Raw genomic sequence first — 55418 nt, forward strand, 5'->3', positions numbered from 1 at the left:
CCACGACAAGATCGGCCTTCAGCCTGGCGCGCAGCCCCGCCAGCCGTTCGGTGATCGCTCGACGGCCCGAACGGCCCATCACATCGCCAAGAAACAGAATTTTCATGGGGGTCTGCTATGCCAATCTGCGTGCGGCCTCAAGCGCGCACATGCAAAAAGGGCTGCCTTGCGGCAGCCCTTTCATATCGTCGCCGTAAGGCGTCGGATCAGACGAACTGAACGTTCGTTGCCGATTCGCGACCGTCGCGGCCACGCTCCAGCTCGAACGTCACCTTCTGGCCGTCGGCCGGAGCCGACAGGCCCGCGCGCTCGAGAGCCGAGATGTGCAGGAAAACGTCCTGGCGGCCGCCTTCCGGTTGAATGAAGCCGAAGCCTTTGGTGCTGTTGAACCACTTCACGGTGCCGTTGGCCATCGTGAGATCTCCTGTCTTAGTGTTCCACCCGCAGTATGCGGTGGCTTGGCCGTCAGATTAACAAAGCAGACTGAAGGCAGAAGCAGACAGGATGCAGAGAATTTAACGTAGCCATGTCTAGATAGGGCGGACAGGGCCTTAATGCAAGGGAAACTTGGTGCCGGCTGAGGGATTTGAACCCCCGACCCCCTGATTACAAATCAGACGCTCTACCACTGAGCTAAGCCGGCATCGTCGTCCGATTACCAAGCCGCCCGATGTTACGCAAGCGGCGGCTTCGTGCGCCTTGCACCGCCCAGGTTGGTGCGCGCCAAAAGCGCGACCGCGGCCAGCCCCACGGCCATCACCAGCAGTGCCGCGGGCGCGGCGTTGCCCAGATCCTCCAGGCTGGCGCGTTCGTGGGTGCGGGTCGCCAGCGTCTCGAAGTTGAACGGGCGCAGCAGCAGCGTTGCGGGCAGTTCCTTGACGCAATCGACGAAGACCAGCAGCAGCGCCGCCCCCACCGACCCGCGCATCATCGGCAGATAGACCGCGCGCAGCACCCCGGCATTGTCGCGCCCCAGCGACCGCGCCGCCATCGGCAGCGAGGGCGGCACCCGCGTGAAGGCCGCGTCGATCGCCCCCTGCCCGATCGCGAAGAAACGGACCAGATAGGCCAGCACGATGGCCGTGCCCGTGCCCGTCAGGATCAGCCCCGGATCGGTGCCCGTCACCGCCAGCCAGCCATCCGCGACCCGGTGGTCCAGCGCGGCCAGCGGGATCAGCAGGCCCACCGCCAGCACCGCCCCCGGCGCGGCATAGCCGATGGTCGTGACCGGCATCAGCAGGCGCGGCAGCGCCCGCCCCGACAGGCGCGTGCCATAGACCATGATCAGCGCCATCAGCACCGTCAGCACCGCGGCAATCCCGCCCAATGACACCGTATGCCAAGCGGCCCGCACCAGCCCCGGCGACACCCAACCCTGTGGATAGGCCAGCGCATAGGTCGCGATCACCCCCCACCGGCAGGACGAACCCCATCGCGAAGGGCAGCGTGCAGGCCAGCGTCGCCAAGACCCCAGGCAAGGCACGCAGGCGCTGGCGCTGGATCGGCCGCGGCTGCCGGGCGCTTTGGTGATAGCGCGCATTGCGGCGGGCAAAGCGTTCCCACAGCGACAGAAGCACGATGATGGCCAGCATCGCGCAGGCGATCTGGGCGGCGCCGCCGGCGTTCCGACGCTCCAGCCAGGTGGTGAAGATGCCGGTGTTCAGGGTCTGGACCCCGAAATAGCTGACGACGCCGTAATCGGCGACCGCCTCCATCATCGCGATGGCCGATCCCGCCACGATGGCCGGGCGCGCCAGCGGCAGGCCAACGCGGGCGAACAGGCCCCAGGGGCCGGTGCCCAGGGCGCGCGCGACCTCGTATGCGCTGCCCGACTGTTCGTGCAGCGCGGCGCGCGTTAGCAGATAGACATAGGGATAGAGCGCAGAGGCCAGCACCACGATCGCAGCCTCCAGCGAGCGGATGCGGGGGGAACCAGTAGTCGCGGGCCGTCTCCCACCCGAACCAGCCGCGCAGGGCGATCTGGACCGGGCCGGAATAATCCAGGAAATCGGCCAGCGCATAGGCGCCGATATAGGCGGGCACCGCCAGCGGCAGCAGCAGCAGCCACTGCAGCACGCCGCGGCCCGGAAAGTCGTACATGCTGACCAGCCAGGCAGCCCCGGTGCCCATCGCTGCGGCCAGCAGTCCCGTCCCCACCGCCAGCGCGACCGTGTTGCCGAAATAGCGGGGCATGACGCTGGACAGCAGATGCGGCCAGATGTTGTCGGTGGGGTTCAGCGCCAACCAGACGACCGACAGGACCGGCATCAGCACAAGCCCCGCGACCAGGACCGCGGCGACCGACCATCCGCGCCCGCCCCCCTGGCGCAGGGCATGATCGTGACGGCGGCTGCGGGTCGGTTCTGGGGCTGTCCGGGTCATGCCCAAGGGCGATATGCCAAAGCGGTTTGACTGTCCACGCCGGACGGTTAATCTGCGCGCCACAACCAGGGTGGGCTTGCCCGCCGCAAGGCCAAGAAAAGACGGGACAGTTCAGATGCAGATGGTTTTCCACCTGGGGGTGCACGGCACCGACCGCGACCGCCTGCTCAAGACGCTGCTGAACAACCGCGCCGCCCTGCAGGGCATCGGCACCGAGGTGGTCACCCCGAACCGCCACCGTGGGCTGTTCGACGAGGCGCTGGCATCGCTGAACGGCGGCACCGCCACGCCCGAGATGGAACAGATCATGATGGACGCGATGCTGGAAAGCGACGATCCCAAGCGGATCGTGATGTCCACCTCGACCTTCATGGGTGCGCCGGGCCGGGCTGTGGGGCGCGACGGGCTCTATCCGCAGATCGGCATGCGCGCGGCCGCGCTGTCGCGGCTGTTCCCGTCGGCGCGGACCGAGTTCTTCCTGGCGATGCGCAATCCCGCCACCCTGCTGGCCGAGGTCCTGCCCCAGTTCAGCGGCGGCGGCTATGACGACCTGATGCAGGGCAATCACCCGCTGCAGCTGCGCTGGCGGCTGGCCATCCAGAAGCTGGTCCGATCGGTGCAGGGCCGCCGCCTGGTCCTGTGGTGCCACGAGGATGTGCCGCTGATCTGGCCCGAGGTGGTGCGGTTGATCGGCGCATTGCCCGACGGCGTGCCGCTGGCGGGAAACATGCCCTACATGTTCGACCTGCTGGGCCCGTCCGGGATGGAGAAGCTGCGCGCCGCGATGGCGGGCCGCGACCAGACCAATGTCGCGCAGCGCCGCCAGATCTATTCCGACGTCCTGGCCGCACATGCCTTGCCCGAGGTGCTGGAGCAGACCGTCGACCTGCCGGGCTGGACGCAGGGGCTGGTCGATCAGGTGACCGAAAACTATCGCGCCGACGTGGCCGAGATCGCGGTCCTGCCGGGCGTCGAGTTCATCCTGCCCTAGGGCCGCGCGGGCGGCCCCGGGACGGGTGCGTCAGACCATGCCCAGGGCGGCCTTGTACATGTCCAGGATCGCCTCTTCCTCGGCGATGTCGTCCTTGTCGCGGCGGCGCAGGGCGATGATCTGCTTCATCACCTTGGTGTCGTATCCGCGGGCCTTGGCCTCGGCCATCACCTCTTTCTGGCGTTCGGCGATGTCCTTCTTTTCGGCCTCAAGCTGCTCGAACTGTTCGATGAACTGGCGCAGCTCGTCCGCGGCCACCCCATAGGCTTGATCGTCCTGCATCGGATTCGTCCCTTCTTGCGCGTTTGCACCGGGTGTTAGGCGGTCTTGTTGCGGGGTGCAATCGCCGCTAGGGGACGGTCGCGAAACCCCGCTTTGCGCAAGGAGACGACCATGACCCTGTTCGACTGGATCATCTGGAGCGGCGCGGCCCTGACCCTGATCGGGCTGGGCGCCCTTGTCTGGTGCATCTGGACCGTCAGCCGCGCCCGCGCGCGGGGCCTGGACGACGCGGCGCTGCGCGAGAAGATGCGCGGCGTGCTGGCCGTGAACATGGGCGCGCTGGCGGCATCGGTCATCGGCCTGATGATGGTCGTGATCGGCATCGTGCTGGCCCGGTGACCCGACGATGAGGGTCCTGATCCAGCGTGTCACCCAAGCCAGCGTCACCGTCGACGCCCAGATCGTGGGGCAGACCGGGCCGGGCCTGCTGATCCTGGCCTGCGCCATGCGGGGCGACGACGACGCGGCCGCCACGGCACTGGCCGGGCGGGTCGCGCGGCTGCGCATCTTCCGCGACGATCAGGGGCGGATGAACCGGTCGGTGCTGGACACGGGCGGGACGGCGCTGGTCGTCAGCCAGTTCACCCTGGCCGCCGACACCCGCAGCGGCAACCGCCCCCGGCTTCTCCTCGGCCGCCGCGCCCGACGATGGCCGGCGCCTGTACGAACGCTTCGCTCAGGCGCTGCGCGACCTGGGGGTCCCCACCGAAACCGGGCGCTTTGGCGCGGATATGCAGGTGGTTTTGGTCAATGACGGGCCCGTGACGATCTGGATGGACAGCGCCGACCGCGCCTGACCATCCAGGACCGTGCCTGACGGGGCTTGACTTTCACGTCATTTCCGCCCATCTGACCCCCATCGCCGTCCGCTGCCGCGTGAGCAGCCTTGGGCCCCTGCCCGATGACGCCGACACCCAATCCAGTTTCCCATTCACGCGGGGAGGCAGCAGGCATCCTCGTATCGCGCCTGCACCCCTGCCACTGGCCGCGCCCTGCGCGGGGCCCCTGCCTTTGCGTCCGATACGGGGGACGGAAGGGACGAAAGATCCTGATGGAACAGAACAACACCCGCCGCCGCCCCAACCGTGGCGGCAAGTCCACCCCCGCCCGCCCGCCGATCCAGGCCAACGAAGGCCGCCGCGCCCCCGCCCGCGAACCCGTCATCACAGGTCCCTTCGCGGATATGGGGATCGACCACCGCATCAACGCCAACATCATCGCGATGGGCCTGACCACGCCCACCCCGATCCAGGAACAGGGCATTCCCGCCATCGTGCAGGGCCGCGACGTGCTGGGCCTGGCCCAGACCGGCACCGGCAAGACGGCGGCCTTCGGCCTGCCGATGCTGACCCGCCTGATCAACTATGGCAAGAAGCCCGACCCCAAGACCTGCCGCGCGCTGATCCTGGCACCGACCCGCGAACTGGCCACCCAGATCGCGACGAACATCGACGCCTATGCCGAAGGCACGCCGATCCGGTCGTTCCGCGTCGTGGGCGGCGCCTCGATCAACACCCAGACCGAGCGGCTGTCGCGCGGCGTGGACGTGCTGATCGCCCACCCCGGGCCGCCTGATGGACCTGATCGAGCGTCGCGCGATCAGCCTGGAGGCCACCACCTATCTGGTGCTGGACGAGGCTGACCAGATGCTGGACATCGGCTTCATCCACACGCTGCGCAAGATCGCGCGGATGCTGCCCCGTGAACGCCAGACGCTGATGTTCTCGGCCACCATGCCCAAGCTGATGTCGGAACTGTCGGATACCTACCTGACCAACCCGGTCAAGGTCGCCGTGAACCCGCCGGGCCAGGCCGCCAAGAAGATCGAACAGGGTGTCCACTTCGTCAGCCAGGGCGACAAGGCCACGCTGCTGGCCGAATACATGTCCAAGCACACCAACGAGCTGGCGATGGTCTTCGGCCGCACCAAGCACGGCTGCGAAAAGCTGGCCAAGCTGCTGGAAAAGTGGGGCTTCGCGGTCGCCGCGATCCACGGCAACAAGAGCCAGGGCCAGCGCGAGCGTGCGCTGGAGGCCTTCCGCAAGGGAGAGACCAAGGTGCTGGTCGCCACCGACGTGGCCGCCCGCGGCCTGGACATCCCCGAGGTCGCGCATGTCTACAACTACGACCTGCCGAACGTCCCTGAGAACTATGTCCACCGCATCGGCCGGACGGCGCGTGCAGGTCGTGACGGTCGCGCCGTGGCCTTCTGCTCGCCTGCCGAACTGGGAGAGCTGCGCGCCATCGAGAAGGCCATGAAGAACGCCATTCCGGTGATCGGCGGCGACGTGCCCTCGGCCGCCGCGGCGGCAGCGGCGGGTCCTGCCGGCGGCGCACAGCGCGGACGCGGCAAGCCGATGGACGGGGGCGCCCACAAGCGTCCGGCACGCCGCCCGTCGCGCGCACCCCAAGAGCCGCACCGCCTGATCCCTGCCGCAAGGCGGAACGGGTATCTGGACAACGAACGGGCCGCCGGGGCGCAATCTCCGGCGGCTTTCGCTTGTCGCGCGTGATGCGCGCGGGTATGGGCCGGGCACCATGGCAAAGCTGTATTTCAACTATTCGACGATGAACGCGGGCAAGAGCACGCTGCTGCTTCAGGCGTCCTACAACTATCGCGAACGCGGGATGGAGACGCTGCTGCTGACCGCGGCGCTGGACGACCGCGCCGGCAGGGGGCGGATCGCCAGCCGGATCGGCATCGCCGACGAGGCGCTGTCCTTTGACAGCGCGTCCGACCTGCTGACGCTGGTGGCGCAGACCGCGCCGCGCCCCGCCTGCGTGTTCGTCGACGAGGCGCAGTTCCTGACCGCGGACCAGGTCTGGCAGCTGGCCCGCGTGGCCGACGACCTGGGCATTCCGGTCATGTGCTATGGGCTGCGGGTCGATTTCCGGGGCATGCTGTTTCCGGGATCCGCTGCCCTGCTGGCGCTGGCCGACGACATGCGCGAGGTGCGCACCATCTGTCATTGCGGCAAGAAGGCCACCATGGTCATCCGCCGCAACGAGGCGGGACAGGCGATCACCGAGGGCGCGCAGGTGCAGGTCGGCGGGAACGAGACCTATGTCTCGCTCTGCCGCAAGCACTGGCGCGAGGCCACGGGAAACTGATCACGATTGCCCCGTCCCGGCCATGGCGCGTTGCGGGGCGGATTGGGTTGATGTAACCATCATGGAAAACAACCTAGGGGGACTTATCATGCGCGGATTCCTGATCTGGGTGGCGGCCGTGCTGGCCATGACGGCCCCCGCCAGGGCCTTTGACACGACAGCATCGGCCGCGTGGGTCTATGACGTCCAGACCGGCACCGTGCTGATGGAGAAGAACGCCGAGACGCCGCTTCCCCCGGCATCGATGTCCAAGTTGATGACCCTGACCATGCTGTTCGAGGCGCTGCGCGACGGTCGCGTAAGCATGGACACGACCTTTCCGGTGTCCGAGAAGGCGTGGCGCATGGGCGGGTCCAAGATGTTCGTGGAACCAGCCGACCGCCCCTCGGTCGAGGACCTGATTCACGGCATCATCATCAATTCCGGCAACGACGCCTGCGTCGTCGTGGCCGAGGGCCTGGCCGGGACCGAAGAGGCCTTTGCCCGCCAGATGAACGAACGCGCGGCGCAGCTGGGACTGACCCACACGACGCTGACGAACGCCTCGGGCTGGCCCGATCCGGGACATCGCATGTCGATGGAGGATCTGGGTCTGCTGGCCACCTACATCATCACGGAATTCCCGGATCTCTATCCGAACTTCGCCATGACCTCGTTCAACTACAAGGGCCGCGTGCCGTCGAACGCGGGCAACCGCAACCCGCTGCTGTCCATCGGCACGGGTGAATGGACCGCCGACGGGCTGAAGACCGGCCACACCCAGGAGGCCGGATACGGCCTGGTCGGGTCGGCCATCCAGGACGGGCGTCGCATCATCTTCGTCATCACCGGCCTGACAAGCGACCGTGCCCGGGCCGAGGAATCCGAACGCCTGGTCAACTGGGCATTCCGCGAATTCAGCATGCGCACCCTGGTCCCCGCCGGAGAGGACGTGGCGCAGGCGCCCGTCTGGCTGGGCACCGTGTCGCGGGTCGGCCTGACCACCCAGAACGGCGTCAACGTCCTGGTTCCCGCCGGCGTCCAGGATCAGGTCAAGGTCGAGGTGGTCTACGATTCCCCCGTCCCCGCGCCCATCGCGCGGGGGGACCGCCTTGGTCAGTTGGTCGTGACCATCCCCGGCACGCGCGACACCGTCACGCCCCTGATCGCCACGCAGGACATCCCCGAGGCCGGGCTGGTGGGCCGCATGAAGGGGGCCGTGATGCAGCTTGGCCAGCGTGCCATCACCGCCGTCACCGGCTGATGCTGATCAGCCTGGAAGGCATCGACGGCTGCGGCAAGTCCACCCAGTCCCGCCTGCTGGCCGACGCGCTGCGGGCGCAGGGCCACGAGGTCGTGCTGACCCGAGAGCCGGGCGGCAGCCCCGGCGCCGAGGAGATCCGCCGCCTGCTGGTCGAGGGGGCGGGCGAACGCTGGTCGCCCGAGACGGAATGCCTGCTGTTCACCGCCGCCCGGCGCGATCATCTGGAACGCACGATCCGACCCGCGCTGAAAGCGGGCCATGTCGTCGTGACCGACCGGTTCGCCGACAGCACCCGCGTCTATCAGGGTGCGGCGCGGGGTGACCTGCGGGACATGGTGGACCGGCTGCACGCGCTGATGATCGGGGTCGAGCCGGACCGGACCTTCGTCATCGACATCGACCCAGAAACGGGGCTTGCCCGCGGCACTGCGCGCGGCGGGGCCGAGGACCGCTTCGAAAGCCTGGGGCTGGCCTTCCAGCAGCTGCTGGCGACGGGCTTTCGCGCGCTGGCCGCTGAATATCCCGACCGTGTCCGGCTGATCGACGGCAGAGGCAGCGCCACGGACGTGTCCGCCCGCATCATGGCCGCGTTGTGAAGACCGAGGCCGCCGACATTCCCGAACCCGACCGGGTCCCGGGCGCACCCCATCCGCGTCACGCGACGCGCGTGATCGGTCAGGACGCGGCTGCGGCGGCGTTCCTGCAGGCCGCGCAGGGCGACCGGCTGCATCACGCCTGGCTGCTGACCGGGCCGCGCGGGGTCGGCAAGGCGACGCTGGCCTGGGCCATCGCGCGCTGGCTGCTGGCCGAGACCGGGCGGGCCGATCTGGCCGTCGATCCCGACGCGCCAGAGGCCCGCCGCATCGCCGCCCTGTCCGAGCCGCGCCTGGCCCTGATCCGCCGCCCCTGGGACGACAAGACCAGCCGCCTGCGCGCCGAGATCACCGTGGACGAGATCCGCAAGCTGCTGTCCTTCTTCCACCTCTCGGCAGCCGAGGGCGGTCGTCGCGTGGCGATCATCGATGCCGCCGACGAGATGAACATTCCTGCCGCCAACGCCCTTCTGAAGGTGCTGGAGGAGCCGCCGTCGGATGCGCTGATCCTGCTGATCGCGCATCAGCCCGCACGCCTGCTGCCCACGATCCGGTCACGCTGCCGCACGCTGCGCCTGTCGCCGCTGCCGCCGCGACAGATGTCGGCGATCCTGTCCGACATGGGCCTGAACGAGGATGCCGAGGCGCTGTCGGCCCTGTCCGACGGATCGGTCGGAGAGGCGCTGCGGCTGGCCGGCCAGGGGGGCCTTGACCGCTATCAGGACCTGGTCGACCTGTTCGCCACCCTGCCCCGGCTGGACCGGCTGGCGGCATCCAAATTCGCCGATGGCGCGGCGGGGCGCGCGGGCGCCGATGGCGACCCGTTCGATCTGACCATCACCGTGCTGGACCGCTTCGTTACCCGGCTGGCGCGGGCGGGGCTGATGGGCGCGCCGCTGCCCCAGGCCGCGCGCGGCGAAGGGGCTTTGATGGCGCGGCTGTCACCCGACGACCACGCCGCCCGCATCTGGGCCGAGGCGCAGGCCCGCCTGTCGGCGCGTGCCCGCACGGGACGGGCGGTCAACCTTGACCCTGCCGCGCTGGTCATGGATATGGTGCTGGAACTGGCGCAGCTGCCGCCCGCGCAAGCGTCCCTGACCAAGGCCTGACCGATGACCGATGCGGCCCTCCGGCTGACCGACAGCCATTGCCACCTGGATTTTCCCGATTTCGACGGCGAACACGCAGCCCTGATCGATCGTGCCCGTGCCGCGGGCGTCGGGCGGATGGTCACGATCTGCACCCGCCTGCGCCAGGAACCCGCCGTGCGCGCCTTGGCCGAGGCCCATGACGGCGTCTTCTACGCCGCCGGCACCCACCCGATGAGCGTCGCGGACGAACCGATGGCCACCGTCGATCAGCTGGTGGCCTTGGCCGATCACCCGAAATTCGTGGCCATCGGCGAGACGGGGCTGGGATTATCACTACACCGCCGAAAGCGCGCAGGCGCAACAGGACAGCCTGCGTATTCATATCGAGGCCGCGCGTCGGACGCGCCTGCCCTTGATCATTCACGCCCGCGACGCCGATGACGACATGGCGCGCATCCTGTCCGAGGAACACCGCGCCGGCGAATATGCCTGCGTCATGCACTGCTTCAGTTCGACCCCCGCCCTGGCGCAGGCGGCGCTGGACCTGGGGTTCTACCTGTCGATGTCGGGCATCGCGGCCTTTCCGCGGTCGTCCGATCTACGCGACATCTTCAAGGCCGCGCCGCTGGACCGCATCCTGGTCGAGACCGACAGCCCCTATCTGGCCCCGCCCCCGCATCGCGGGCGCCGGAACGAACCCGCCTATGTCGCCCATACCGCCGCGGTGGGTGCGGACCTGTTCGGCCTGTCCCTGCCCGATTTCGCCGCCCGGACCGAGGCCAATTTCGAACGCCTGTTCTGGAAGGCCACCCGATGAGCGACACGATCCGCGCCACGATCCTGGGCTGCGGATCGTCCGGCGGGGTGCCGCGCCTTGGCAACCGATGGGGCGCCTGCGACCCGGAAAACCCGCGAAACCGCCGCCGCCGCTGTTCGCTGCTGGTCGAACGCGACGGGCCGGACGGCACCACCCAGGTGTTGATCGACACTGGCCCCGACCTGGTTCCGCAGATGCTGGACGCGGGCGTGGCGACGCTGGACGCCGTGGTCTATACCCATGCCCATGCCGATCATGTCCACGGCATCGACGACCTGCGCCAGCTGGTCTTCAACGCGCGCCGCATCCTGCCGGTCTGGGCCGATCAGCCCACTGCCGAAGCGCTGACGACCCGCTTCGGCTATGTGTTCGAGACGCCCGAGGGCAGTCTCTATCCCCCGATCTGCGCGCTGCATGCGATCGACGGCCCGATCACCATCGACGGCCCCGGCGGCCCAGTGACGCTGACCCCGTTCCGCGTCCAGCACGGAGAGATCACCGCCCTGGGCTTCCGCATCGGCGGTCTGGTCTATCTGCCCGACGTCTCGGACATTCCCGACGCCGCATGGCCGCTCATCGAGGATGCGCCGGTCTTCGTCATCGACGCCCTGCGCCATGAACCCCATCCCAGCCATGCCCACCTGGCCCTGTCGCTGGACTGGATCGCCCGCGCGCGCAGCCCCCGCGCGGTGCTGACGAACATGCATATCGACATGGACTATGCCGCGGTCGCAGCCCAGACCCCGGACCATGTCGAACCCGCCTTCGACGGCATGCAGATCACCGTGCCCGCCGCGACATGACGGCGCTGTTCACGATCATCCTGCCCGTCTTCCTGATCGTGGGCTTCGGCTATCTGGTGGCATGGCGGGGCTGGTTCTCGGCCAGCGGTGTCGACGGGCTGATGAATTTTGCGCAGAACTTCGCGGTCCCCACGCTGCTCTTCGTGTCGATGGCGCGTCTGGACCTGGGCACCGAGTTTCGCGCCCAGCTGCTGATCCCCTTCTATGCCGGCGCCTTCGCGGCCTTTGCGGCGGGTTGGGGGGGCGCCCGGTTCCTGTTCGGCAGGCCGCCGGTGGACTGCGTGGCGATCGGGTTCGTGTGCCTTTTCTCGAACACGCTGCTGCTGGGTGTGCCGATCACGGAACGCGCCTATGGCCCGGATGCGCTGGCCGGGAACTGGGCGATCATCGCGATCCATTCGCCGATGCTCTACACCTTCGGGATCACGGTGATGGAGTTCACCCGCGCCCGCGGCAGTGGCCTGTCGGTCGGGCGCGTGGCCCTGCGTGCGCTGACGGGGGTGCTGCGCACCTCGCTGGTCATCGGCATCATCGCGGGCCTGTCGGTGAACCTGCTGTCGCAAGCGGGGCTGGCCCTGCCGCAGGGGTTCTGGGACGCCGCCGACATGATCGCGCGCGCCGCCCTGCCCGCCGCACTGTTCGGCCTTGGCGGCGTCCTTTATCGCTATCGTCCTGAAGGCGACATGGCGACCATCGCCTTGTGCTGCGCCGCATCGCTGATCCTGCATCCCGCGATCACCTTCGGTACGGCCTGGGCGCTGGATCTCGACCGCGACGGCATGCGCTCGGCCGTGCTGACGGCGTCCATGGCCCCGGGCGTGAACGCCTATCTGTTCGCCAATGTCTACGGCGTGGCCAAGCGTGTCGCAGCCTCCAGCGTGCTGATCGCCACGGCGCTGTCCACGCTGACGATCTGGATGTGGCTGGCGTTGCTGCCCTGAGGCGTCGCGGGGGTCCGGGGGGCCGCAGGCTCCCCGGCGGGGGGTGCGGGGGGCCGGCCCCCCGCCGTCGCGGGACGCAACCTGCCTCAGATCGGTACGCGAAGCGCCCCCAAAGGCTCCTCCAGCGCCCGCTCCTCGTACCCGAAATGCGACCGGATCGCCCGGTCCAGCGCAGCGAACCGCTCCGCACACAGATCAAGCGCCACTGCCCCCCGATCCGCGACAAGCGCCTGTGCCGCCTCGTGCAACGCGCCGATCAACCTGTGGATCACCTCATGCTCGGCCTTGAGCCGCCGGATCACCGGCGCCAGTGCCGACCCCGCCACGCTCCGCAAGGGCCGGAAACATCCACTGCTCCTCGATGTCGTGGTGGTTCTGCAAAAGCGCGCAGTCGCGGCCGCAGGCAGTGCCGAACTGCGCCATGTTGCGCGCCAACGCCGTCCCGGCCACCGCCGGTGCGACCAAGGACGGATCGGCCTGCGCGGCACGGACATGAACCAGCAGCCGCTGCACGCCGTCCAGTTCGGCCCGGTACATGTCATGGATGGCGGCCAGGCGCCGGCCATGTGCGCGCTCGGCCCGCGTGATGGCGGGATAGGACGGGGGCGCAGGACGCGCGCCCTCGTCCTCCAGCTCTTCAGGCGTCATCGGGGCGTGACGCCCCGGATACGCTCGGACCGCCGGCGCAGCAGTTCCACCGTGGTCAGCAGCGCGATCGAGAAGATCACCAGCAGCGTCGCCACCGCCAGGATGGCCGGGCTGATCTGTTCGCGAATGCCGTTCCACATCTGGCGCGGAATGGTCTGCTGATCGGGACCGGCAATGAACAGCACCGCCACGACCTCGTCGAACGACGTGACGAAGGCGAACAAGGCACCCGACACCACGCCAGGCAGGATCAGCGGCATCGTTACCTTGAAGAAGGTCGTCCGCGGATTGGCCCCCAGGCTGGCCGCCGCGCGGTTCAGCGACTGATCGAACCCCACCAGCGTCGCGGTGACGGTGATGATCACGAAGGGAATACCCAGGGTCGCATGGGCCAGGATCACCCCCAGATAGGTTCCCGCCAGCCGCCCGCATTCCGGCGACAGCCCGACAAGCGCCAGCAGTTCGCAGGGGTTCGAGTAGAAGAAGAACATCCCCGTCGCCGTGATGATCAGCGGCACGATCATCGGAGAGATCAGGATCGCCATGATCGCCCGGCGGAACGGCATCTCGGGCCGCGACAGGCCAAGGGCCGCCAGCGTTCCCAGAACCGTCGCCACGATGGTCGAACACACGCCGATGATGATCGAGTTCTTGGCCGCCTGCACCCATTTCGCATTCGCCCAGGCATCCGACCAGAAGGCCCAGCCCGTCGAATCCGGGTTCTGCATCCCGAAGGTCAGCAGGCTGGAATACCACCGCATGCTGTAGCCGTCGGGGTCAAGCGACAGCATCCGGTCGGTGAACGTGAAATAGGGCTCGGCGTTGAATGACAACGGGATGATCACGATGATCGGCGCGATCAGGAACACGAAGATCAGCGCGCAAACCGTTAGGTAGGTATAGTGCCAGACACGCTCCAGCGGGCTTGCATAGGTCGGAACAGCCATTCGCTTACCCCAGTTTCAGGTTGTCGACGCCGACAAGGCGGTCGTAGAGCCAATAGAGGATCAGCACCGACCCCAGCAGCAGGGCCGCCAGCGCCGCCGCCATCGACCAGTTCAGCGTGCCGGTCATGTGCTGTGCGATCATGTTCGAAATCAGCTGCCCCGACGATCCGCCGACCAGCGCGGGCGTGATGTAGTATCCGACCGCCAGGATGAAGACCAGCATCGCCCCCGCCCCCAGGCCCGGCAGGGTCTGCGGAAAATAGACCCGGCGGAACGCGGTCCAGCTTGTCGCGCCCAGGCTGCGCGCCGCACGGACATAGGCGGGGTTGATGGTCCGCATCACCGAATACAGCGGCAGTATCATGAAGGGCAGCAGGATATGCGTCATCGCGATGATCGTGCCAGTCTGGTTATAGATCATCTGCAACCGCTGCCCGCCGCCAATCACGCCCAGCCAGACCAGGATGTCGTTCACCACGCCCTGCTGCTGCAGCAGCACCATCCAGGATGTCGTGCGCACCAGAAGCGACGTCCAGAACGGCAGCAGCACCAGGATCATCAGCAGGTTCGATTGCGCATGGGCAGCGTCGCCAGCAGAATGCGCGATGGGAAAGCCCAGAATGAAGGTCAGGCCGGTGATCACCGCCGACAGCCAGAAGGTGCGCCAGAACAGGGTCAGATAGATCCGCTGCTGTTCCGCGACCTGCTGGATGTTGCCGGCCTCGTCCCGGGTGGCGGTCGACCGCTGCCAGATAGAAGTTCGCCGTGATCGGCGTCGATGCCGATCGCATGACGGACCACAGGCGCGGGTCGCCCCAGTCCTCGTTGATCTCCAGCAGGGCCTGTTGATAGGGCGGCTCCAGCCCGCGACGGACTTGGCGCCCGGTCGCGGTGAACAGCGACCGCGTCCCCCGGCATGTCATAGTTGATCCGCGTGCCCACCACCCCGATGCTGCGCGCATCGGCGCTGGCGATCAGGTCCTGGGCCAATGCGGTCCAGGCCGCCTCGTCGGGCGCGGTGCCGGGCTCCGTCGATGCGAACCAGGCCGAGACCTGCGGCATGTTCGCGGAAAAGCCGTCATTGTGGAACGACCGCGCCAGCATCTGCCCGATCGGCACCACAAAGGTAATCAGGATGAAGGCCAACAGCGGCAGCACCAGCAGAAAGGCCCGCCGTCGCGCCCGGCGCTGGCTGTGCGCCAAAGCGCGGGCCAGCGGCATTCCGTCGGCGGTCGTCAGCGTGCCAGACCCCACACCGGATGCGGTGGTGGCGATGGCGGCATGTGGATCAAGTGCGGCGTCGGCCATGTCGTCCCCCGGGCAGTCAGGTCCGCCGCCCCCGGATGCGGGGGCGGCAGGGTGTCAGTTTCACGACGCGGCCAGCCAGCTGTTGAAGCGTTCGGTCAGTTCCGCGGAATGGTCCGCCCAGAATTCCGGATCGTCCGTCACCGCATTGGCCAGCGCCTCGGGACTGGTCGGCATGTGCGGCGCCATCTCGGTCACGCCGTCCTGGTACAGCCCGACCAGTTCGTTCGACGATTTCCGCGCCGGGCCATAGGCGATGTATTTTGCCTGATCGGCCAGACGCTGCGTGTCGGTCGCGAATTTCAGGTATTCCATCGCCGCGTCCGGGTTGGGCGCATCGATCGGGATCACGAACATGTCCATGTCCAGGTACTGGCCGTCCCAGATGATCTCGAAGGGCTGCTTTTCGGCCACCATCGCGTCAAAGGCGCGACCGTTATAGACGGTGGTCATGCTGACCTCTCCGTCGGCCAGAAGCTGCACGGGCTGGGCGCCGGCCTCCCACCAGACGGTGTCGGCCTTGATCGTGTCCAGCTTGGCAAAGGCGCGGTCCACGCCCTCGGGGGTGGACAGCACGTCATAGACCTCGGCCGCGGGCACGCCGTCGGCGATCAGCGCCAGATACAGGGTGCGCTTGGGGTTCTTGGGCAGGCCGCGCTTGCCCGGGAAGGTCTCGGTGTCGAAGAAATCGGCCGCCGTGCTGGGGGTCTCCCCCTCGAACTTGGTCGTGTTGAACGAGATGACCGTGCCCCAGACGATGTTGGCGACCGCGCAATCCTGCAGCGCGCCGGGTACGAAATCATCTGCCGCAGCCGTGCCGTCGGGCGCACTGGGCAGGTCGGCGGGGTCGATCTCGACCAGCGCACCCTCGTCGCACAGGCGGATCGCGTCGCTGACCTCGACGTCGAAGACATCGCCCGTGACGTTGCCGGCCTCGACCTGCGCGCGCAGCGGCGTCGCGGGGTTGTCGGCGGCGATCATGTTGACGGTGATGCCGGTCTCAGCGGTGAAGGGCTTGTTATAGGCCTCGACCTGGCTGACCTCGTAGGCGCCGCCCCAGGACACGACGTTGACCTCTTGCGCCATCGCGCCGAAGGCCACGCCGCACAGGGCGGTCGAAAGGATCAGGGTGGATTTCACGTTGGTTCTCCCGGTTGGTTGGTCTCGGGCATTTTCGCCCGTTGTCATTGGCCCCGTTGGCGGGGCGCAGACCGGGCGGGACGAATCCCTCCCGATCCGAACTGGATCAGCTGGCCAGCCAGCTGTTGAAACGCTCGATCAGTTCGGCGTCGCGGTCGACCCAGAAATCCAGGTCCGATGCCAGCGCCCCGGCCATGTTCGCATCGAAGGTGGGCAGGTTGGGACCCATCGGCTCCTCGGTGCCCTCGATGTTGCCGACCATCGCGGCGGCGGACCGGCGCGGCGGACCATAGCTGATAAATTCGGCGGCGCGGGCCTGGGGCGCGGGCGCTGTGGTCCAGGCCACGAATTCCATCGCCTGCTCCACGTTCGGCGCGCCCTTCGGCACGACCCAGCCCTCCATCTCATAGATCTGGGCGTCCCAGATGATCTCGAAGGGCTGGCCGTCGGCCTGCGCCGCGTTGAAGATCCGGCCGTTGAAGGCATAGGCCATGCTGACCTCGCCATCGGCAAGCAGCTGCGGGGGCTGGGCGCCTGCCTCCCACCAGATCACCTCGGACTTGATCGTGTCCAGCTTGGCAAAGGCGCGGTCCACGCCCTCCGGGGTGGACAGCACGTCATAGACCTCGGCGGCGGGCACGCCATCGGCCATCAGCGCCAGCTCAAGGTTGAACTTGGCGCCCTTGCGCATGGTCCGCTTGCCCGGAAACGCTTCCAGATCGAAGAAATCGGCAGGGGTCGCGGGCTTGGCCTCCGGGAAGGCGGTCTCGTTGAACGCCAGGACCATCGAATAGACGTCGGTCGCCACAAAGCATTCGGTCACCGCGCCATCGATGAAATCGTCGGCCGCCGCCGTTCCGTCCTCGGCCGGCAGCAGGATGGCGGGGTCGATCATCTCCAGCGCGCCTTCGTCGCACAGGCGCACCGCATCGGCATATTCGACCGACGCGACATCGACGCTGACATTGCCTGCCTCGACCTGCGCCTTGATCGGGGTCGCGGGGTTGTCGGCGTCCGACATGACGACATTGATGCCCGTTTCCGCCGTGAACGGCTTGGCATAGGCCTCCAGGTGGCTGTTACCATAGGCGCCGCCCCAGGACAGCAGGTTCACATCGGCCAGGGCCGGCCCGGCGACGAGGCCCATCGCGGTGCTGAGTGCAAGAAAACGCTTCATCGAAGTCTCCGGTTGGGAAAAGGGATCAGATCGGGTCCAGCGCGCGGGCATCCTGGGGATGCCAGCCGATGCGGATGACCTGGCCGGGGTCCAGACGGGTCTGGCCGATCGTGTTGCGCATCTTCATGACGAAATTGTCGCTGCCGGCGACCTTCAGCCGGGCGCGCAGGATGTCGCCCATATAGATGACCTCCATCACCCGCGCCTCGATCGTGTGGGCGCCCTGGGACATCATCTCGGGCTTGAACTCGACCCGTTCGGGGCGGATCGACACGGTCGTGCGCTGACCCCTCTCGCGGATGTTCACGGCGGTGGCGTCGATCACCCCGCCCCCGTCCAGCCGCACCAGCGCCTTGTCTCCGTCCAGCTGCTCGATCGTGCCGGCCAGGGCGTTGTTCTCTCCGATGAAGCTTGCGACGAAGCTGTTCTCGGGACGCTCGTAGAGATCGGACGGCGGGGCCAGCTGCTGGATGCGCCCGTCGTTGAAGACCGCGATGCGGTCCGACATGGTCAGGGCCTCGCCCTGGTCATGGGTCACATAGACGACGGTGATTCCAAGTTTCTCGTGCAGGTGCTTGATCTCGAACTGCATATGCTCGCGAAGCTGCTTGTCCAAGGCGCCAAGCGGCTCGTCCATCAGCACCAGTTCGGGGTCGAACACCAGGGCGCGGGCCAGGGCGATCCGCTGTTGCTGCCCGCCGGACAGCTGCGCCGGACGCCGGTTCGCGAACTTGCCCATCTGCACCATGTCCAGCGCGCGGGCGATGCGCGTCTGGCGTTCGTCCTTGCCCATCCCGCGGACCTCCAGCGGAAAGGACAGGTTCTCTCCGACGGTCATGTGCGGGAACAGGGCATAGTTCTGGAACACCATGCCGATCCCGCGCTTGTGCGGCGGCACCTGGTTGATCGGACGCCCGCCAAGACGGATCTCTCCGTTCGTCGCGGTCTCGAAGCCCGCCAGCATCATCAGGCAGGTGGTCTTGCCGGAACCGGACGGCCCCAGCATCGTCAGAAATTCACCCCGTCCGATCGACAGATTCAAGTCTTTGACGACAAGTGTCTGTCCATCATAGCTTTTTTGCACATGCTCGAAGGCGACGAATGCGTCGCCGTGGCGGTCGTCCAGCAAAAGCGCTCTCCCTGTTATGTCGTTGGTTATTCAGCGCAAGGATCAGGTTAAGCGTCGCCCTGCCCGACTGGCAATATCAATTGCGACATTCCATGCCCCGAACGCGTCGCGCCCGAAACCCCGCAAGGGAGCTTCGGGCGCGAGGGCCATGTGGATTGCAGAGCGTGCAGGGCCCACTGCCTGTTTGTCAGGCAGTTGCTTGGCCCCGCGGGCAGTTGCCGGTCAGGCGGGCCGCTTGGGTCCCTTGCGATGCGCCTTGGGGGCACCCGCCTTGTCGCCGGCGGGCCTGGACTTGGCCCAGGCCGGCTTGGGGCCCTTGCCAGCGTCGGCCGACGACTTCTTCTTCCACGATTTCACGGCCGCATGCGGTCCGGTCTCGCGCGGTTCGGCGGGGGCATCATCGGGCAGCCAGCCGCCGCGGGCGGACTTGACGCGGGCGTGGTGACCCTCGTCCGACGCGGCGTGCTTGGCACGGGGCGCGGGCTTGCGACCCTCGGAACGGTTGTCGGTGCGCGGGGCGCGGGGCGCCCGCTCGATCGGCGCGTCGAGGTCGGGGGCGCCGTCCATGCGGCGCATGGTGACCTCCGGGGTGATCTCGATGAAATCGCCGAACTTGGCGGCGACTTCCGACGCGATCTGGATATAGGACAGGTCCTGCTTGACGCGGATTGCGCCGATGCTGTCGCGGGTGATCCCGCCCGCATCGCAGACCTTGGGCAGCAGCCAGCGCGCCTCGGCCCGACCGGAATGACCGACCGACAGCGTGAACCAGACAGACGGGCCGAACTCGCGCTGCGCACGGGGAGCCATCGGTGCAGGGGGCGCATGCGCCTCGGACAATTCCTCGGCGGCAGGGCGGCCTTCGCGCCACAGGCGCAGGAAGGCGGCGGCGACCTGTTCGGCGCTGAACTGCTCCAGCAGCTGCGCGGCCAAGGCGGCGTCGTCGCCCACGGGTTCGTGCAGGCCGGGATGGTCCAGCATGCGCTGATCATCGCGCGCCCGCACCTCGTCCGCGGTCGGCGCGTCCAGCCATTCGGCCGAGACCTTGGCGTTCTGCAGCAGGCGCTGTGCCCGACGATAATCGGCCGACGGCACGATCAGCGCGGACACGCCCTTGGAGCCCGCACGCCCGGTGCGGCCCGACCGGTGCAGCATCGTGTCGGGGTTGGTTGGCAGGTCCGCGTGGATCACCAGCTCCAGCCCCGGCAGGTCGATGCCGCGCGCGGCCACGTCGGTGGCGATGCAGACGCGGGCGCGCCCGTCACGCAGCGCCTGCAACGCATGGGTCCGCTCCTGCTGGGACAGCTCGCCCGACAGGGCCACGCATTTGAAGCCCCGGTTCGACATCCGCGCCAGCAGGTGGTTCACGTTGGCCCGCGTCTTGCAGAAGACGATGGCGGTCTGCGCCTCGTGGATGCGCAGCAGGTTGAAGATCGCGGGCTCGCGGTCGCGCGCGGTCACGGTATAGGCGCGATAGGCGATGTCGCCGTGCTGGCGCGCCTCGCCCATGGCGGCGATGCGCAGGGCGTCGCGCTGGAAATCGCGGGCCAGCTTCTCGATTGCCGACGGCACCGTGGCCGAGAACATCAGCGTGCGGCGCTCGACCGGGGCGGCGCCCAGGATGAACTCCAGGTCCTCGCGGAAGCCCAGGTCCAGCATCTCGTCGGCCTCGTCCAGGACGGCCGCGCGCAGGTCCGACAGGTCCAGGCTGCCGCGGTCGATATGGTCGCGCAGGCGGCCGGGCGTGCCGACCACGATCTGCGCGCCGCGCTGCAGGGCGCGCTTTTCGTTGCGATAGTCCATGCCACCGACGCAGGTGGCGATCTGCGCGCCGGTGCCGGCATAAAGCCATTCCAGCTCGCGCGCGACCTGCAGCGCCAGTTCGCGCGTGGGCGCGATGGCCAGGGCCAGCGGCAGCTCGCCCGCGATGATGCGGTCGCCGTCCAGAAGGTCCGCGCCCATCGCCAAGCCAAAGGCCACGGTCTTGCCCGACCCGGTCTGGGCCGAGACCAGCACGTCGCGGCCCGCGGCCTCGGGCGCCAGCACCGCCGACTGCACGGCAGTCAACGTCTCATAGCCCTTGTCGGCCAACGCCGCCTGAAGCGGCGCGGGGAAATTCAGTTCAGTCATGTGATTCGCCAAAATGCGGGGGCCGTGAGCGACCCGATGAGCGGCACCTATCGTCGCTGCGACCGGCCCACCCTGCACCCGCCGCCCCGGACTAGCAGGGCCAAAGGCGGTTCCCTACGCGGTTTGGATCGCAAAGTCCACGCCCAATCAGGGGGTGTTCGACGCGGCCTCCTGGCGGGCCGCGATCTCGCGCCGCATGGCGCGCCTGACCTCGGCCGACCGCCAGCGCTGGCGGTCGATGTCGTCCTCAAGCTCGGGCTTGGGGACCGGCACAGGATGGCCGCGTTCGTCGACCGCGACCATGGTGAAATAGCAGGAATTGGTATGCCTGCGGGTGCCGCGGCGGATGTTCTCGGCCTCGACCCGGATGCCGACCTCCATCGAGGTGCGGCCGGTATGGTTCACCCGCGCGCGAAAGGTCACCAGCTCTCCCACGTGGATGGCCTCCTTGAAGGTCACCTGGTCGACGGACAGGGTCACCGCATATTCTCCCGACCAGCGCGACGCGCAGGCATAGGCCACCCGGTCCAGGCAGGCCAAAAGCGCGCCGCCATGCACCTTGCCGCTGAAATTCGCCATGTCCGGCGACATCAGCACCGTCATCTCCAGCCCGCGCCTGTCCATCTGTCCCCCGTCCGCTGCCCCGCCATCCTGCGACAATCGCGCGGGCGCGAAAAGCCCCCCTTGCGCCCCGCGCCCGCCGCGCCTAGCCTTGGGGGGCAAACCGTTGGGGTGTCCCGTCACAGGGGCTGAGAGGCGACAGCCAACCCATCGAACCTGATCCGGGTCATACCGGCGGAGGGAACGGTGCAGATATCGGCGCGGCCGTCGGCCCGCCCTGTGTCCCCACCCCTTTGCCCGGTCACGACCCGCCACATTACGGGGGACGACGTGACAGCACCCATTGCCCTGACCATCGCCGGGTCCGATTCGGGCGGCGGCGCCGGCATTCAGGCGGATCTGAAGACCTTTTCGGCCCTTGGCTGCTATGGCGCCAGCGTCGTGACCGCGCTGACGGCGCAGAACACCCGCACCGTGGCCTTGGTCGAACCGGCCAGCCCCGCGATGATCGCGGGGCAGATGCGTGCCGTTCTGGACGATCTGGACGTCCGGGCGGTCAAGCTGGGCATGCTGGGCGGGGCCCAGGCCATCGCCACGGTGGCGGGTGGTCTGGACGGCTGCGACCTGCCCATCGTGCTGGACCCGGTGATGGTGGCGAAATCGGGCGACCGCCTGCTGCCGCCCGATGCCATCGACGCGCTGCGTGCCCTGTTAGGCTGCGCGACGCTGCTGACCCCGAACCTGCCCGAGGCCGCCTGCCTGCTGGGTTGTGCCCCGGCCACCACCCCGGCCCAGATGGCCGAACAGGGTGCTGCGCTGCGCGCCATGGGCGCGGGGGCCGTGCTGATGAAGGGTGGGCATGGCGAGGGCGCGATCTGCACCGACCTTCTGGTGACCGCGCAGGGGGCGACGCCCTTCAGCGCCCGACGCCTGTCCACCCGCAACACGCATGGCACCGGCTGCACGCTGTCGGCGGCCATCGCCGCAGGCCTGGCACACGGCCTGCCGCTGGAGCAGGCGGTGGGGGTCGCACACCGCTATCTGCAACGCGCGATCGCGGCGGCGGACGATCTGTGCGTGGGGTCGGGGCACGGGCCGGTGCATCATTTCCATGCGGTCTGGTCGCATGGCTGATGTCACCATCATCGGCGCGGGCGTGGCCGGGCTGTTCGCGGCCCATGTGCTGGTGCAGCGCGGGCTGACCCCGCGCATCCTGGACCGCAAAGGCGCGCCCGGCCCACACGGCTGCTCATGGTGGGCCGGCGGCATGCTGGCCCCGCAGTGCGAGGGCGTGACCGCCGACCCCGTGATCACCCGCCTTGGCGCAGAAGCCGCCGATGCCTGGTCCGCAATCACGCCCGTTACGCGGCGCGGCACGCTGGTCCTGGCGCTGGACCGCGACCGGGCGGAGCTGGCCCGCTTTGCCCGCCGTGCCACGGCGCATCACCCCTGCGACAGCGCCGATCTGGAACCAGACCTGCAGCCCCGGCCCGGCCTGATCTTTCCAACCGAGGCGCATCTGGACCCCCGACATGCCTTGGCGGATCTGGCCGCGTGGCTGGCCGCGCGCGGCATCGGCATCGAATGCGCGACCGCCGAACCCGGCGACGTCGCAGGCCCGGTGATCGATGCCCGCGGACTGTCCGCTGCCCTGCCCGACCTCCGCGGCGTGCGCGGCGAGATGGTCGTCCTGCACGCGCCCGACATCGCCCTGACGCGGCCGGTCCGCCTGCTGCATCCGCGTCATCCGCTGTACATCGTGCCGCGTGCGGGCGGCCTGTTCATGCTGGGCGCGACCCAGATCGAAAGCGCATCCCGTGCGCGCCCCACCGCCCGGTCGGTGCTGGAACTGCTGTCGGCGGCCTATGCGCTGGATCCCCGCTTTGCAGAGAGCGCCATCGTCGAGATGGGCGCCGATCTGCGCCCGGCATTTCCGGACAACATCCCGCGCGTGACCGTCCGAGGGCGGGTGCTGCACCTGAACGGGCTGTTCCGTCACGGATACCTGATGGCCCCCGCGCTGGCGCGCCAGGCGGCCGATTACATGATCACCGAAACCAAGGGAGAACTGGTCCATGAGGATTGAGGTCAACGGAACCCCCGCGACATCGCCGCCACCACCGTGGCCGACGCGCTGTCCGAACTGGGCTGGGGCGAGGCCCGCGTGGCCACGGCGCTGAACGGTGATTTCCTGCCCGCCGCGTCCCGCCCGACGCAGGCGCTGCGCGACGGTGACCGGCTGGAGGTCCTGGCACCCATGCAGGGAGGATAGGCGATGCGCGATTTCTATGGCGTCACCATGCCCAACGCGCTGATGCTGGGCACCGCCCAATACCCGTCCCCGTCAGTCCTGCAGGGGGCGTTCCGCGCCAGCGGTGCGGGCGTGGCCACCGTGTCGCTGCGCCGCGAGGCCGGCCAGGGCCAGGCCTTCTGGTCGCTGGTCCGAGACATGGGCGTGCGCGTCCTGCCCAACACCGCCGGCTGTCACAGCGCGCGAGAGGCCGTGACCACCGCCCGAATGGCGCGCGAAGTCTTTCAAACCGACTGGATCAAGCTGGAGGTGATCGGCCATGCCGACACCCTGCAGCCCGACCCCTTTGGCCTGCTCGAGGCCGCGACGACGCTCTGCGCCGAGGGGTTCCAGGTGTTCCCCTATACGACCGAGGATCAGGTTCTGGCCGCCCGCCTGCTGGATGCGGGGTGCCGGGTGCTGATGCCCTGGGGCGCGCCCATCGGGTCTGGCCTTGGGCTGAACAATCGCCACGGGCTGCGCATGCTGCGTGCGGCCTTTCCCGACGTGCCGATGGTGATCGACGCGGGCCTTGGCCTGCCCAGCCATGCGGCGGAGGCGATGGAGATGGGGTTCGACGCGGTCCTTCTGAACAGCGCGGTGGCGCAGGCGGGCGACCCGGTCGCGATGGCCCGCGCCTTTGCGCTGGCCGTGCAGGCGGGTGCCTTGGCGCGCGACGCCGATCCCATGGGGGTGCGCGACATGGGTGCGCCCTCTACCCCCCTGATCGGGAGGGCCTGGCTGTGACGCTGCCGCGCTTCTATCCGATCTTCGATGATGCCGCGTGGCTGGACCGCGTTCTGCCCCTGGGCGTCCGGCTGGTCCAGCTGCGGCTGAAGGACCGCGACCCCGCCGATATCCTCGACCAGATCGACCGCGGGCTGCGCCTGGCGCGCGCACATGGCGCGACGCTGGTCGTCAACGACCACTGGCAGGCTGCGATCGATTTGGGCGCCGGCTGGCTGCACCTGGGGCAGGAGGACCTGGACGACGCCGACCTGCCCGCGATCCGCCGCGCCGGGCTGCGGCTTGGCGTCTCGACCCATGACCGGGCGGAACTGGACCGTGCGCTGGCGCTGGCGCCCGATTACGTGGCCCTTGGGCCCGTCTGGCCGACGATCCTGAAAAAGCTGCGCTGGCATGAACAGGGCTTGGACCGCGTCACCGAATGGAAGGCGCTGGTGGGCGACATTCCGTTGGTCGCGATCGGCGGGCTGACCCCCGATCGCGGTGCGCAGGCGCTGGCGGCGGGGGCGGACATCGTATCGGCCGTGACCGACATCACGCTGAACCCCGACCCCGAGGCGCGGATCGTCGACTGGCTGGCGGTGACGGCATGAACCGCTATGCCCGCCAGATGGTGCTTCCGGGCATCGGCGCCCCGGGACAGGATCGGCTGGCGCAGGCCCACGTGCTGGTCGTGGGCGCGGGCGGGCTAGGCTGCCCCGCGCTGCAATACCTGGCCGCCGCGGGAGTGGGTCGGATCACGCTGGTCGATCCCGACCGCGTGGAGGAGACGAACCTGCACCGCCAGCCCCTGTACCGCATGGACCAGGTCGGCCGCTCCAAGGCCCAGGCCGCGGCGGCCGCATTGGCGGTGCTGAACCCCGACTGTCAGGTGGTGCCGCGCGTGGAATGGCTGACCCCGGCCAATGCGGGCGATCTGGTGCAGGCAGCCGACGTGACGCTGGATTGCGCCGACAGCTTTGCGGTCAGCCTGACGCTGTCGGATGCCTGCATGGCGGCGGGCAGGCCGATGATCACCGCCTCCGCGCTGGGCCTGTCGGGCTATGCCGCGGGCTGCTGCGGCGGGGCGCCCAGCCTGCGCGCGATCTTTCCCGATCTGCCCGCGCAGGCCGCCAGCTGTGCCAGCGCGGGCGTGCTGGGCCCCGTCGTCGGCATGATCGGCGCGCTGCAGGCGCAGATGGCGCTGGCGGTGCTGCTGGGCCTGGACCCTTGGCCCTTGGGGCGGCTGATCAGCTGGGACGCAGGCGGCTGGCGGATGGGCGGCTTCCGCTTCGACACCGCGCCCGAACCCGCCGATGCCCTGCCCTTCATCGCCCACGCCCAGATCGCCCCCGGCGATCTGCTGATCGACCTGCGGACCGAGGCCGCGCCCATCGCCGGCGCCCGCCACCTGCCCCCCGGCCGCATCGCGCATCTGGACCCCGGCCCCGCCCCGCGGGTGGTGCTGGCCTGTCGCACCGGCCTGCGCGCGCACAATGCCGGCCGGATCCTGCAATCACGCTGGCCGGGGCGCATCGCCCTGCTGGCCCTGACCGATGACGACCTGAAAGGACGCCCATGAAGACGCTGACCCTGGCGCTGGCCGTGCTGGCCCTGCCCGCCCATGCGGAAACCCGCTTGACGGTGATGCTGGACTGGTTCGTGAACCCCGACCACGCGCCCATCGTGCTGGCTCAGGAACTGGGCTATTTCGCGGATGCCGGCCTGGCGGTTCAGACCGTGGCCCCGTCCGACCCCAACGATCCGCCGCGCATGGTCGCCGCGGGGCGCGTCGATCTGGCCGTCAGCTATCAGCCGCAGCTGCACCTGTCGCGTCATCAAGGCTTACCGGTGACCCGCGTCGGCACGCTGGTGGAAACGCCGCTGACCTGTCTGGTTGTGCTGGCCGACAGCGGCATCGCGACGCCCGCCGACCTGTCCGGCCGCAAGGTCGGCTTTGCCGTGGCAGGCGTCCAGGAGGTGATGCTGGACGCCATGCTGGCCGATGGCGGGCTGGACCCCGACGATGTCGAGCGCATCAACATCGGCTGGTCAATCGCGCCTGCGCTGATGTCGGGACAGGTGGACGGCGTCATCGGCGCCTTCCGCAACTTCGAGCTGAACCAGCTGCGGCTGGAGGGGTTCGAGGGCCGTTGCCTGAACCCCGAGGATCACGGCATCCCGGCCTATGACGAGCTGATCTATCTGGCCGATCCCGCCCGCATGGACCGCGCCGCCGTCGCGGCCTTTCTGGAGGCCACGGAACGTGCGACAGCCTTCATCAAGAACGACCCCGACGCGGCATGGCGGATCTTCGCGGAGACCGCCGCCGAACTGCGCACCCCCCTGAACGAGGCCGCGTGGGCCGACACCTGGCCCCGCTTTGCCGGGCGCCCCGCGGCGCTGGACGCGGGCCGCTATCTGCGGTTCGAGGCGTTCCTGGCCGATCGGGGCGCCACGCCGGGCGGACAGTCGCTGTCCGATCTGGCCATCGACGTGACCGCACCATGAGCGCGCCCGATTACGGCCGCGCCTTCGCGCTGTGGCGGGACGCGGCGGGGCATCATTGGGATGCCTATGTGGACCATGCCTTCGTCCGGCAGCTGGCGGCGGGCAGCCTGCCCCGCGACAGCTTCCTGCACTATCTGCGGCAGGATTACGTCTTCCTTCTGCATTTCGCGCGGTCCTGGGCGCTGGTCTTTGCCAAGTCGGACCGCATGTCCGAGATGGCGCTGGCCTCCTCCATCGCCCACGGGTTGCTGCACGGAGAGATGCCGCTGCATGTCGCGATCTGCGGCCGCGAGGGCATCACCGAGGCGATGCTGCAGGACACCCCGGAATCACCCGCGAACATGGCCTATACGCGCTTTGTCCAGGCCACGGGCTATGCGGGCGACATGCTGGACCTGCTGGCGGCGCTGGCGCCCTGCGTCTTCGGCTATGGCCAGATCGGGCTGGCGCATGCGGACAGCGGCGGCCCTTATGGCGAATGGACCGCGACCTATGGCGGCGCCGACTATCAGCGCGTCTGCCATGATGTCGGCGCGCTGATCGACGCGGCGCTGGAGGCGCGATTGGGCCCCGACTGGCCCGCCCTGCCCCGCGCGCGGACGCTGGCGCGCCATTTCACACAGGCCACGCAGCTGGAGGTCGGGTTCTGGCAGATGGGGCTGGACCGGACATGATCGGCATCACGGGCGATCTGATCCTGGACGGGCGGGTGCTGCTGCCGGATCTGGTGCTGGACTGTCCCCCGGGGCGCTGGACGGCGCTGATGGGGCCGTCCGGGGTGGGCAAGTCGACCTTGGGCCGGATCGTGGCGGGCCTGCCCGTGGCCGCGCGTCTGGCCGGGACCGTCGATGTCGCGGGTCCGGTCACGCTGATGGGGCAGCAGGATCAGCTGCTGCCTTGGGCCGATGCGCTGGCCAATGTCACCATCGGCGCGCGGCTGCGCGGGCAGGCGCCCGACCGCGCCCGCGCCCGCGCCCTGCTGGCCGATCTGGGCCTGGCGGGTCTGGAGGCGCGCCGCCCCGCGCAATTGTCGGGCGGCCAGCGTCAGCGCGTGGCCCTGGCCCGCACCCTGATCGAGGATCGCCCGGTGGTCGTCCTGGACGAGCCCTTCTCGGCGCTGGACGCCGCCACGCGGGCGCAGATGCAGGACCTGGCGGCGCGGCACCTGGCCGGGCGCACGGTGATCCTGATCACCCATGACCCGCTGGAGGCGGCGCGTCTCTGTCACGCCGCCGTCCTGCTGGATGCCCGGGGAACCCGCCCGCTGGCCCTGCCCGCGACGCCCACGCCGCGCGCGCTGGACGATCCGCAGGTTCTGGCGGCCCAGGCCGCGCTGTTCCGCAGCCTGATGCCATGCGCGGCCTGATCGCGGTCCTGGTCGCGCTGTCGGTCTGGCAGGGCGTGGTCTGGGCCAGCGGCGTGCCGCCCTTCATCCTGCCCGGACCTGCGCGGGTGGCCCACGCGCTGATGGATCACGCCGCGATGCTGGCGGTAAATGCGCGCTTTACGCTGGCCAATCTGGCGGCGGGGCTGGCCCTGGGGGTGGCGCTTGGGGTCGGGACGGCGGTCAATCTGGCGCTGTCGCCCGCGGCGCGGTGGCTGCTGCGGCCGATGCTGATCGCGGCGCAGGCGGTGCCGGTCTTTGCGCTGGCCCCGATCCTGACGCTGTGGCTGGGCTACGGCGCGCCCAGCAAGGTCGTCATGGTGGCGCTGGTGGTCTATTTCCCGGTGGCGTCGGTGCTGTTCGACGCGCTGATGCGCCCGCCCGCGGCGCTGGACGACCTGGCGCGGTCGATGGGCGCAAGGCCCCTGCGGCGGTTGACGCTGATCCAGCTGCCTGCCGCCCTGCCCGCGCTTGGGTCGGGGCTGCGGCTGGCGGCGGTGCAGGCGCCGCTGGCGGTGATCGTGGGCGAATGGGTCGGCTCCAGCCGGGGCCTGGGCCATGTGATGCTGATGGCGAACGGGCGGGGTCAGACCGACCTGATGTTCGCGGCGCTGGCCGTGCTGACGGCGATGGGACTGGCGCTGTTCGCCGCGGCGGGCGCGGTCCAGCGTCTGACGGAAAAGGGCCGCCCCGAAGGACGGCCCCGAAGCCTTACCACGAGGTGATGACGGCCCCGTCGTATTTCTCGTCGATGAAGGCCTTGACCTCGGGCGACTGGTACGCCTCGACCAGGGTCTTGACCCAGGGCTCGGCCTCGCGGCCCTGCTGGACGACCAGGATGTTCACATAGGGGCTGTCGGCCTTTTCCATGGCGATCGCATCCTCGCGCGGGGACAGGCCCGAGGCCAGCGCATAGTTGGTATTGATCACCGCAATGTCGGCATCGGCCAGCGCGCGGGGCAGCTGCGCCGCGTCCAGCTCCAGGAACTGCAGACCCTTGGGGTTGTCGCTGACATCCAGCGGGCTGGGCACCAGGCCCGTGCCCTCGGCCAGGGTGATCAGGCCCAGATCCTGCAGGATCAGCAGTGCACGGCCACCATTGGTCGGATCGTTCGGGATCGCGACCTGCGCGCCCTCGGGCAGGTCGGCGATGTCCTCGACCCTGTCGGAATAGATCCCCATCGGCGTGGTGATGGTGGTGCCGACCTCGACCAGCTCAAAGCCGCGGTCCTTCATCTGGTTCTCCAGATAGGGACGGTGCTGAAAGCTGTTGGCATCCAGATCGCCATCCGCCAGCGCTTGGTTCGGCACGACGTAGTCGGAGAACTCGATGACCTCGATGGTCAGCCCCAGGGGTTCGGCGACCTCGGCCACCTTCTCCATGATCTCGCCATGTTCGCCGGGGGACACGCCGACCTTGATGTCTTCGGCCATGGCGACGGAGGCCATGGCGGCGGAGGACAGGGCGATGGCGGATACGAAGGTTGTCAGACGCAGCATGGGATTCGTCCTTTCTTGTCTGCGGGAAATTCAGGCGCCGCGATTGCGGGGCGCGCGGCGGTCGACGCGGGCCGCGATCCATTCGCCAAGCGATTGGACCAGCTGTACCAGCACGATCAGGATGACGACGACGGCAGCCATGACCTCGGGCATGAAGCGCTGGTATCCATAGCGGATGCCCAGATCGCCCAGGCCCTGCCCGCCGACCGCGCCGACCATCGCGGAATAGCCGATCAGGCTGACCACGGCCAGGGTCAGGCCCAGGGTGATGCCGGGCAGCGCCTCGGGGATCAGCACCTTACGGATGATCTGGAACGGCGTCGCACCCATGGCGCGCGCGGCCTCGATCAGTCCGGCATCGACCTCGCGGATGGCGTTTTCCACCAGCCGCGCGATGAAGGGGATGGCGGCCAGGGTCAGCGGCACGATGGCCGCGTCCGTGCCGATCGACGTGCCGACCACGGCGCGGGTGAAGGGAATGATCGCCACCACCAGGATGATGAACGGGACCGAGCGCGTGGCGTTCACCACCAGCCCCAGCACCTTGTTGATCCACGGCGCCGACAGCAGTTCCCCCCGCTGAGAGCATGCCAGGAACACGCCCAAAGGCAGTCCGCCCAACGTCCCCAGAATGGCCGAGATGGCGACCATGTAGAGGGTCTGCAGCGTCGCGTCCCAGAGGATCGGGATAAGGTTAGCGGACATGGCCCAGCACCTCCGTGGTCAGACCGTGTTGCTCAAGAAAGGCGCGGGCCTGGTCGCCCTGGTCCTGGGGGACCGAGATCAGCAGGTTGCCGAAGGGGCGCGTGCCGATCTCCTCGATGGTGCCGCCCAGGATGTTGGCGCTGATACCCAGATCGGTCGCCAGCCGCGCCAGCATCGGGTCGGTCGCATGCAAACCCGCAAAGGTCACGCGGATCACCTGGTCGCCCGGCGGATCGGTCTGCAGCCGCGCCGCGACGAAGGCCGGCAGCGTGGCCCCGGTGACGCCGGACAAAAAGCGCCGGGTCGTCGGGTGCTGGGGGCGGGCAAAGATGTCGTAGGTCGGACCGGCCTCGACGATGCGGCCCGCCTCGATCACCGCCATGTGGCTGGCGATGTCGCGCAGCACCGCCATCTCATGCGTGATCAGCAGGACACTGACGCCCAGGTCGCGGTTGATCTGGGCCAGCAGGTCCAGAACGGTCTGCGTGGTCTCGGGGTCCAGCGCGCTGGTCGCCTCGTCCGACAGCAGGACCTTGGGGCCGGTGGCCAACGCGCGCGCGATGCCCACGCGCTGCTTCTGCCCGCCCGACAGTTCCGCCGGATAGCGGTCGGCCAGCGCGCCAAGGCCCACCTGCTCGATCAGCTGGTCGACGCGGGCGCGGATCTGGCCGCGCGGCGTGCCCGCGACCTCCAGCGGCAGGGCGATGTTGCCCCGCACCGTGCGCGAGGCCAGCAGGTTGAAGTGCTGGAAGATCATGCCGACATCGCGCCGGATCGCGCGCAGCGCGGAACCCGTGGCGGTGCCCACGTCGCGGCCCGAGACCGTGACGCGGCCCGTCGTCGGCCGCTCCAGCCCGTTCACCATGCGAAGCAGCGTTGACTTGCCCGCGCCGGAACGGCCGATGATGCCGGTGATGCTGCCCTCAGGGACCGACAGGGTGATGTCGGCCAGCGCCGTCACCTGCCCTCCCGCCTTGGGAAAGGACTTGCCCAGCCCTTCGAAGGTTATCGCCGCGCCGGTCATCCGCATCCTGCATGCTTGCCAAAAGTCAGGGCGCGGTCCTGCCCGAAACGGCCGCCGGGCGCAAGCCGTGCCGCAGCCGCACCGTGATCCTGCCCGGAACGGCCGTTCGCGCGCCGCGCAGCCTGCCGGAACGCAGGCGTTGCCCCGGCCGATGCGCACGGACCGCGGCGGTCAGGACGCGCATCGGGCAGGACGGCGTCCTTATTCCGCGGCGTCTGGCACCCCGCGCGCCAGAAGCGCGGTCAGGATCGTGCGCAGCGTGTCGGGGCGGAACGGCTTTTCGATCAGCGGCGCGTGGTCGAACCCCTGCGGCAGGTTCTCGCGGCCATAGCCCGACACGAAGCAGAACGGCACCGACAGGCTGTCGAACAGGGCCGCGACCTCGTCCACCGGCTCTCCCTTCAGGTTGCCGTCCAGCAGGGCCAGGTCGATGGGCCCGTTCCGGGCAGCGGCCATCGCCTCGGGGACGCTGCGGGCGACGCCGGTGACGGTGGCCCCGGCATCCTCCAGCTCATAGCGCAGGTCCAGCGCGACCAGCGGCTCGTCCTCGACCAGCAGGACGCGCGCGCCCTCCAGCGTCGATGCGCGGATGACGGGTTGGCCGACCAGCGCCTCGGCGGCGGCGGCGTGACCCGCCAGCCGGGTCACGCCGTCGGTCAGACGGATGGTCCAGACGACCCCGTCGGGGTTCCAGTCGGCGCTGACCGCGGCCGCATCGCCACCCCCGGCCGCCCCGATCAGCGTCATGCCGAAGCCCATGCGCGACGGCGCGGTGACCGCCGGGCCGCCCGTCTCGCGCCAAGTCAGGACCAGGCGCTGCCCCTCAAGGCGCCAAGCGATGTGCACGATCCCGCCCGGAACCGACAAAGCCCCGTATTTCGCCGCATTCGTGCCCAGTTCGTGCAGCGTCAGCGCAAGGCGCAGCATGGTGTCGGGGGCCAGTTCCACCGGTGGGCCGTCGCGGCGCAGCCGGTCGCCGTCCAGCGTGCCCGAACTGATCTGGTCGTCGATCAGCTGATCCAGCGGCGCGCTGGCCCAGGTCGCATCCGACAAGATCGAATGGGCGCGGGCCAGCGCCTGCAGGCGTCCGCCAAAGCTGGTCTCGAACTCGGGCAGGCTGCCGGATTGGCGCAGGCTTTGGCGTGCGATGGCCTGGACGTTGGCCAGGGTGTTCTTGATGCGGTGGTTCAGCTCTCCGATCAGCAGGGCGCGGACCTCTTCGGACTGCTTTCGTTCGGTGATGTCCTGGACCTGCAGCGACAGCGACTGGCGGTTCAGACCCTCGGACAGGACCGATCCATAGACCTCGCAGCAGATCGGGCCGATATCGGCGTGATCCAGGCTGATCTCGGCCGAGAAGCGCGGCACGCCGTCCTGCTGGCTGTCCAGCCAGCCGGTCAGCAGTGTGGCCCCCTGTTCGTCCAGCCAGCCCGCCGCGGTGGCGGTCATGCCCAGCATGTCGCCCGCGGGCCGCCCGAACATGCGTTCGGCCCCCTTGGACCAGCTGCGCACGCACAGGTTCCGGTCCAGCGTGACGAAGGCCAGCGGCGAATTGTCGGCATGGGCCTTCAGTTGCGCCATCGCGCGGTCGCGGTGCAGCGCGATGTCCTGCATCTCGTCGCGCTGGCGCTGCAGATCCTTAGCCTGGCGGCCGATGCGGAAGAACACCTCGGCCTTGGATTTCAGCACCACGGGGTCGATGGGCTTGAAGATATAGTCGACCGCCCCCGCCTCGTACCCGCGGAACCTGCGGGCCTCGTCCATCTCGGCGGCGGTGACGAAGATGATGGGCACGCCGCGGGTGCGTTCGGTGGACCGCATCAGTTCCGCCAGCTCATAGCCGTCGGTGCCGGGCATCTGCACGTCCAGAAAGGCCAGCGCGTAATCATGCTGCAGCATCAGTTCCAGCGCCTCCGTCGCGGACCGCGCGGTGTCGACCACCAGCCCGTCGCGCCGCAGCAGCGCCTCCAGCGCCATGATGTTTTCCGCGATGTCGTCGACGATCAGGAAACGGATGGGTCTATCGGGCATGAACAGTCTCCTGGTCGGCATTCCGGCGCCAGATCCGGTCCGGTTCGGCAAAGGCCGCGAAGGACGCGGCATGGGTGGAAAAGCGCAACGTCTCGTGAGAACCGAGGCCAAGAAAGCCGCCCCGCGCCAGCGCCTCGGCGAACAGGCCCACGGCGCGGTCCTGCAGCGTCCCGTCGAAATAGATCAGCACGTTCCGGCACGACACCAGCTGGACCTCAGAAAAGACCTGGTCGGTGGCCAGGTTGTGCTCGGTGAACACCGTGCGCGACCGCAGGCCCCGGTCAAAGGCCGCGCGCCCATAGGCGGCGGTATAGTAATCCGACAGCGACCCCAGCCCCCCCGCCCGCTGATAGTTCTGCGAGAAGACCGGCAGGCGATCGATGTCATAGATGCCGGCTTCGGCCCGGGCCAGGGCGCGGCGGTTGATCTCGGTCGCATAGAACATCGTGCGGTCGAACAGCCCCTCCTCGCGGAACAGGATGGCCAGCGAATACAGCTCCTCTCCATCGGCACAGCCCGCCACCCAGACCTTGAGCGAGGGGAAAGTCCGCAGATGCGGGATCACCTCGCGGCGCAGCGCAAGGTAATAGGCCGGATCGCGAAACAGCTCGCTGACCTGCACGGTCATCGCGTCGATGATGTCGGGCAGCACCGCGGGATCGTGCAGCAGGCGGCCCTGCACCTCGGACAGGGTCGCGCAGCCAAGCCTTTCGCGCGCCAGTTCGGCACGACGGGCCAGCGATGCGCGCGAATAGGACCGGAAGTCATAATGGTGGCGCCGGTTCAGCGCCTCCAGGAACAGGTCCAGCTCGATCGCGTCGGCCGCGCGCAGGGGGACGGGCTCGACGCTCATCGCGGCATCCAGACCCGGGTCAGCGACAGCAGCTTGTCAACATCCAGGGGCTTGGGCAGATAGTCGTTCGCCCCCGCAGCCAGGCACTGGTTCTGATCCTCGGCCATCGCCTTGGCGGTCAGCATGATGATGGGCAGGCCCTTCCAGCGGTCGATCTTGCGGATCTCGCGCGTGGCGGTCAGGCCGTCCATCTCGGGCATCATCACGTCCATCAGAACCAGGTCGATCTTGGGCGCGGCACCGTCGTTGATGCGGCCCAGGGCCTCCAGCGCCTCGCGGCCGTTCCGGGCGATCTGCACGGTCGCGCCATGCGGCTCGAACACGCCGGTCAGGGCATAGACGTTGCGGATGTCGTCCTCGACCACCAGGATGCGGCGCCCCTCCAGCTGCGCATCGCGGTTCAGCGAGGCGGCCAGCATGTCGCGCTGTTTCTGCGGCAGGTCGGACACGACCTGATGCAGGAACAGCGTGACCTCGTTGATCAGGCGCTCGGGCGACTTGGCGCCCTTGATGATGATCGATTTCGAATAGCGGCGCAGGCGCTGCTCCTCGGCCTCGGACAAGGCGCGCGCAGTATAGACGATGACCGGCGGGAAGGACGCCGTGCCGTCCCCGTCCAGCTGCTCCAGCACCTCGAACCCCGATGCATCCGGCAGCGTCATGTCCAGGACGATGCAGTCGACCGTCTGGCTGCGGCAGATCTGCAGTGCCTCGGCGGCGGTACCGGCGCCCACCGTCTCGACCCCGTCGCTGGTCAGCAGCGCCTTCAGGCCCAGCATCTGCGCGGGATCGTCCTCGACGATCAGCACGCGGCGCAGGCGCTGTTCCAGGCGGGTCTCCAGGTTGCGGATCGCAGTGGCCAGGTCGTCGCGCCGCACCGGTTTCATCATATAGCTAATGGCGCCCTGTGCCAGCGCCTCCTTGGTGTAATCGTCGGCCGAGACCATGTGCACCGGGATGTGTCGCGTGGTCGTGTCGCGCTTCAGCCGGTCCAACGCGGACAGGCCCGAATGGTCGGGCAGGCCCACATCCATCACGATCGCCTGCGGCAGGAAATGGCGCGCCGCACGCACCGCGTCATCCGCCCGGCCCACGCAGACGCAGCGGAAGCCCAGCTCCTGCGCCAGACCATAGAGGATGCGGGCGAATGCCGGATCGTCCTCGACCACCAGCATCACCCGGTCGCCGGCGCCGATGTCCGCGCGGTCGTCCTCGACCCCCGGCAGGGCGTCCAGCATCATCGGCGCGGGTTCGGGCATCGTGGGCGCGGGCAAGGACCGCCGCGCAGGTGCCGGCGATTGCAGCGCCGGGGCGGCGGGCAGGATCAGCGTGAAGGTGCTGCCCTTGCCGGGCGCGCTGGTCAGCGTGATGCGCCCGCCCAGCAGATCGGCCAGTTCACGGCAGATCGACAGGCCCAGCCCTGTTCCGCCGAAGCGGCGCGAGATGGTGCCGTCCGCCTGCCGGAACGCCTCGAACACGGTCTCCTGCTGGCTGGCGTCGATGCCGATGCCGCTGTCCTGCACCGACAGCGCGATCCCCTGCGCCGCCGGGGAAATATGCAGCACCACCTGCCCCCGTTCGGTGAATTTCAGCGCGTTCGAGATGAAGTTCCGCAGCACCTGCTCCAGACGCTGCCGGTCGGAGGAGAACGCCGCGACCTTGGGATCGACCTGCGCCGACAGGGTCAGCCCCTTGTCGCGGGCCTGCGCCTCGAAGGCGCGCACCAGCTTGTCGGCCAGCGCCTGCGGCTCGACCGTGTCGCGCGACACGTCCATCTTGCCGGATTCGATCTTGGACAGGTCCAGGATGTCGTTGATCAGCGCCAGCAGATCCTTGCCCGATGCCTCGATCGTCTCGGCCCAACGGACCTGCTCCTCGGACAGGTTGCGGCCGCGGTTGTCCGACAGCAGCCGCGACATGATCAGCAGCGCGTTCAGCGGCGTGCGCAGCTCGTGCGACATGTTGGCGACGAATTCGGACTTGTAGCGGCTCTCCTGCGCCAGCTCCTGCGCCTGATCCTCCAGCATCCGGCGCGACCGGGCCAGCGCATCGCGCTGTTCCTCCAGCTCCTGCGTCTGGCTTTCAAGCTGGGCGTTCTGTTCTTCCAGCTCTGATTGCTGTGCCTCCAACCGGCGCTGGCTGTCCTGCAGAGCGCGGGTCTGCTCCTCCAGCTCTTCGTTGGACGCCGCAAGCTCCTCGGTATGGGCGCGCAACTCCTCGGCTTGACGGCGGGTCTCCTCCAGCAATTCCTGCAGCTGCTGGCGATACTGGGCGGACCGCAGCGCGATGCCCAGCTTGTCTCCGATACGCTCGAACAGGTCGATCACGCGAGGCGGCGGGGCGGCATCCAGCCCGAACTCCAGCACGCCGTTGATCAGCTGCCCGTCCCGCATCGGCACGATCAGCGCATGCGCCGTGCGCCCCCGCGCCAGTCCCGTCGCCCAGCCCAGCGCCTGGTCCGGCGCCAGGGACATCTGCAGGATGCGACCTTCGGTGACGGCGCGGCCCAGATGGCCTTCGTTATCCGCCACGCGTTCCGCCAGGGCGTCGCCGTCGGTGCCCCATTGCGCCAGCCGCAGGTGGCCATGTCCGTTGCGGGCATAGGCGACAGCGGCCCGCGCGCCGATCCGGTCGGCCAGCACCTGCAGGACCTGGCGGGCCAGCTTTTCCGCGGTCAGGTCGCCCTGGACGGCACGGGACACCGCGACCTGGGTGCCGGTGATCCAGTCGGTGTCCAGCAGCTTGCCGCGGGTGACGATCAGCCTTCGCCCCAGAAATCCCAGGCACAGATACACGATCCCGGCCAAGCCACGGTTCACGGCCGCCACGGTCGGATCGATGCCGGTGTTGTCCTTCTGGAACGCCAGCGCCATCGCCACGCAGACCAGCACGGCCGTGGCCACCGGCAGCGCGGGCCAGCGCGCGAAGACCGCAAGGCTCAACGGCAGGATATAGATCAGCCAGACCGCCGTCCCCAACGGCACCATCAGGTCAAGGGTGAACACGCCGGCAAGGGCCGCTGCGATGACGACCAGAATCGTCAGGTCTTGGGTCTTGGTCACGATCTCTCCTGGTCGGCGGCATTTTCGACGTTGCCGTCGAACGCCGCGACAGGACCTTTCGTTCAACCGCCTGTGATCAATATTTGATAATCCGGTGCGACCCGACGGTCCCCGTCATTCGCGCCGCATGGCCATATCCAAACCGGACGGTCCTGTCGAGGGCTCAGCGCGCCCGTGGCGGCCACATCCGCGCCCAGACCCCGTCGCGCCGGATCAGCGCATGGTGCAGCGCCGCGCCGACATGCACGGCCAACACCGCCATCAGCGCCCAGGCCGCCAGTTCGTGCAGGCTGCTGGCGGCGTCGGCCAGGGGCTTTGACCGGGGGACCAGCGTCGGCAGGCCAAGCGCATCCAGCCCTTCGATCGGAAAGCCGCCCGCGCGCACGCGGACGTACCCCGACAGTGGCATCACGATCATCAGCCCGTACAGCGCCAGATGCGACAGCCCCGCCACCCGCCGCTGCCAGTCGGGCATGGTCGCGGGCAGCGGCGCGGGCGGATGCGTCAGCCGCCAGACCAGCCGCAGCGCGATGATGACGATCAGCAGGCTGCCCACGTTCTTGTGAAACAGGTACAGCGCGTCGCCCAGGCCGCGGTCCAGCCCGTCCTGCACCATCAGCAGACCCACGGGGATCATCGCCAGGATCAGCGCCGCGACCAGCCAGTGCAGCATCCGCGCCGTGGTGCCATAGCCTGCGGGTCGATGATCCATGGCGCAGCCCTCCTGTCGTGACAGGATAGCCCGGGATCGTGCTGAGGCAAGCCTGTTCAGAAGTCAGCTTGACGCGTCATGCCCCTGTCATATGTTCACCCGATGCAGATTTCCCGCCCCGACCTTGCCGATCCCACCGTCAGACCGGCCCCCGCCGCAGGCCGCCGCCTGCCCGAGGGGTTGATCCTGGCCATTCCCGCGGGGCTGGCCCTGAACCTGGGCATCGGCGTGATGGTCCTGGGCCAGGGCACGGGTGCCCTGGTCGCGGGCGTCATCTATCTGGCGGGGGCCGCGCTGGTCTGCGTTGCAATGCGCAGGCATTATCCGCATGCCAGGCTTGGGTCGTGCAATGCGGTGACGCTGATGCGCATGGCGCTGACGACGGCGTTGATCGCGCCCCTGGTCGGCGGGGTCGCGGCGGGCTGGGCAGTGGCGGCGATCGCGACCATATCACTGACGCTGGATGGGGTGGATGGCTGGCTGGCGCGGCGCAGCGGGCTGTGCTCCGATTTCGGCGCCCGCTTCGACATGGAGGTCGACGCCGCGCTGGCCCTGATCCTGGCGCTGCACGCCCTTGCCGGCAGCCCCGTCGGACCCGAGATCCTGGCCCTGGGCGTCATGCGCTATCTGTTCATCGGGGCGGGGCTGGTCTGGCCGTGGATCATGGCGCCGCTGCCGGTCAGCTATGCCCGCAAGGCCGTCTGCGTGCTGCAGCTTGCGACGCTGATCGCGCTTCAGGTGCCGGTCCTGTCGGATGATCTGGCAATCACCCTGGCGCGGATCGCGGCAGCGGCGCTGATCTGGTCCTTTGGACGCGACGTGCTGTGGTTGCGGGGCCATCGGTGACCCCCCGGCCCTTGTCGGTCCTTGCCGCCATCCTGCTGCTGCACGTCCTGCTGGCGCTGCCCGCGCATCCCGATCAACTGGCCTGGGCCGCGCTGGCACGCCCGGCGCCGGAACTGGCGGTGCTGATCCTGCTGGCGCTGGCCACGGGCCGGACGGTCGCGGGGCGGCTGCTGCGCGTGGCGGCGACCCTGGCCCTGACGCTGGTCACCGTGCTGAAGGTCGCGGACCTGGCGATGCTGGAAAGTCTGGGCCGCAGGTTCAATCCGGTCGCGGACCTGCCCCTGATCGATGCATCCGTCCGGCTGATCGCCGGCAGCCTGGGCCCCTGGCAGGCGGCGGGTGCGGTTCTGGCCGCGCTTCTGGCCACGTTGCTTATCGTTGCGGGCACATGGTGGGCGATGGGTGTACTGATGCGCCGGGCCCCGCGTGCTGGCTGGGCGCGAATGGCCGGACTGGCAGCCTCTGTCGCGGGGATCGCGCTGCTGGCGTTAACGCCGCCCCCGACGGCCGCCTATGCCATCGACCGCGCGCAGCTGTCGGCACGCACCGTGACAGAGCTGCGCCAGTTCAACGAACAGGCGCGCCAGGACACGCTGGCCGGGCTGCAGGATCCGCTGGCGCTGATCGACCGCGACGTTCTGGTGATCTTTCTGGAAAGCTATGGTCGCACCAGCTTTGACACGCCCTTCTTTGCCGACACGCACCTGCCCCGGCTGCGCCAGGGACAGCAGGTGCTGCAGGATCGCGGATTGGCCATGGCATCGGGGTTCCTGACGTCGCCGACGCATGGCGGACAAAGCTGGCTGGCGCATGCGACGCTGGCCAACGGGCTGTGGATCAATGACCAGACGCGCTATCAGGCGGCCATCGCCAGCGGGCGCCGGACACTGTTCCACCACGCCGCCGATGCCGGGTTCCGCACTGCGGCCGTGATGCCCGCCATCGTTCGTCCTTGGCCCGAGGCGTCGACGATGGGCTTCCAGCGGATCCTGGCCGCGCCCGACCTGGGCTATCGCGGGCAGCCGTTCAACTGGGTCACCATGCCCGATCAGTTCACGCTGGCGGCCACCGACCGCCTGTTGCGCGACGGCAGCGACCCGCGGCGCCTGTTCGCGCAGATCGCCCTGATCTCGTCCCACGCGCCCTGGACCCCGGTCCCCGAAATGCTGCCCTGGGAGGATCTGGGCGACGGCACCGAATTCGACGCGATGGCGCAAGCGGGCGATCCGCCGAACGTCGTCTGGCGCGACCGCGACCGGGTGCGGGCCCAGTATCGGGACACGATCGACTATACGCTGCAGGCGGTGCTGGACTATGCCGCGCGGCAGGCAGAGGACGCACCCCTGATGATCCTGGTCGGCGACCACCAGGCCGCCACCACCATCGGCCTGGACGACCGCCGAGAGGTTCCGATCCACGTCATCGGCCCGCCCGATCTGGTCGCGCGGACCGACGCCTGGGGCCTAATGCGGGGGCTAGTCCCGGAACCGGGCAGCCCGGCGATGCCGATGGAGGCACTTCGCGACCGCTTCATGCGCAACTTTTCCGGGTCCTTGGACGTGCCTCCTGCATGAACGTGACACGCAGTCTTCAAATTCTGGTCGCCTTGGCGGTGATGGCGCTTCTGTGGTTCGGCCTTGACGGGCAGCAGGCGCTGCACCTGCTGGTGCGTGCCGATCCGCTGTGGCTGGCGGTCGCCGCGCTGGCCCTGACGGCGCAGACGGTGCTGTCGGCAATGCGCTGGCGGCTGACGGCGCGGCAGCTTGGCCAGACCATCCCCCTCACCCGGGCCATCGGCGAATATTACCTGGCGCAGGTCGTCAACCAGTCGCTGCCCGGCGGTGTCGTGGGCGATGCCGGCCGCGCAGTCCGCGCGCGTCATCAGGCGGGCCTGCGCCGCGCCGGCGCCGCCGTCGCGATCGAGCGCCTGGCGGGCCAGGTCGCGCTGTTTCTGGTGCTGGCGGCGGGCGCGCTGACCGTGACGCTGATGCCGGGCGGGCTGACGTTGCCGTCTTGGGTCATGGGCCTGATCGGCGCGTTGCTGAGCGTCGCGCTGATCGCGATGCTGGCCATCGGCGGCGCGGGACAGCTGCCTGGGCGCGCGGGCACCGCCGCACGCGATCTGCGGGGCGCGTTGCGCGTCACGCTGCTGGCGCCGGGCGCCCTGCCGCGTCAGGTGGCGCTGAACCTGGCGATCACCGGGGCCAACCTTGCGGCCTTTGCCTTCTGCGCCGCGGCCACCGGCACGATGATGTCCCCGGTCGAGACCGCCGTTCTGGTGCCGCTGATCCTGCTGACCATGATCCTGCCGCTGACCGTCAGCGGGTGGGGTCTGCGCGAGGGTGCGGCTGCCGGGCTGTTTCCCCTGATCGGCGCCAGCGCGCAGGCGGGGCTTGCCGCCAGCCTGGCCTTCGGCCTGATGTTTCTGGCCAGCACCCTGCCGGGGCTGCTGGTCCTGCTGGCGCAGCGCCGCGTCAACCGTCCCGCCCCCGCAGCCATACAGGCAGACCCGTGACCGACCCAAAGACCCTGACCTTTGCCCTGCCGGGCGACATCACCACCCTGACCGGCGGCTATATCTACGACCGCCGCATGGTGCAGGGGCTGCGCGACCAGGGTCGGCATGTCGATGTCCTGGCCCTGCCCGACAGCTTTCCGACCCCGTCCGACAGCGACATGCGCCAGGCGCTGGACGCGCTGCAGGCGCTGCCAGCGGATCGGCCGGTGATCATCGACGGGCTGGCCTTTGGCGCGCTGGACCCGCAGGGGGTGGCCGCGATCCGCGCCCCCATCGTGGCGATGATCCATCATCCCCTGGCCCAGGAAAGCGCCCTGCCCGCCGATCTGGCCGACCATCTTTGGCGGACAGAGCGCGCGAACCTGGCCCATGCGCGCCACGTGCTGGTGCCCAGCCCGCATACGCGCGACATGCTGGTCGACCGCTATGACGTGCCCGCCGACCGGATCACCGTCGCCCGCCCCGGCACCGACCGCCCCGAACAGCCCGCCACGCCGCAGGACCCGCCGCTGATCCTGTCGGTGGGCATCCTACACCCGCGCAAGGGCCATGACGTGCTGATCGCCGCGCTGGCGGCGCTGGCCGATCTGGACTGGCAGGCGGTGATCGTGGGCAACCCCTGGGACGCGGCCCATGTTGCCGACCTGCAGGCGCAGATCGCCGCCAGCGGACTGGGCGGACGGCTGGAACTGGCCGGACGGGTCGAGGCGGATCGCCTGGCGGACCTGTACCGAAAGGCCTCGATCTTTGCACTGGCGACCCGGTACGAGGGTTACGGCATCGTCTTCGACGAGGCGCTGTCCCATGGCCTGCCCATCGTCAGCACGCGCGCGGGCGCGGTGCCGGGAACGGTTCCGGCCGATGCGGGCCTACTGGTCGCACCCGACGATGCGCCCGCGCTGGCGCAGGCGCTGCGCCGCATGCTGACCGACCCGGCCGAGCGTGCCGCACGGGCGGCCGCCGCCGCACGGGCGGGGGCGGCGCTGCCGGGCTGGTCGGACACCGCGCACGTGGCGGGCGGGGTTCTGGACGCGCTGGACTGACTTGCGGGGCGCGGCCCGCGCGTGCATCACTGCCCCGCAACCACGGAGGCCGCGATGAGATCCCTGTTCCACCTTGCCATCCATGTCACCGACCTGGACGCGGCCCGTCGCTTTTATGGCGACGTCCTGGGCTGTGCCGAGGGTCGCTCCACCGACACCTGGGTCGATTTCGACTTTTTCGGCCATCAGCTTTCGCTGCATCTGGGCACGCCCTTTCCCACCACCCGCACCGGTCGGGTGGGCGATCACATGGTGATGATGCCGCATCTGGGGGTCGTGCTGCCGCTGGCGGATTGGCTGGCCTTGGCCGACCGCCTGGCCGCGGCGGGCGTGTCCTTTGACATCCCGCCCCAGATCCGCTTCGAGGGCCAGCCGGGAGAGCAGCGGACGATGTTCTTCTTCGACCCCTCGGGCAACCCGATCGAGGTCAAGGGCTTTGCCGATTTCGACGGGCTGTTCGCGTCCTGACCATCAGTCCGGGTGGCGCGGCAGGTGCAGTTCCGCCGCAAGGCCCGGCAGCATGTTGATCAGCTGCAGGCGCCCACCCGCGGCCTCGGCGATGTCAGTGACGATGGCCAGACCGATCCCCTGACCGTCGCCGCCCTGGTCCAGCCGCACGCCGCGCTGCGCCAACCGTGCCAACTCGGCATCGGGCACGCCCGGCCCGTCGTCGCGGATGATGACGGCCGTCCGATCGTCATCCGCACGCATCCCGACCCACACCCGCGACCGCGCATGGCGGGCCGCGTTTTCCAGCAGCGCACCCAGGGCCTCGGTCAGGTCGTCAGGGTCGATGCGCAGCGCCACCGCCTGCGGCAGGTCGACCTGCCAGTCCAGCCCGGCACCCGCGGGCGTGCGCCTCAGCACCTGCACCAGCCGGGCGACGATCGGGGCGGGATGCGCGCGGGCCTGCGCGGCGTCGGTGCGGATGCGGGCGCGCGCCAGTTCCCGGTCGACATGGCGGCGCATCACGGTGACGACATGTTCGATGCTGTCGGCCTGTTCCGTCCGTCCCTGATTGCGCAACGCCTCGGCATCGCCCAGCAGCGCCTGCAGCGGCGTCTTGAACCCGTGCGCCAGATCGCCGGCGCGGTGGCGCGCACGATCCAGCTCTCGGTCGCGGTCGTCCAGCAGATGGTCCAGCTGGCGGGCCAGGGGCGCGACTTCGGAGGGCAGATCGTCGCCCAGGCGCCGCCTGCGCCCCTGCGCCAGCCCGCGCAGATGCGCGCCGACCTGGGCCAGCGGGCGCAGGCCAAGCGTGACCTGGACGAAGGATGCCGCCAGCAACAGCGCCGCCAATCCCGCCAGCCATGGGACAAGGTCGCGCAGAAAGGCCGCGCGGGCCTGCGCGGAATCCTCCATGTCCTCGGCCACGATCAGGCGGATGGGGGACGCGGTCGCGCCCTGCCCGATCAGCACCTGCTGATCCAGCGCCAGCAGGCGCTGGTCGCCCGGCCCGTCCAGCTGCAGCACCCGCCCCTCGCCCGGCGGCGGCGCATCCGCGGGCACGGGCAGCGTCACGTCCCACAGCGACCGCGACCGCAGGGGCTGGTCCCCCAGCCACACCTGCCAGTAATGCCCCGAGAATGGCAGCTGCCACGACGGGTTGCGCGGCTGGTCGCGCATCTGCGGCGGCGTGCCGGGTTCGATCACCGACAGCAGAACAAGCGCCCGATCGCGCAGGTCCGACACGGCGACGCGCTGGACATGGCGGTCGAACAACACCGCCAGCATCGTCACCGACAGCGCCATGACCAGCAGGATGGTCGCCCCGCCCAGCAGCATCAGCCGCAGGCGCAGCGACAAAGGCCTCATGCACCGCCCTCCAGCAAGTAGCCGAAGCCGCGCCGCGTCGCGACGATGCCCGGACCCAGCTTGCGGCGCATGCGGGTCACGACCGCCTCCAGCGCGTTGGCCTCGCGCGCGTCATCGTCGCCGTAAAGGTGCTCCAGCAGTTCCGTGGGCGACACGACCCGGTCGCGGTGAACGGCAAGATGCGCGATCAGGCGGAACTCCAGCGGGGTCAGCGGGACCGGCACGCCATCGACCAGCGCCGTCATGCGGTTCAGATCGACGGTCAGGCGGCCCGCCTCGATCCGCGGTTCGGCCCGGCCGCCTGCCCGGCGCACCAGGGCGCGGGCCCGCGCCACCAGCTCCTCCATGCGGAACGGCTTGGGCAGATAGTCGTCGGCGCCGGCCTCAATCCCCTCGACCCGCTCGGTCCAGGCGCCCCGTGCGGTCAGGATCAGCACGGGCGAATCGCACCCCTCGACCCGCCAGCGTTTCAGCACGGTCAGACCGTCCAGGTCGGGCAGCCCCAGGTCCAGCACGATCAGGTCGTACCCCTCGGTCCCGCCCCGGAACCAAGCGTCCTGGCCCGATGCGGTGCCGTCCACGCGGAACCCGGCCGCCGTCAGCGCCCGACCCAGATCGGCGGCGATCCGGCTGTCATCCTCGACCACAAGGGCGCGCATCAGTCGTCGTCTTCCTCGTATCCCAGAATCGCCCCCGTGCGGGCGTCCAGCTCTATCTCAATCAGGCGGCCCTCGGGGGTCAGCACCTCGATCTCATAGAGCCACAGGCCGTCCTCGTCTTCCAGCTCGACCTCGACGATGCGGCCGGGATGGCGCGCCTCGATCCGCGCCAGGATCTGCTCCAGCGGCAGCATGTCGCCGCGGTCGACCGCCTGGCGGGCGGTCTCGTAATCGGGGGCGATCGGCTGCGCCGCAAGGGTCAGCGGCAGCAGGATCAGCATCAGGCTGGACAGGGATCGTTTCATTCCCGCGTCCTAGCACGGCCAAGCTGACAGCCCGCTGACAGCCCGCTGACAGCCCCCGTCAGCCGGCTGTCAGCGGGCCCGTGATATCGCGATTCGCACAGGGCCGCCGCATGGGAGGCCGACAACATGAAAGGATCGCTTGAATGGCACGCTATAACGGAACCTCGGGTGCGGACCGGATCAACGGCAGCGCGTTGGCCGACCTGATCTATGGGCGCGACGGCAACGACGTGCTGAATGGCAACCGCGGCTTCGACCGCATCTGGGGCGAGAACGGCAACGACGTGCTGAACGGCGGCGCGGGCAATGACAGCCTGGCAGGCGGTGCGGGCAACGACCTGCTGCGCGGCGATGACGGAAACGACGATCTGTGGGGCGGCTTCGGCTTCGACACCCTGTTCGGCGGCCGGGGCGACGACGAGTTGGAGGGCAATCAGGGCAACGACCTGCTCTATGGCGGTCAGGGCCGGGATGACCTAGAGGGCGACGGCGGCAATGACCGGCTGTTCGGCAACGAGGGCAATGACGAGATCGAGGGCGACGACGGCGCCGACATCCTGCACGGAAACCAGGGCAACGACACGCTGGACGGCGGTCGGGGCAACGACATCCTGGCCGGGGGGATCGGCGCCGACCGGTTCGAATTCGACCTGGGCGACGGGCGCGACCGTATCGTCGACTTCCAGAACGGCCTGGACCGGATCGAGATCGACGACCTGGATCGCGGCCAGGTCCAGCGCGCCATCAACGGCGCCGTGCAGCAGGGCGGCGACACGATCCTGACAGTGAACGCGTCCACCGTGATCGTGCTGGAGGATTTCAACCGCGCCAACCTGGACCTGAACGACTTCACGTTCTGATCCGGACGGGGGCGCGTGGTGCGCCCCCGTTTAGCCCCAGACGGCTTGGAACTCGCGCCATTCACGCGCGCCCATGCCGGCATTTTCCTGCGTGACGACCTCTCCGGCCAGGCGCCGCCGCAGCGCATCGGCGGCTTGCGCGGACAGGTTCACGGCATTCATCCGGTAATCCTGGAATGCACCAAAGGCGGCGGGCACCCAGTCGCGGGTGATGTCGCACATGATGTCGGCATAGGCCCGGATCTCGTACTGGGCATGGCTGTCGGCGCGCAGGCGCAGGAAATGCAACAGGTTGTGCAGGTCCACCTTCCAGTACCACTGGGTATAGATGTTTGCGGGCAGGTTCATGCGCGCCAGTTCCCGCGCCAGACCCTGCTGCCCCTCCTGGCTCAGCATCGCCTCATAGCTGTCATAGCTGCGCATCGCGTCCTCGCGCAGCAGGTCCAGCACGCGCTGCGCCTCGGCGCCCTGCAGCACCTCGCCCCGGCCCTGGTGGTTCTGCGACGACTGCGCGGCCAGATGCTCGGGCGCGGGGATGTAGAACTCCCGGTCCAGGATCGAATAGCGGCCGGAATACTCGTTCACGTTGGCGGTGCGGTGACGGATCCACTGGCGGGCCACGAAGACCGGCAGCTTGACGTGGAACTTGACCTCGCACATCTCGAAGGGCGTCGAATGCCAGTGCCGCATCAGATAGCGGATCAGCCCCTCGTCGTTCTGCACCGACTTGGTCCCCTTGCCATAGCTGACGCGCGCCGCCTGACAGATCGCCGCGTCGTCGCCCATGTAGTCGATGACCCGCACCAGCCCGTGATCCAGAACCTGATGCGCCACGTACAGGTGGTTCTCCATCCCCTCGGACACGGCGCGCAGCGTCTGGCGAGGCGTGGCGCGCTGGCTGTCGATCTCGGCCTGCTGTTCTGGTGTCAGGGGCATGGTCATCCTTCCGGGCGGTTCCGGCCTCCTTTGACACGCGGCGCGCTGTCGATCAACCGTTCTGGAACCACATCGCAAGCTTGCAGATTGTCCCGCTGCATGACAGCTTGCCCGCCCATCCGAACAGGAGACCCCATGAATATCCGCTATCTGCACACGATGGTCCGCGTGAAGGACCTGGACAAGACGATGGACTTCTTCCGCCTGCTGGGGCTGGAGGAAACGCGCCGCATCGACAACGACAAGGGCCGCTTCAGCCTGGTGTTCATGGCGCCTCCGGGCCAGCCGGAATGCCCGGTGGAACTGACCTACAACTGGGACGGCGATGACGGCCTGCCCTCGGACAGCCGCCATTTCGGCCATCTGGCCTACCGCGTCGGCAACATCTACGAGATGTGCCAAAAGCTGCAGGACGCCGGCGTCACGATCAACCGCCCCCCGCGCGACGGCCACATGGCCTTCGTGCGCAGCCCGGACAACGTGTCGATCGAACTGCTGCAGGAAGGCGATCACCTGCCGCCGCAGGAGCCGTGGTCCAGCATGGAGAACACCGGCACCTGGTAAGGCGCCAGGAAAAGGCACACCCGGCCCCGCAGGGCCGGGTTCAATTCAGTAGATATAGCGGATCTGTTCAGTCCAGAACCGCTCGATGCGGCGGCATTGCAGGTTCACCTGATCCAGCGGCGGATCCTCCAGCACGCCCGACATGGCCAGCCCTTCGGCGTGGCGGATGAACAGGCGCTGCACCAGGTCGCGCACCGCCTGGCCCTCGGCCGTCAGGCGCACCCGGACCGAGCGGCGGTCCATGTCGCAGCGTTCGTGATGGACATAACCCATCGCAACCAGCTTCTTCAGGTTGTAGCTGACGTTCGATCCCTGATACATGCCGCGCGACCGAAGCTCTCCGGCAGAGACCTCGGCCTCGCCCAGATTGTACAGGATCATGGCCTGGACCGGCGTCAGGTCGCCCCGGTGCAGGCGTTCGAATTCGTCCTTGACCAGATCCAGCATCAGCCGGTGCATCCGCTCCAGCAGCTGCAGGGATTCCAGATAGGCGTCGGTCATGTCCGACAGGGGCACGTCCAGGGCCGTGGGATCGACTGTCGGATGCTGTTCGCGGGGTGCAGGTGCAAGCATGGCTTCGGGATGTCCTGTCCTGTTCGTCATGACCTCTCAATGACAGAGAAAAGACAATCTTCGGTTAATTGCCGCCTCTTCCTGCGCCAGGAATGCCGAAATTTTTAGCGATCGGCTGCAAAGCGGGTCGCGGCATGTCGCGCGATCCGATCCAGCATCGGGGTCAGCATCTGCGGTGCCTCGCGGGTAGGACCGTCGCCGATGCGCGCGGTGACCCACAGGTACAGATCCTGATCGTTCTCGGCCAGCATGCGTTCGTACAGGTCCAGATCGGGGCCGGACAGCCCGGATAGGCAATCATCGGCGAAGCGGCCCAGAATCAGGTCCATCTCCTTCATGCCGCGCCGCCAGCTGCGCATGTGCAGACGTTTCAGGCGGTTCTCGGGGGTTTCCAGCGTATCAGCCATGCGACAGTGCTTCCTCCAGACGGTCCACGCGGGCGGCGGCCTCGGCCAGCAGGCGGCGCAGATCGGCCAGCTCGGCACGCAGGGCAGCCCCCGCGCTTGCGTCTTGCGGTCCCGCGCCCTGCCCCGTCAACAGCCAAACCGGCGAGACGCCGGTGACCGTGGCGATCCGTCCCATCAGGCTGGCCGTCGGTTCGGCCTGATCGACCTCCCACCCCTCCAGCGTCTCGGGGCGAAGGCCAAGCGCATCGGCCATGGCGGCAATGTCCAGGCCCGCGCCTTCGCGCGCGGCGGTCAGGCGGTCGCCAAGGGTCGCCACCGGTTCGGCATAGCTGTCGATCATGTCTCTCGTCCTTGTGAGGGCGTGCGGCGCAGCGTATGCCATGCGGGCCGACAGTTCAAACCGACAGCAGCAAGGTGTCTCATGGCGTTCATCTCGGACCGGCTGGCCCGCGTCAAACCCTCGCCCACCATCGCGATGACCACCCGCGCGGCGGACCTGCGCGCACAGGGACGCGACATCATTAGCCTGTCCGCCGGAGAGCCCGATTTCGACACCCCGGAAAACGTCCGTGACGCGGCAAAGGCCGCGATCGACGCGGGCCACACCCGTTACACCGCCGTGGACGGCACGCCGTCCCTGAAACGCGCCATCGCCGACAAGTTCGCGCGCGAGAACGGGCTGGACTATGCGCCTTCCCAGATCACCGTCGGCACCGGCGGCAAGCAGATCCTCTACAATGCGCTGATGGCCACGCTGGACGACGGCGACGAGGTGATCGTGCCGGCCCCCTATTGGGTCAGCTATCCCGACATGGTCCTGCTGGCGGGCGGCACGCCCGTCGTCGTGGAATGCGACCAGGCATCCGGGTTCCGCCTGACCCCCGACGCGCTGGAGGGCGCGATCACCCCGCGGACCAAGTGGCTGATCCTCAACTCGCCCTCGAACCCGTCGGGCGCGGGCTATGACCGGGCGCAGATGGCGGCGCTGTGCGATGTGCTGCTGCGTCATCCGCAGGTCTGGGTGCTGGCCGACGACATCTATGAGCATCTGGTCTTCGACGGCTTCGAGTTCTGCACCCCCGCACAGGTCGAACCCCGGCTGATGGACCGTGTCCTGACCATGAACGGGGTCAGCAAGTCCTATGCCATGACCGGCTGGCGGATCGGCTATGGGGCGGGCCCCGAGGCGCTGATCAAGGCGATGGCCAAGCTGCAGTCGCAATCGACCTCGAACCCCTGCTCGATCAGCCAGTACGCGGCAGAGGCCGCGCTGACCGGGCCGCAGGATTACATCACCGACAGCCGCGCGGTGTTCCAGCGGCGGCGCGACCTGGTCGTGGCCGGGCTGAACGCCTGTCCGGGGCTGGACTGCCCGGTGCCGCAGGGGGCGTTCTACGTCTATCCGTCGATCGTCGGGCTGATCGGCCTGACCAGCGCCGGGGGCACCCCGATCGACAGCGACGAAGCCTTTGCGAACGCGCTTCTGGACGAAACCGGGGTCGCGGTCGTCTTCGGCGCGGCATTCGGCCTGTCGCCGCATTTTCCGTATCTCCTACGCCACCAGCGACGCCGTGCTGCAGGACGCGATGGCACGCATCTGCCGCTTTTGCGAAGGCTGCAACTGACCGGTCCCGGCTTGCGTTGAACCCGTGAAAGCGAACGCAAGAAGGAGCTGACCATGCTGCCCCACAATGCCCTGGTCGTCGTTGCCGACGGCCACTCTGCCACCCTGTTCCGTAACACGGCCAAATCCGGGCTGGAGCTGTCGGAAACGACCAAGGTGACGCAGGAGAGCCTGTCGGGCGACGGCGCGCAGATCGACGAAGGGTCGCCCCGGGATGACGAGGAGGCGACCTTTGCGGCCCAGCTGTCGCGTCACCTGAACGCGATGGTGCTGAAGAACAAGTTCGAGGATATCGCGATCATCGCAGACCCTTCGACCTTGGGCGTCATGCGCAAGCACTATCACAAGGAACTGCAGCTTCGGCTGCGCAAGGAAGTCGCCAAGACGCTGACGAATTCCGACATCCAGACCATCCAGAACAGCCTGTCCTGAATACCACGGACAGACCAAGGGCGCCCCTCATCACGGGGCGCCCTTTCGCATCAAAAGATGCCCAGAACGTACAGGATCACGATCACGACGACCGGGACCCCCAAAAACCACGCCACAAGACCCTTCATCACCATCTCCTCACATTGTGTTGATATGGAACGGCAAAGGACGCAGCGCGGTTCCCGTCACAGGGCGGTCCAGCCCCCGTCGACGCTGATCGTGGTCCCGGTGATCTGGGCCGCGGCGTTGCTGCACAGGAAGACCGCCGTGTCGCCCAGCTGGTCGGTCGTCGCGAATTCCTTGGACGGCTGGCGTTCCAACAGGACCTTTTCGATGACCTCGTCCCGGCCCATGCCGTATTTCTCCATCGTGTCCGGGATCTGGCTTTCCACTAGCGGCGTCAGCACATAGCCCGGACAGATGGCGTTGGCGGTGATCGCTTCGCGCGCCGTCTCCAGACCCGTGACCTTGGTCAGACCGACGATGCCATGCTTGGCCGCGACATAGGCCGACTTGTAGGGGCTGGCCGTCAGTCCGTGGGCCGAGGCGATGTTGATCACCCTGCCCCATCCCGCCGCACGCATCAGCGGCAGGGCCGCCGCGGTGGTGTGGAAGGCGGACGACAGGTTGATCGCGATGATCGCGTCCCATTTCGCGGCCGGGAAATCGGGGATCGCCGCGACGTGCTGGATACCGGCATTGTTGACCAGGATATCGCAGGCGCCGGCCTTTTCGATCAGCGCGCGGCAGTCGTCGCCCTTGGACATGTCGGCCCGGATATAACGGACCTTGACCCCGTGTTCGCCGGACATGCCTTCGGCCAGCGCGTGATCCTCGTCCGTGTCGCTGAAGCTGTTCAGGACCACGTCCGCGCCGGCGCGCGCCAGCCTGCGGGCCACGCCCAGCCCGATGCCAGAGTTGGATCCGGTGACGACGGCGGTCTTGCCCTTGAGGAATTTCTCGAACATCGGCTGCTCCTTGACGGCCCCGAAAGGCGGTTTGCAGGTGCAGCATGGGCAAAAAAAAACGCCCGCACAAGGCGGGCGCAAGTTATGAGGCAGGTTTCATACAGGCAAGAAACCTATCGAGCAGTGCCCTATTTATACGCGAGGAACCGCGCGAGTCCAACAGCGATCTTGCCACCTTGGTTGACGCCCCCCGGTCAAGCCTGTTGATAATGCGGCCAAACAAAAAACGACCGGGCGGCAGGCAATGCGAATCTTCGAAAACCTTAACAAATCCGCGATCAGGGGGGCTGCCTTGGGTCTGCTGACCCTGACGGGCGGTGTTGCATCTATGCCGCTGGCAACCCTTGCCGAACCTGTCCATGGCATTGCAATCTATGGAGAACCTGCCCTGCAACAGGGCTTTGCACATTTGCCCTATGCTAACCCGGACGCGCCCAAGGGCGGTACGATTCGGCTGGCGGAACCGGGCGGGTTCGACAGTCTGAAACCTTGGGTGCTGAAGGGCAATGCCGCATGGGGCGTGGGCGTTCACGTGACAGAGTCCCTGATGATGCGGTCGATCGACGAGCCGTTCACCCTTTACGGCCTGCTGGCCGAGACGATCGAGGTCGCGCCCGACCGGCACTGGGTCGAGTTCACCCTGCGCGAGGAGGCGCGGTTTTCCGACGGCAGCCCGGTCACCGTCGACGACGTGATCTGGTCCTATGAGACGCTTGGGACGCAGGGCCATCCCCGCTATCTGGCGGCCTGGTCGCGCGTCGACAGGATCGAGGCCACGGGCCCCCGCAGCGTGCGCCTGACCTTCACCGAACCCGACCGAGAGCTGCCCCTGCTGATGGGGTTGCGTCCGATCCTGAAGAAGGCCCAGTGGGTGGGGCAGGATTTCGCCGCCTCCTCGCTCGAGGCCCCGATCGGCAGCGGCGCCTATGTCGTCGATCAAGTCGAGCCGGGGCGGTCGATCAGCTTTCGCCGCAACCCCGACTATTGGGGCCGCGATCTGCCCCTGATGGCGGGGGTGAACAATTTCGACGTCATCCGCTATGACTATTTCGCCGATGCCAACGCAATGTTCGAGGCGTTCAAGGCCGGTGCCGTCACCGTCTGGCGCGAACTGTCGGCGCAGAAATGGGCCAGCGAATACGGCTTTCCGCTGATGACGGACGGACGCGCGGTCCAGGCAGAGATCCCGAACGAACGCCCCTCGGGCATCGTCGGCCTGGTGATGAACACGCGCAACCCGGCCTTTGCCGATTGGCGCGTGCGGCAGGCGCTGATCGAGATGTTCAATTTCCGGTTCATCAACCAGACCCTGAACGGCGGCGCCGATCCCCGGATCACGTCCTATTTCTCGAACTCGGTTCTGGCGATGCAGGACGGGCCCGCGACGGGGCGCGTGGCGGAACTGCTGGCGCCCTTCGCGGCCGACCTGCCGCCCGGCACGCTGGACGGCTATACCCTGCCCGAAGGGTCGGACCGCGCGATGGACCGCGCCGGTATCCGCCGCGCGATGGCGCTGATGGCCGAGGCCGGCTGGACGGTTCAGGACGGACAACTGAAGAACGCGCAGGGCCAGCCCTTCGCCTTCGAGATCCTGCTGAACCAGAACGGCACCGCGATGCGCAGCGGGTCCGAGGTTCAGCAGATCGTGAACATCTATGTCGAGGCGCTGCGTCCCCTGGGGATCACCCCGCGCATCACTTTGCTGGATTCCGCGCAGTACATCGAACGCACGAACAACTATCAGTTCGACATGACATGGTACGAACGCGGCCTGTCGCTGTCGCCGGGCAGCGAACAGCGCCTGTACTGGGGTCGCGACGGCGTGTCCACGCCCGGCAGCCGCAACTGGATGGGCATGGACAGCCCCGCGGCCGAGGCGATGATCGACGCCATGACGGCCGCCGACACGGCCGAGGATTTCACCGCCGCGGTCCGGGCGCTGGACCGCGTGCTGACGGCGGGGCGCTATGTGATCCCGGTCAGCTTTTCCCCGATCTCGCGGCTGGCCCATGCCGCGGATCTGAAATACCCAGAGGAAATACCCATGTACGGGGACTGGCCGGGCTTTTTGCCCGAAGTCTGGTGGCAGGAGACGAACTGATGCGAATGTTTTGGGTTACTGTAGCGGCTTGCACGATGCTGGCCGGTTGCAACACCGTCGCCGGTGTCGGCGAGGACATTACAGGGACGGCGCGCTGGTTCCAGGGCAGCCTTCCGACAGGAGGTTATTGATGAAGTGGCACCATGTTCAGGAAAACTGGGCGGCCTTCTATGAGGCGATCATCGACAAGTGGCCCGAGGCCGAGGATACCGAGCTGGACGAGATCGACGGCGACCAGCGCGCCTTCATCGCCTATCTGGTCGAGGTGACCGGCCAGGAGCCCGCCGAGATCCGCGAGGAGCTGCGCGAATGGCTGGTCGGAGAGATTCCGTCGGACGTCGTGATGGACCCCGTCCATGACAACCACTCGATCGCGCTGTCGTCGAAGTTCGTCAACGAGGGCGAGGACGAGTTCTCCGACGATTCGCGCTTTGGCGACGACGACAGCGACAAGGACGACTGAGAGGGCGTCCGCCCCCTATCCCGCGGCGGGGCGGCCGATGCCGCCCAGCTTGCCCATGTGCCGCGCCAGCAGCACATAGATCACCCCGTACAGCGCCGCGACGATCAGGCCGACCCACTGGATCTCGAACGGGGTGAAGACATAGGCGCCTACCAGACCCAGCTGCAGCAGGAAATGCAGCGGATAATAGCGCCGGTCCCCCAACGTCTCGCGCGACCAGTTCAGGTTCGTCGAATACAGCCGGATCAGGCTGTCCAGAGAGTTCACGACGAAGACCACACCGACAGCGATCATGAACCAGTTCAGCCAGCCGGGGATCACGATCCCGCCCTGGTGATAGACGAACAGCACGCTGAACCACAGCCCAAGGGGGATCGCCGGCAGGGCCACCATCGCCAGTGCCAGCTGCCAGACCCTCAGCCCGCCGACGAAGCGCGCGACGAACTGGCCGATCATGATCGACCACGCGAACCACCAGAACAGATAGAATTCGTGGTAATCCGAAATGGGCGTGGCAAAGCGCGGCAGATGCGCGAAGTACCCGCCCAGCAGGCCGACGCTGTCGAAGAAATCGCCCAGGCCCACGCGGCTGTAGACGAAGGCGATCATCGCCAATGCGGTGAAGGCCAGCATGCCGAACCCATAGCTGGAGATGATGGCCAGCCACTTCATCACCGCCATGTTGCCGCTGGACAGGACGGCGGTGGCGATCACCACCACGACCAGCGCCCAGACCGCGCCCTGCGGCAGGTCAGGGGCATAGGTCGGCAGGTTTGACATGAACAGATAGCAGGTGAACGAGCAGGTCGCGATGACCGTCAGATTGTAGACCCACTTGACCGCCGGGATCTGGAACAACTGCAGGCGCGGCTCCAGCGCGATGAAATAGAAGGTGGCCACGAAATACATCAGCCAGACCAGCGGCCCCCACATGCCGAATTCCACGGCCAGGGCATTGGTGAACCCGAAGGCGGGGTCCTCCTCATAGATCGGGAACTCCGCAAGGGGCAGCATGACCAGGCCCATGTCCAGGCCGGCAGTGAACAGCAGGGCGATCAGGGTGAACAGGCCGACGGGCTCTTCGCCCCGCAGCCGCAGGCGGGGCCAGCGGATCAGGACGAACAGCGCGCAGGCCAGCACGCTGAGATAGGCGACGGTGATGATTGGCGTCATGGGCGCAATCCTCCTTAGACAGATGAACGATCAGCGCCACAG

The 55418-nt window shown here is 68.4% G+C and carries 55 protein-coding genes, 1 tRNA gene, 6 pseudogenes and 1 riboswitch (1 of these 63 cut by a window edge); of the genes and pseudogenes, 32 read left to right on the forward strand and 30 right to left on the reverse strand.

Annotation, left to right across the window (positions count from 1 at the left end; genetic code table 11):
* The 4 genes and pseudogenes from F1642_RS04290 to F1642_RS04305 form a co-directional block, all read right to left on the reverse strand.
* Positions 1 to 106, reverse strand: the beginning of a protein-coding gene (locus F1642_RS04290) for a TIGR00282 family metallophosphoesterase (protein WP_045999019.1). It extends 710 nt beyond the left edge of the window; the window shows 106 of its 816 coding nt (coding positions 1-106); its start codon is at positions 104 to 106; the stop codon falls past the left edge of the window.
* A gap of 100 nt (positions 107 to 206) precedes the next feature.
* The gene (locus F1642_RS04295) at positions 207 to 413 is read right to left on the reverse strand and encodes a cold-shock protein (protein WP_042248736.1); all 207 of its coding nucleotides are present in this window, start codon (positions 411 to 413) and stop codon (positions 207 to 209) included.
* 155 nt (positions 414 to 568) lie between these two features.
* Positions 569 to 643 (reverse strand) — tRNA-Thr (locus F1642_RS04300).
* 30 nt (positions 644 to 673) lie between these two features.
* Positions 674 to 2268: pseudogene (locus F1642_RS04305) on the reverse strand (ABC transporter permease).
* Positions 2269 to 2497: 229 nt separating this feature from the next.
* On the opposite strand from F1642_RS04305, the gene F1642_RS04310 reads away from it, so the two are divergent.
* Entirely contained in the window at positions 2498 to 3373 is an 876-nt protein-coding gene (locus F1642_RS04310; protein WP_045999018.1) for a hypothetical protein, read from the forward strand.
* Between the two features lie 30 nt (positions 3374 to 3403).
* On the opposite strand, the gene F1642_RS04315 is transcribed toward F1642_RS04310, so the two are convergent.
* Complete coding sequence (locus F1642_RS04315) at positions 3404 to 3655, reverse strand: DUF2312 domain-containing protein (RefSeq protein ID WP_042248738.1); 252 nt, start codon at positions 3653 to 3655, stop codon at positions 3404 to 3406.
* Between the two features lie 111 nt (positions 3656 to 3766).
* Between F1642_RS04315 and F1642_RS04320 the strand changes: the two genes are divergently transcribed.
* The 10 genes and pseudogenes from F1642_RS04320 (at position 3767) to F1642_RS04365 (ending at position 12254) form a co-directional block, all read left to right on the forward strand.
* A complete protein-coding gene (locus F1642_RS04320; RefSeq protein ID WP_045981291.1) occupies positions 3767 to 3994 on the forward strand; it encodes a hypothetical protein in 228 nt (75 codons plus the stop codon).
* 7 nt (positions 3995 to 4001) lie between these two features.
* Positions 4002 to 4452 (forward strand): annotated as a pseudogene (gene dtd, locus F1642_RS04325) (D-aminoacyl-tRNA deacylase).
* Between the two features lie 386 nt (positions 4453 to 4838).
* A pseudogene (locus F1642_RS04330) lies at positions 4839 to 6168 on the forward strand (DEAD/DEAH box helicase).
* Positions 6169 to 6193: 25 nt separating this feature from the next.
* The gene (locus F1642_RS04335) at positions 6194 to 6766 is read left to right on the forward strand and encodes a thymidine kinase (protein WP_194885562.1); all 573 of its coding nucleotides are present in this window, start codon (positions 6194 to 6196) and stop codon (positions 6764 to 6766) included.
* Between the two features lie 88 nt (positions 6767 to 6854).
* The gene (locus F1642_RS04340; protein WP_194885563.1) at positions 6855 to 8009 is read left to right on the forward strand and encodes a D-alanyl-D-alanine carboxypeptidase family protein; all 1155 of its coding nucleotides are present in this window, start codon (positions 6855 to 6857) and stop codon (positions 8007 to 8009) included.
* Positions 8009 to 8605 (forward strand): dTMP kinase, encoded by a 597-nt coding sequence (gene tmk / locus F1642_RS04345; protein WP_194885564.1) that lies wholly within the window; start codon positions 8009 to 8011, stop codon positions 8603 to 8605. The genes F1642_RS04340 and tmk overlap by 1 nt, the downstream gene beginning before the upstream one ends.
* A complete protein-coding gene (locus F1642_RS04350) occupies positions 8602 to 9711 on the forward strand; it encodes a DNA polymerase III subunit delta' (protein ID WP_194885565.1) in 1110 nt (369 codons plus the stop codon). The genes tmk and F1642_RS04350 overlap by 4 nt, the downstream gene beginning before the upstream one ends.
* 3 nt (positions 9712 to 9714) lie before the next feature.
* A pseudogene (locus tag F1642_RS04355) lies at positions 9715 to 10510 on the forward strand (TatD family hydrolase).
* On the forward strand, positions 10507 to 11313 hold the full coding sequence (locus tag F1642_RS04360; RefSeq protein ID WP_194885566.1) for an MBL fold metallo-hydrolase: 807 nt from the start codon (positions 10507 to 10509) through the stop codon (positions 11311 to 11313). The pseudogene F1642_RS04355 and the gene F1642_RS04360 overlap by 4 nt, the downstream one beginning before the upstream one ends.
* A complete protein-coding gene (locus F1642_RS04365; protein WP_194885567.1) occupies positions 11310 to 12254 on the forward strand; it encodes an AEC family transporter in 945 nt (314 codons plus the stop codon). Before F1642_RS04360 ends, F1642_RS04365 begins: the two co-directional genes overlap by 4 nt.
* Positions 12255 to 12340: 86 nt before the next feature.
* Here the strand turns inward: F1642_RS04365 and F1642_RS04370 are convergent, their stop codons facing one another.
* The 9 genes and pseudogenes from F1642_RS04370 to F1642_RS04410 form a co-directional block, all read right to left on the reverse strand.
* On the reverse strand, positions 12341 to 12526 hold the full coding sequence (locus F1642_RS04370; RefSeq protein WP_194885568.1) for a hypothetical protein: 186 nt from the start codon (positions 12524 to 12526) through the stop codon (positions 12341 to 12343).
* A 1-nt stretch (position 12527) separates the two neighbouring features.
* Entirely contained in the window at positions 12528 to 12902 is a 375-nt protein-coding gene (locus F1642_RS04375) for a hypothetical protein (protein WP_194885569.1), read from the reverse strand.
* The gene (locus F1642_RS04380; protein WP_045981301.1) at positions 12899 to 13849 is read right to left on the reverse strand and encodes an ABC transporter permease; all 951 of its coding nucleotides are present in this window, start codon (positions 13847 to 13849) and stop codon (positions 12899 to 12901) included. Before F1642_RS04380 ends, F1642_RS04375 begins: the two co-directional genes overlap by 4 nt.
* 4 nt (positions 13850 to 13853) lie before the next feature.
* A pseudogene (locus F1642_RS04385) lies at positions 13854 to 15157 on the reverse strand (ABC transporter permease).
* 60 nt (positions 15158 to 15217) lie between these two features.
* Positions 15218 to 16294 carry an ABC transporter substrate-binding protein gene (locus F1642_RS04390; protein WP_370582774.1) on the reverse strand — a complete coding sequence of 359 codons (1077 nt, stop codon included), beginning with the start codon at positions 16292 to 16294 and terminating at the stop codon, positions 15218 to 15220.
* Positions 16295 to 16400: 106 nt separating this feature from the next.
* Positions 16401 to 17471 carry an ABC transporter substrate-binding protein gene (locus F1642_RS04395; RefSeq protein ID WP_194885571.1) on the reverse strand — a complete coding sequence of 357 codons (1071 nt, stop codon included), beginning with the start codon at positions 17469 to 17471 and terminating at the stop codon, positions 16401 to 16403.
* A 25-nt stretch (positions 17472 to 17496) separates the two neighbouring features.
* Positions 17497 to 18600, reverse strand: coding sequence for an ABC transporter ATP-binding protein (locus tag F1642_RS04400; protein WP_194885572.1), 1104 nt, complete (start codon positions 18598 to 18600; stop codon positions 17497 to 17499).
* Between the two features lie 222 nt (positions 18601 to 18822).
* Positions 18823 to 20730, reverse strand: coding sequence for a DEAD/DEAH box helicase (locus tag F1642_RS04405; protein ID WP_194885573.1), 1908 nt, complete (start codon positions 20728 to 20730; stop codon positions 18823 to 18825).
* Between the two features lie 147 nt (positions 20731 to 20877).
* Positions 20878 to 21354, reverse strand: coding sequence for an acyl-CoA thioesterase (locus F1642_RS04410; RefSeq protein ID WP_127898689.1), 477 nt, complete (start codon positions 21352 to 21354; stop codon positions 20878 to 20880).
* 94 nt (positions 21355 to 21448) lie between these two features.
* A riboswitch (TPP riboswitch) is annotated at positions 21449 to 21551 on the forward strand.
* A 70-nt stretch (positions 21552 to 21621) separates the two neighbouring features.
* Between F1642_RS04410 and thiD the strand changes: the two genes are divergently transcribed.
* Genes thiD through F1642_RS04460 form a run of 10 tightly spaced genes read left to right on the forward strand, consistent with a single transcriptional unit; the run spans position 21622 to position 28927 of the window.
* Entirely contained in the window at positions 21622 to 22425 is an 804-nt protein-coding gene (thiD, locus tag F1642_RS04415; protein WP_194885574.1) for a bifunctional hydroxymethylpyrimidine kinase/phosphomethylpyrimidine kinase, read from the forward strand.
* Positions 22418 to 23377 carry an FAD-dependent oxidoreductase gene (locus tag F1642_RS04420; protein ID WP_194885575.1) on the forward strand — a complete coding sequence of 320 codons (960 nt, stop codon included), beginning with the start codon at positions 22418 to 22420 and terminating at the stop codon, positions 23375 to 23377. Before thiD ends, F1642_RS04420 begins: the two co-directional genes overlap by 8 nt.
* A gap of 36 nt (positions 23378 to 23413) precedes the next feature.
* Positions 23414 to 23563: a sulfur carrier protein ThiS gene (thiS, locus tag F1642_RS04425; RefSeq protein ID WP_370582775.1), complete on the forward strand. Its 150-nt coding sequence runs from the start codon at positions 23414 to 23416 to the stop codon at positions 23561 to 23563.
* A 3-nt stretch (positions 23564 to 23566) separates the two neighbouring features.
* On the forward strand, positions 23567 to 24328 hold the full coding sequence (locus tag F1642_RS04430) for a thiazole synthase (protein ID WP_194885576.1): 762 nt from the start codon (positions 23567 to 23569) through the stop codon (positions 24326 to 24328).
* On the forward strand, positions 24325 to 24921 hold the full coding sequence (locus F1642_RS04435) for a thiamine phosphate synthase (RefSeq protein WP_194885577.1): 597 nt from the start codon (positions 24325 to 24327) through the stop codon (positions 24919 to 24921). The genes F1642_RS04430 and F1642_RS04435 overlap by 4 nt, the downstream gene beginning before the upstream one ends.
* Entirely contained in the window at positions 24918 to 25889 is a 972-nt protein-coding gene (locus tag F1642_RS04440; protein ID WP_194885578.1) for a HesA/MoeB/ThiF family protein, read from the forward strand. Before F1642_RS04435 ends, F1642_RS04440 begins: the two co-directional genes overlap by 4 nt.
* Complete coding sequence (locus tag F1642_RS04445; RefSeq protein WP_194885579.1) at positions 25886 to 26818, forward strand: ABC transporter substrate-binding protein; 933 nt, start codon at positions 25886 to 25888, stop codon at positions 26816 to 26818. Before F1642_RS04440 ends, F1642_RS04445 begins: the two co-directional genes overlap by 4 nt.
* Positions 26815 to 27492, forward strand: coding sequence for a TenA family protein (locus tag F1642_RS04450; RefSeq protein WP_194885580.1), 678 nt, complete (start codon positions 26815 to 26817; stop codon positions 27490 to 27492). Before F1642_RS04445 ends, F1642_RS04450 begins: the two co-directional genes overlap by 4 nt.
* On the forward strand, positions 27489 to 28184 hold the full coding sequence (locus F1642_RS04455) for an ATP-binding cassette domain-containing protein (RefSeq protein ID WP_194885581.1): 696 nt from the start codon (positions 27489 to 27491) through the stop codon (positions 28182 to 28184). Before F1642_RS04450 ends, F1642_RS04455 begins: the two co-directional genes overlap by 4 nt.
* Entirely contained in the window at positions 28172 to 28927 is a 756-nt protein-coding gene (locus F1642_RS04460) for an ABC transporter permease (RefSeq protein WP_194885582.1), read from the forward strand. Before F1642_RS04455 ends, F1642_RS04460 begins: the two co-directional genes overlap by 13 nt.
* On the opposite strand, the gene F1642_RS04465 is transcribed toward F1642_RS04460, so the two are convergent.
* The 7 genes from F1642_RS04465 to F1642_RS04495 form a co-directional block, all read right to left on the reverse strand.
* Positions 28914 to 29702, reverse strand: a complete 789-nt coding sequence (locus tag F1642_RS04465) for a MetQ/NlpA family ABC transporter substrate-binding protein (protein WP_194885583.1) — start codon at positions 29700 to 29702, stop codon at positions 28914 to 28916. The two genes, F1642_RS04460 and F1642_RS04465, sit on opposite strands and share 14 nt — an antisense overlap.
* Before the next feature lie 30 nt (positions 29703 to 29732).
* Positions 29733 to 30407 (reverse strand): methionine ABC transporter permease, encoded by a 675-nt coding sequence (locus tag F1642_RS04470; protein WP_045981317.1) that lies wholly within the window; start codon positions 30405 to 30407, stop codon positions 29733 to 29735.
* Positions 30397 to 31431 (reverse strand): methionine ABC transporter ATP-binding protein, encoded by a 1035-nt coding sequence (locus F1642_RS04475; protein ID WP_370582776.1) that lies wholly within the window; start codon positions 31429 to 31431, stop codon positions 30397 to 30399. Before F1642_RS04475 ends, F1642_RS04470 begins: the two co-directional genes overlap by 11 nt.
* A 201-nt stretch (positions 31432 to 31632) precedes the next feature.
* Positions 31633 to 33462 carry a response regulator gene (locus F1642_RS04480; protein ID WP_194885585.1) on the reverse strand — a complete coding sequence of 610 codons (1830 nt, stop codon included), beginning with the start codon at positions 33460 to 33462 and terminating at the stop codon, positions 31633 to 31635.
* On the reverse strand, positions 33452 to 34315 hold the full coding sequence (locus F1642_RS04485; protein WP_194885586.1) for a protein-glutamate O-methyltransferase CheR: 864 nt from the start codon (positions 34313 to 34315) through the stop codon (positions 33452 to 33454). The genes F1642_RS04480 and F1642_RS04485 overlap by 11 nt, the downstream gene beginning before the upstream one ends.
* Positions 34312 to 37377, reverse strand: a complete 3066-nt coding sequence (locus F1642_RS04490) for a response regulator (protein ID WP_370582777.1) — start codon at positions 37375 to 37377, stop codon at positions 34312 to 34314. The genes F1642_RS04485 and F1642_RS04490 overlap by 4 nt, the downstream gene beginning before the upstream one ends.
* A gap of 163 nt (positions 37378 to 37540) precedes the next feature.
* A complete protein-coding gene (locus F1642_RS04495; protein WP_194885587.1) occupies positions 37541 to 38089 on the reverse strand; it encodes a cytochrome b in 549 nt (182 codons plus the stop codon).
* A 102-nt stretch (positions 38090 to 38191) separates the two neighbouring features.
* Here F1642_RS04495 and F1642_RS04500 point away from each other — a divergent pair, with 102 nt between their 5' ends.
* From F1642_RS04500 to F1642_RS04520, 5 genes are read left to right on the forward strand one after another with little or no spacing between them, the layout of a single operon-like run.
* The gene (locus F1642_RS04500) at positions 38192 to 38935 is read left to right on the forward strand and encodes a CDP-alcohol phosphatidyltransferase family protein (protein ID WP_255522126.1); all 744 of its coding nucleotides are present in this window, start codon (positions 38192 to 38194) and stop codon (positions 38933 to 38935) included.
* Positions 38932 to 40509 (forward strand): sulfatase, encoded by a 1578-nt coding sequence (locus F1642_RS04505; protein WP_370582778.1) that lies wholly within the window; start codon positions 38932 to 38934, stop codon positions 40507 to 40509. Before F1642_RS04500 ends, F1642_RS04505 begins: the two co-directional genes overlap by 4 nt.
* Positions 40506 to 41450: a lysylphosphatidylglycerol synthase transmembrane domain-containing protein gene (locus F1642_RS04510; protein WP_194885588.1), complete on the forward strand. Its 945-nt coding sequence runs from the start codon at positions 40506 to 40508 to the stop codon at positions 41448 to 41450. The genes F1642_RS04505 and F1642_RS04510 overlap by 4 nt, the downstream gene beginning before the upstream one ends.
* Positions 41447 to 42496, forward strand: a complete 1050-nt coding sequence (locus F1642_RS04515) for a glycosyltransferase family 4 protein (protein ID WP_370582779.1) — start codon at positions 41447 to 41449, stop codon at positions 42494 to 42496. Before F1642_RS04510 ends, F1642_RS04515 begins: the two co-directional genes overlap by 4 nt.
* Before the next feature lie 54 nt (positions 42497 to 42550).
* Positions 42551 to 42964 carry a VOC family protein gene (locus tag F1642_RS04520; protein ID WP_194885589.1) on the forward strand — a complete coding sequence of 138 codons (414 nt, stop codon included), beginning with the start codon at positions 42551 to 42553 and terminating at the stop codon, positions 42962 to 42964.
* Positions 42965 to 42967: 3 nt separating this feature from the next.
* On the opposite strand, the gene F1642_RS04525 is transcribed toward F1642_RS04520, so the two are convergent.
* The 3 genes from F1642_RS04525 to F1642_RS04535 are packed head-to-tail and all read right to left on the reverse strand — an operon-like array spanning position 42968 to position 45275.
* On the reverse strand, positions 42968 to 44311 hold the full coding sequence (locus F1642_RS04525) for a HAMP domain-containing sensor histidine kinase (protein ID WP_194885590.1): 1344 nt from the start codon (positions 44309 to 44311) through the stop codon (positions 42968 to 42970).
* Entirely contained in the window at positions 44308 to 44970 is a 663-nt protein-coding gene (locus tag F1642_RS04530; protein WP_194885591.1) for a response regulator transcription factor, read from the reverse strand. The genes F1642_RS04525 and F1642_RS04530 overlap by 4 nt, the downstream gene beginning before the upstream one ends.
* Positions 44970 to 45275, reverse strand: coding sequence for a PepSY domain-containing protein (locus tag F1642_RS04535; protein ID WP_052715076.1), 306 nt, complete (start codon positions 45273 to 45275; stop codon positions 44970 to 44972). The genes F1642_RS04530 and F1642_RS04535 overlap by 1 nt, the downstream gene beginning before the upstream one ends.
* Positions 45276 to 45418: 143 nt before the next feature.
* On the opposite strand from F1642_RS04535, the gene F1642_RS04540 reads away from it, so the two are divergent.
* Positions 45419 to 46135, forward strand: a complete 717-nt coding sequence (locus tag F1642_RS04540; protein WP_084693635.1) for a calcium-binding protein — start codon at positions 45419 to 45421, stop codon at positions 46133 to 46135.
* A gap of 30 nt (positions 46136 to 46165) precedes the next feature.
* Here the strand turns inward: F1642_RS04540 and thyX are convergent, their stop codons facing one another.
* Positions 46166 to 47071, reverse strand: a complete 906-nt coding sequence (gene thyX / locus F1642_RS04545) for an FAD-dependent thymidylate synthase (RefSeq protein ID WP_045999591.1) — start codon at positions 47069 to 47071, stop codon at positions 46166 to 46168.
* A gap of 135 nt (positions 47072 to 47206) precedes the next feature.
* On the opposite strand from thyX, the gene F1642_RS04550 reads away from it, so the two are divergent.
* A complete protein-coding gene (locus tag F1642_RS04550) occupies positions 47207 to 47635 on the forward strand; it encodes a VOC family protein (RefSeq protein WP_148912353.1) in 429 nt (142 codons plus the stop codon).
* 45 nt (positions 47636 to 47680) lie between these two features.
* Here F1642_RS04550 and F1642_RS04555 read toward each other — a convergent pair whose 3' ends face one another.
* The 3 genes from F1642_RS04555 to F1642_RS04565 all read right to left on the reverse strand — a co-directional run bounded on the left by F1642_RS04555 (position 47681) and on the right by F1642_RS04565 (position 48955).
* A complete protein-coding gene (locus tag F1642_RS04555; RefSeq protein ID WP_127899388.1) occupies positions 47681 to 48136 on the reverse strand; it encodes a MarR family winged helix-turn-helix transcriptional regulator in 456 nt (151 codons plus the stop codon).
* Positions 48137 to 48312: 176 nt separating this feature from the next.
* Complete coding sequence (locus tag F1642_RS04560) at positions 48313 to 48615, reverse strand: succinate dehydrogenase assembly factor 2 (RefSeq protein WP_045998985.1); 303 nt, start codon at positions 48613 to 48615, stop codon at positions 48313 to 48315.
* Entirely contained in the window at positions 48608 to 48955 is a 348-nt protein-coding gene (locus F1642_RS04565) for a helix-turn-helix transcriptional regulator (RefSeq protein ID WP_042249702.1), read from the reverse strand. Before F1642_RS04565 ends, F1642_RS04560 begins: the two co-directional genes overlap by 8 nt.
* 81 nt (positions 48956 to 49036) lie before the next feature.
* Between F1642_RS04565 and F1642_RS04570 the strand changes: the two are divergent.
* A pseudogene (locus tag F1642_RS04570) lies at positions 49037 to 50240 on the forward strand (pyridoxal phosphate-dependent aminotransferase).
* A gap of 53 nt (positions 50241 to 50293) precedes the next feature.
* Positions 50294 to 50671 (forward strand): host attachment family protein, encoded by a 378-nt coding sequence (locus F1642_RS04575; protein ID WP_139598694.1) that lies wholly within the window; start codon positions 50294 to 50296, stop codon positions 50669 to 50671.
* A 185-nt stretch (positions 50672 to 50856) separates the two neighbouring features.
* On the opposite strand, the gene F1642_RS04580 is transcribed toward F1642_RS04575, so the two are convergent.
* On the reverse strand, positions 50857 to 51639 hold the full coding sequence (locus F1642_RS04580) for a 3-hydroxybutyrate dehydrogenase (RefSeq protein WP_194885592.1): 783 nt from the start codon (positions 51637 to 51639) through the stop codon (positions 50857 to 50859).
* A gap of 244 nt (positions 51640 to 51883) precedes the next feature.
* Between F1642_RS04580 and F1642_RS04585 the strand changes: the two genes are divergently transcribed.
* Together F1642_RS04585 and F1642_RS04590 are read left to right on the forward strand one after the other, a co-directional pair.
* A complete protein-coding gene (locus tag F1642_RS04585; RefSeq protein ID WP_194885593.1) occupies positions 51884 to 53740 on the forward strand; it encodes an extracellular solute-binding protein in 1857 nt (618 codons plus the stop codon).
* A 130-nt stretch (positions 53741 to 53870) separates the two neighbouring features.
* A complete protein-coding gene (locus tag F1642_RS04590; RefSeq protein WP_045981713.1) occupies positions 53871 to 54203 on the forward strand; it encodes a hypothetical protein in 333 nt (110 codons plus the stop codon).
* Positions 54204 to 54218: 15 nt separating this feature from the next.
* On the opposite strand, the gene F1642_RS04595 is transcribed toward F1642_RS04590, so the two are convergent.
* The gene (locus F1642_RS04595) at positions 54219 to 55376 is read right to left on the reverse strand and encodes a BCCT family transporter (RefSeq protein ID WP_194885594.1); all 1158 of its coding nucleotides are present in this window, start codon (positions 55374 to 55376) and stop codon (positions 54219 to 54221) included.
* Positions 55377 to 55418 lie beyond the last annotated feature (42 nt).

It is taken from the genome of Paracoccus sp. NBH48 (assembly GCF_015390265.1).
Classification (GTDB): Bacteria; Pseudomonadota; Alphaproteobacteria; order Rhodobacterales; family Rhodobacteraceae; genus Paracoccus; species Paracoccus marcusii.

Bases quoted from the DNA above. Each gene is read 5' to 3' on its own strand.
- F1642_RS04295 (WP_042248736.1), bottom strand. From the start codon at position 413: ATGGCCAACGGCACCGTGAAGTGGTTCAACAGCACCAAAGGCTTCGGC.
- F1642_RS04310 (WP_045999018.1), top strand. From the start codon at position 2,498: ATGCAGATGGTTTTCCACCTGGGGGTGCACGGCACCGACCGCGACCGC.
- F1642_RS04315 (WP_042248738.1), bottom strand. From the start codon at position 3,655: ATGCAGGACGATCAAGCCTATGGGGTGGCCGCGGACGAGCTGCGCCAG.
- F1642_RS04320 (WP_045981291.1), top strand. From the start codon at position 3,767: ATGACCCTGTTCGACTGGATCATCTGGAGCGGCGCGGCCCTGACCCTG.
- F1642_RS04335 (WP_194885562.1), top strand. From the start codon at position 6,194: ATGGCAAAGCTGTATTTCAACTATTCGACGATGAACGCGGGCAAGAGC.
- F1642_RS04340 (WP_194885563.1), top strand. From the start codon at position 6,855: ATGCGCGGATTCCTGATCTGGGTGGCGGCCGTGCTGGCCATGACGGCC.
- tmk (WP_194885564.1), top strand. From the start codon at position 8,009: ATGCTGATCAGCCTGGAAGGCATCGACGGCTGCGGCAAGTCCACCCAG.
- F1642_RS04360 (WP_194885566.1), top strand. From the start codon at position 10,507: ATGAGCGACACGATCCGCGCCACGATCCTGGGCTGCGGATCGTCCGGC.
- F1642_RS04365 (WP_194885567.1), top strand. From the start codon at position 11,310: ATGACGGCGCTGTTCACGATCATCCTGCCCGTCTTCCTGATCGTGGGC.
- F1642_RS04375 (WP_194885569.1), bottom strand. From the start codon at position 12,902: ATGACGCCTGAAGAGCTGGAGGACGAGGGCGCGCGTCCTGCGCCCCCG.
- F1642_RS04380 (WP_045981301.1), bottom strand. From the start codon at position 13,849: ATGGCTGTTCCGACCTATGCAAGCCCGCTGGAGCGTGTCTGGCACTAT.
- F1642_RS04395 (WP_194885571.1), bottom strand. From the start codon at position 17,471: ATGAAGCGTTTTCTTGCACTCAGCACCGCGATGGGCCTCGTCGCCGGG.
- F1642_RS04405 (WP_194885573.1), bottom strand. From the start codon at position 20,730: ATGACTGAACTGAATTTCCCCGCGCCGCTTCAGGCGGCGTTGGCCGAC.
- F1642_RS04410 (WP_127898689.1), bottom strand. From the start codon at position 21,354: ATGGACAGGCGCGGGCTGGAGATGACGGTGCTGATGTCGCCGGACATG.
- F1642_RS04420 (WP_194885575.1), top strand. From the start codon at position 22,418: ATGGCTGATGTCACCATCATCGGCGCGGGCGTGGCCGGGCTGTTCGCG.
- F1642_RS04430 (WP_194885576.1), top strand. From the start codon at position 23,567: ATGCGCGATTTCTATGGCGTCACCATGCCCAACGCGCTGATGCTGGGC.
- F1642_RS04440 (WP_194885578.1), top strand. From the start codon at position 24,918: ATGAACCGCTATGCCCGCCAGATGGTGCTTCCGGGCATCGGCGCCCCG.
- F1642_RS04445 (WP_194885579.1), top strand. From the start codon at position 25,886: ATGAAGACGCTGACCCTGGCGCTGGCCGTGCTGGCCCTGCCCGCCCAT.
- F1642_RS04450 (WP_194885580.1), top strand. From the start codon at position 26,815: ATGAGCGCGCCCGATTACGGCCGCGCCTTCGCGCTGTGGCGGGACGCG.
- F1642_RS04455 (WP_194885581.1), top strand. From the start codon at position 27,489: ATGATCGGCATCACGGGCGATCTGATCCTGGACGGGCGGGTGCTGCTG.
- F1642_RS04460 (WP_194885582.1), top strand. From the start codon at position 28,172: ATGCGCGGCCTGATCGCGGTCCTGGTCGCGCTGTCGGTCTGGCAGGGC.
- F1642_RS04465 (WP_194885583.1), bottom strand. From the start codon at position 29,702: ATGCTGCGTCTGACAACCTTCGTATCCGCCATCGCCCTGTCCTCCGCC.
- F1642_RS04470 (WP_045981317.1), bottom strand. From the start codon at position 30,407: ATGTCCGCTAACCTTATCCCGATCCTCTGGGACGCGACGCTGCAGACC.
- F1642_RS04475 (WP_370582776.1), bottom strand. From the start codon at position 31,431: ATGACCGGCGCGGCGATAACCTTCGAAGGGCTGGGCAAGTCCTTTCCC.
- F1642_RS04480 (WP_194885585.1), bottom strand. From the start codon at position 33,462: ATGCCCGATAGACCCATCCGTTTCCTGATCGTCGACGACATCGCGGAA.
- F1642_RS04485 (WP_194885586.1), bottom strand. From the start codon at position 34,315: ATGAGCGTCGAGCCCGTCCCCCTGCGCGCGGCCGACGCGATCGAGCTG.
- F1642_RS04495 (WP_194885587.1), bottom strand. From the start codon at position 38,089: ATGGATCATCGACCCGCAGGCTATGGCACCACGGCGCGGATGCTGCAC.
- F1642_RS04500 (WP_255522126.1), top strand. From the start codon at position 38,192: ATGCAGATTTCCCGCCCCGACCTTGCCGATCCCACCGTCAGACCGGCC.
- F1642_RS04510 (WP_194885588.1), top strand. From the start codon at position 40,506: ATGAACGTGACACGCAGTCTTCAAATTCTGGTCGCCTTGGCGGTGATG.
- F1642_RS04520 (WP_194885589.1), top strand. From the start codon at position 42,551: ATGAGATCCCTGTTCCACCTTGCCATCCATGTCACCGACCTGGACGCG.
- F1642_RS04525 (WP_194885590.1), bottom strand. From the start codon at position 44,311: ATGAGGCCTTTGTCGCTGCGCCTGCGGCTGATGCTGCTGGGCGGGGCG.
- F1642_RS04530 (WP_194885591.1), bottom strand. From the start codon at position 44,970: ATGCGCGCCCTTGTGGTCGAGGATGACAGCCGGATCGCCGCCGATCTG.
- F1642_RS04535 (WP_052715076.1), bottom strand. From the start codon at position 45,275: ATGAAACGATCCCTGTCCAGCCTGATGCTGATCCTGCTGCCGCTGACC.
- F1642_RS04540 (WP_084693635.1), top strand. From the start codon at position 45,419: ATGGCACGCTATAACGGAACCTCGGGTGCGGACCGGATCAACGGCAGC.
- thyX (WP_045999591.1), bottom strand. From the start codon at position 47,071: ATGCCCCTGACACCAGAACAGCAGGCCGAGATCGACAGCCAGCGCGCC.
- F1642_RS04550 (WP_148912353.1), top strand. From the start codon at position 47,207: ATGAATATCCGCTATCTGCACACGATGGTCCGCGTGAAGGACCTGGAC.
- F1642_RS04555 (WP_127899388.1), bottom strand. From the start codon at position 48,136: ATGACCGACGCCTATCTGGAATCCCTGCAGCTGCTGGAGCGGATGCAC.
- F1642_RS04560 (WP_045998985.1), bottom strand. From the start codon at position 48,615: ATGGCTGATACGCTGGAAACCCCCGAGAACCGCCTGAAACGTCTGCAC.
- F1642_RS04565 (WP_042249702.1), bottom strand. From the start codon at position 48,955: ATGATCGACAGCTATGCCGAACCGGTGGCGACCCTTGGCGACCGCCTG.
- F1642_RS04575 (WP_139598694.1), top strand. From the start codon at position 50,294: ATGCTGCCCCACAATGCCCTGGTCGTCGTTGCCGACGGCCACTCTGCC.
- F1642_RS04580 (WP_194885592.1), bottom strand. From the start codon at position 51,639: ATGTTCGAGAAATTCCTCAAGGGCAAGACCGCCGTCGTCACCGGATCC.
- F1642_RS04585 (WP_194885593.1), top strand. From the start codon at position 51,884: ATGCGAATCTTCGAAAACCTTAACAAATCCGCGATCAGGGGGGCTGCC.
- F1642_RS04590 (WP_045981713.1), top strand. From the start codon at position 53,871: ATGAAGTGGCACCATGTTCAGGAAAACTGGGCGGCCTTCTATGAGGCG.
- F1642_RS04595 (WP_194885594.1), bottom strand. From the start codon at position 55,376: ATGACGCCAATCATCACCGTCGCCTATCTCAGCGTGCTGGCCTGCGCG.